This is a genomic window from Halovulum marinum (genome assembly GCF_009697225.1).
Lineage (GTDB): Bacteria > Pseudomonadota > Alphaproteobacteria > Rhodobacterales > Rhodobacteraceae > Halovulum > Halovulum marinum.
In genome coordinates, this window is record NZ_WIND01000014.1 from 1 (window position 1) to 55,761 (window position 55,761).

Genomic DNA, 55,761 nt, shown 5'->3' on the forward strand with positions numbered 1-55,761 from the left:
CGATCAGGATCTCTACAAGATCCTCCTCAGATCGTGCAGAATGAACCCACTCAGACGCTGAGCTGGAATAGACCCTTGCGGAAAGTGGAAGGCTCAGGGCGCGATCGTCAGATCGAGCCGCGCGAGGCCGTGGAAATGATAGCGGTCGGCGTAGCGCGGCGGCGCGGCGAAAGCGAGGCCGGGGCAACGGGCGAAGAGGATCGGCAGCGCGATGGCCAGCTCGGCACGCGCCAGCGGCGCGCCGACGCAGAAATGGATGCCGGCGCCGAAGGCGGCGTGCGCCGGCCGCGCCGGGCGGTGCGGATCGAAGCGGTCGGGGTCGGGGAACGCCTCGGGGTCGCGGCCGGCGGCGGCCAGCAGCAGGCCGACCTCGTCGTCCTTGCGGAAAAGGTGGCCGGCGATCTCGACGTCCTGCCGGGCATGGCGGGTGAACATGTGCAGCGGCGGGTCGTGGCGCAGGATTTCCTCGGCGACGGCCTCGGCATTGTCCGGCGCGGGAACGATCCCGGCGGCGAGCAGCGCGGCGGTGCCGTTGCCGATGGCATGGACGGTGGCCTCGTGGCCGGCGTTGAGCAGCAGGACGACGGTGGAGATCATCTCGGCCTCGGTCAGATGTCCGCTACCATCTTCAGCCCGGTCGTCACTGGTCCGGTCGGCGCGGGCGGCGATCAGCTCGGACAGCAGGTCGTCGCCGGGGGTGCGGCGGCGGGCCGCGATCTGCTCGCGCAGGCAGGCGGCGAATTCGGCGGATGCCTGGCCGGCGGCGCGCTCGACCGTCTCGTCGCGGCGGGCCTGGTACATGGCGACCATCTTGTGCGACCAGTCCAGCAGCTGCGGCGCCAGCGCGTCCGGCAGGCCCATCAGGCGGGCGATGATGATCACCGGCAGCGGCTCGGCGAATTGCGAGATCAGCTCGACCTCATCGCCTCGAAGCGGTCGATCAACTGGTGCGCCAGCGCCGCGATCTCGGGGCCGAGCCCGGCGATCCGGCGCGAGGTGAAGGCGCGCAGCACCAGCCCGCGCAGGCGGGTGTGGGCCGGCGGCTCCAGTTCCAGCAGCGAGTGCTCCTCGATAGCCTGGAACGGCGCCAGGTGCGCGGGAACCGGGCGGCGGCGGCCTTCCGGCACCTCGCGGCCGAAGCGGCGGTCGCGCAGCAGCGCCGAGACCAGCGCGTGCCCGGCGGCGCAGGGCATGGCGTAGTCGGTCCAGTGAAACAGCGACCCGGCGGCGCGGGCGCGGGCGTAGAACGGGTAGGGGTCCTGCACGAACGCCGGCTCGCGCGGCGACTGGGTGAGCCGGGGCAGGCTCATCCGGCGCGCTCCAGCGCCTGTTCCAGGTCGGCGATCAGGTCGGCGGCATCCTCGATCCCGACCGACAGGCGCAGCAGCTGCGGCGGCACGACCGAGTGCGGACCCTCGACCGCCTTGCGGTGCTCGATCAGGCTTTCGACGCCGCCGAGCGAGGTCGCGGGCAGGAACACGTTGGCGAGCCGGGCGACGTCGTGCGCGATGGCGCCGTCGCCGGTGACCATCAGCGACAGCATGCCGCCGAACCCGCCCTGCATCTGCGCGGCGGCGACGGCGTGGCCGGGATGCCCGGGCAGGCCGGGATAGAGCACCTGCGCGATCTTCGGGTGCCCGCGGAAATGCCGGGCGATGGCCAGCGCGTTCTGCGACGAGCGCTCCCAGCGGATGAACAGCGTGCGCAGCCCGCGGATCAGCAGCCAGGCGTCCCACGCCGACAGCACGTTGCCCATCAGCGCGCGCAGGCCGCGCAGCTCGGCCGCGAATTCGGCGTCGCGCAGCGACAGCACGCCCGCGGTCAGGTCCGAATGGCCGTTCAGGTACTTGGTGGCGGAGTGGAACGCGACGTCCGCGCCGAGATCGAGCGCCCGCAGCGCGCAGGGCGGCGCGGCGGTGCAGTCGGCCAGCAGCCGCGCGCCGGCGGCGTGCGCGGCCTGCGCCGCGGCGGCGATGTCGACCACGTCCCAGCTGGGATTGGCGGGGGTCTCGACCCACAGCCAGCCGGTGTCGCCGCGCACCGCGCGCGCCGCGCCCAGCGGGTCGGCCTGGTCGTAGAGGTCGAGGTGGATGCCGCGCCGCTCGGCCAGCCGGTACAGCCAGCTCTGGCCGCCGTGGTACATGATCCGCGGCGCGGCGACGCGGTCGCCCGCGGCCAGCGTCTCGGTCAGTGTCACCAGCGCCGCCATGCCGGAGGCGAACAGCAGGCTGTCCGCGGCGCCGTCGAGACTGGCCAGCACCGCCTCGGCGTGTTCCACCGTCGGGCCGCCGTCGCGGGCGTAGATGTAGCGCTGGCGCGGGGCGTAGGCCTCGTCGCGGGCGAAGGTCGAGGCGGGCTCGACCCCCGGCACCACCGCGCCGGTGCGTGCGTCGATCATCCGCAGCGCCTGGGCGGCGCGGGTGGCGGGGGCGAGGCGGTCGTTGGCGGTCATCTTGCGTCCCTCGGGCTGCTTCGGCGCGCACCGTGCCGCGCCCGGCGCCGCTTGACAAGCATGCGGCGGGGCGGCCCCTTGTGGGGCAGGGAGGAGAGAGCCATGCGGGCCTATGCGCCGATCGCGGCGGGAATGATCGCGGTGATGCTGCTGCTGGGCGCGGCGGGGGCCTGGCTGGGCCACCGCGACACCGTCGCGCGGCTGCACGAGCGCGGCGAGGCGCTGCTGACCCTGGCCGCCGACCGTCTGACCCGGCAGATCGACCGCTACCGCTATCTGCCGGCGGTGCTGTCGCACCACCCGCAGGTGGTGGCGGCGCTGGAGCGCGGCGGACCGGGGCCGGTCAACCGGCTGCTGCAGAGCGTGGCCGATACCTCGGGCGCGCTCGACATCTATCTGATGGACGCCGACGGCACGACCATCGCCGCCTCGAACTGGCAGCTGGAGCGCCCTGGACCGCACGCAGCCGCGCCTCGGCGGCGACGCGGTCGGCGATCTCGCCGCGCAGCCGCGCGTTGGCCTGGCTCAGCGCCGTGGTCCGGGCGGCAACCTGCGCCTCGAGCCGCTGGTTGGCGGCCTCCTCGGCGGCCAGCTGCCGCTGCCACGCGCGCCGCCGCAGCAGCACGATCGCCCACGCCAGGCACAGGATGCCGCCGACCGCCGCCCCCAGCGCGCCCCACAGCACCGCCTGCGCCGACGCCTCGGCGGTGCCGATCAGCGCGTTCGCGGTCAGCCCAACGGTCGGCACCGGCCGCGACAGCCACAAGGCGCGGCCGGGCACGTCCGCGACATCGCGCAGCCACAGCGGCCGGCCGTGCAGCTGCCGCGTCTGCTGCGGCGGCAGCGGCGCGGGCTGCAATCCCGAATACTGCCGCGCGTCGCCGAAACGCTCGGGCGGGGTCGGTCCCAGCGGGCCCAGCGCGCGCATCACCAGCGCGTCGCGGTTCGCCAGGAAGATCACCCCGCGCCGGTCGTGGAAGAACACCGTCGCCGGGTCCGCCGTCCACTCGGCCTCGAAGCCCGGCAGGTCCAGCTTCACCGCCAGCACGCCGAGGATCCGGTCGTTTGCATCGCCGAGCGCGCCGCGCGCATCATCCGCAACCTGCGCGCCTTCGCCCGCAACGAGGCCGAGCCGGCGGCGGACGTCAGCCTGGCGACGGTGATCGCCGACGCGCTCGAGATCCTGGCGCCGCGCATCGCCGCCGCCGGGGCGGCCGTCGAGGCGCCGGACGGGCCGGTGCCGGCGGTGCACGGCGGCCGGGTGCGGCTGCAACAGGTGCTGATCAACCTGGTGTCGAACTCGATCGACGCGATGGAGGGCCAGGACGGCCCGCGCCACGTCCGCATCGGCGCCGCGGTGCGGGACGGGCGCGTGCGCCTGACGGTGCGCGACAGCGGCCCCGGGCTGACCGACCCGGACCGGATCTTCGATCCGTTCTTCACCACCAAGCCGGTGGGCGCGGGGCTGGGCCTGGGGCTGTCGATCTCGTACGGGATCGTGCAGAGCTTCGGCGGCGACATCCGCGCCGAGAACTGCGACGGCGGCGGCGCGATGTTCACCATCGACCTGCCCGCCGCGCGCGGCGACGCGGCGGCGGCATGAGCGCCGATCCGCCGCGACCGGTCCGGGTGCTGCTGGTCGACGACGATGCCGACGTGCGCGAGGCGCTGGGCCAGGCGCTGGATCTGGCGGGCTTCCGGGTCACCGCCTGCAAGTCGTTCATCGAGGCCACCGACCACCTCGGTCCCGGCTTCGCCGGCGTTGTCGTCACCGACGTGTGCATGCCCGGCAAGGACGGTCTGGACCTGCTGGCGCGGGCACAGACGATCGATCCGGAGATCCCGGTGATCGTGATGACCGGGCACGGCGACATTCCGATGGCGGTGCGGGCGATGTCCGGCGGCGCCTACGATTTCCTCGAGAAGCCCTGTGCGCCGCGGGCGCTGATCGAGCGGGTGGCGCGCGCGGGCGCGCTGCGCGCGCTGGTGCTGCAGAACCGCCGCCTGCTGGCCGAACGGACGCTGGCGGCGGCGGTCGAGCGCGACGCCGGCGGCGCCGGGCTGGCGCGCAAGATGGAGGCGGTCGAGAAACACCTGATCGAGGCGGCGCTGCGCACGCACCGCGGCCGGGTGCAGGCGGTGGCCGAGGCGCTGCAGCTGCCGCGCAAGACGCTCTACGACAAGTTCAAGCGGCACGGCATCGATCCGGCGGCGTATCGGACCGGCGACTGATCCGGGCTTGATTCGGACCGGTGTTGTGCGGAATTCCGCACAGATCGGCAGCGGGCCGGGCCCTGCACAGGGCAGGCGCGATTCGGCAAGCCATTGCGATATATGCTGAATCTGTCTGCGGGGCGCGCCGCGGGCCCGGCGGCCTCGCAGTCGGACCCGCGCCCGCTAGACTGGGGTCGCGCCCCGGCCGAACCGGGGGCTGTTTCTAGGGAGAGAGCGACATGAAACATGTTCTGAGTGCCGCTGCGCTGGCGGCGGTGATGCTGTCCGCGGCGCCGGCGATGGCCGCCTGCGAGGAAGGCGAGATCGTCATCAAGTTCAGCCACGTCACCAATACCGACCGGCACCCGAAGGGGATCGCCGCGTCGTTGTTCCAGAAGCGGGTGAACGAGGAGATGGACGGCAAGGCCTGCGTCGAGGTGTTCCCGAACTCGACGCTCTACAACGACGACCAGGTGCTCGAGGCGATGCTGCAGGGCGACGTGCAGATGGCCGCGCCGTCGCTGTCGAAGTTCGAGAAGTTCACCAAGCAGTTCCGCCTGTTCGACCTGCCGTTCATGTTCAAGGACGTCAACGCCGTCGACGCCTTCCAGACCTCGGAGACCGGCAAGGCGATGAAGGAGTCGATGACCCGCCGCGGCCTGCTGGGGCTGGAGTTCTGGCACAATGGCATGAAGCAGATGTCGGCCAACAAGCCGCTGCTGCTGCCCAGCGACGCCGAGGGGCTGAAGTTCCGGGTGCAGCCCTCGGAAGTGCTGCAGGCGCAGATGGAGGCGATCGGCGCCAGCCCGCAGCCGATGGCGTTCAGCGAGGTCTACGGCGCGCTTCAGACCGGCGTCGTCGACGGCCAGGAGAACACCTGGTCCAACATCTACGGCCAGAAGTTCTTCGAGGTGCAGGACGGCATCACCGAGACCAACCACGGCATCATCGACTATCTGGTCGTGGTCTCGACCGAGTGGTGGAACGGGCTGGACGAGGACGTCCGCACGCAGCTGGCCACGATCCTGAAAGAGGTCTCGGACGAGCGCAACGCCGAGTCGGCGCAGGTGAACCAGGAGGCGCGGCAGGCGATCCTGGACGCCGGCGCCACGATCCGCGAACTGGACGAGGCGCAGCGCCAGGCCTGGGTCGACGCGATGAAGCCGGTCTGGGCGCAGTTCGAGGCCGATGTCGGCGCCGACAACATCGCCGCCGCGCAGGAAGCCAACGCGATCAACTGATCCGCGCTGCAAGAAAGACCGGTGGCCCCGTCCCTGCGGCGGGGCCATCCAACAACACGCAGCGGGAGGATCCCGATGTCGGCCCACGGTCGCTACCAGCCGCACACGCCCCTGGGGCGCGCCGTCAACACCATCGAGGAGACGGCGATCGCCGTGATCCTGGGCGCGATGACGCTGATCACCTTCGTCAACGTGGTGATCCGCTACGGGTTCAACTCCGACCTCGGCCGCTGGTTCGAGGATGCCGCGGGCGTCGATCTGCCCGGCTCGCTGATCTGGGGGCTGGAGGCGACCAGCTTCCTGTTCGCCTGGCTGGTGCTGTTCGGGGTCAGCTACTGCGTGAAGGTGACCGCGCACCTGGGCGTGGACGCGCTGATCAACGTGCTGCCGCGCACCGCCAAGCAGGCGATGGCGGTGCTGGCCGGGCTGTGCTGCCTGGTCTACGCGGCGCTGCTGATGAAGGGCGCCTGGGACTACTGGGCGAACTTCGTCAACCTGCCGCAGACCACCGGCCGCTGGTTCCCCACCGGCTTTCAGGACCCGGGTTTTCTGGTGAAATCCTGGTACGAGACCAACGACGTCCCGATGCCCGGCTTCCTGCGCTTCTTCGAGGGCTGGCTGAACGAGGGCGAGCAATACGAGAAGATGCCGCGGTTCATCCCCTACACCATCCTGCCGCTGGGCGCGGCGCTGCTGCTGCTGCGCGTCGCCCAGGCGTTCGTGCAGGTGCTGCGCGGCCAGCGCGACAGCCTGATCGTCAGCCACGAGGCCGAGGAGGCGATCGAGCATCTCGCCGCGGCCCGCGCGGAAAAGGAATAGCACCGCATGGAAGTCCTTGTCCTGTTCCTGATGGTGATCGGGTTCCTGATGATCGGTGTGCCGATCGCGATCGCGCTGGGGCTCAGCTCGATCCTGTTCCTGCTGGTGCTCAGCGACACCTCGCTGGCGTCGATCGCGCAGACGCTGTTCCAGGCGATGGCCGGGCACTACACGCTGCTGGCGATCCCGTTCTTCATCCTGGCCTCGTCGTTCATGTCCACCGGCGGCGTCGCGCGGCGGATCATCGACTTCTCGATCGCCTGCGTCGGCCATTTCCCCGGCGGGCTGGCGATCGCCGGCGTGTTCGCCTGCATGCTGTTCGCGGCGCTGTCGGGGTCCAGCCCGGCGACGGTGGTGGCGATCGGCTCGATCGTGATCGCCGGGATGCAGAAGGTCGGTTATTCCAAGGAGTTCGCCGCGGGCGTGATCTGCAACGCGGGCACGCTGGGGATCCTGATCCCGCCGTCGATCGTGATGGTGGTCTACGCCGCCGCCACCGACGTCTCGGTCGGGCGGATGTTCCTGGCCGGGGTCATCCCGGGCATCCTTGCCGGCACCATGCTGATGGTGGCGATCTATGTCTATGCGCGCTGGCGCGACATGCCGCGGGGCGAGTGGAAGGGGTTCGACGAGATCCTCGAGACCGGGGTGCGCGCCGGCTGGGGCCTGTTCCTGATCGTCATCATCCTGGGCGGGATCTATGGCGGCATCTTCACCCCGACCGAGGCGGCGGCGGTGGCGGCGGTCTACGCCTTCCTGATCGCCAGTTTCGTCTATCGCGACATGGGGCCGCTGAAGCCCGACGAGGACGATCCGACGGCGACGCCGATCCCGCTCTATCAGCGGCCCTATGCGCTGCTGACGGCCTGGGTGCACCCGGACACCCGCGACACGCTGTTCGAGGCCGGAAAGCTGACCATCACGCTGCTGTTCATCATCGCCAATGCGCTGATCCTGAAGCACGTGCTGACCGACGAGCAGATCCCGCAGCAGATCGCCGGCGCGATGCTGTCGGCCGGGTTCGGGTCGGTGATGTTCCTGGTGATCGTCAACGTGATCCTGCTGATCGGCGGGCAGTTCATGGAGCCCTCGGGGCTGATCGTGATCGTCGCGCCGCTGGTCTTTCCCATCGCCATCGAACTGGGCATCGATCCGATCCACCTGGGCATCATCATGGTCGTGAACATGGAGATCGGCATGATCACGCCGCCGGTCGGGCTGAACCTGTTCGTGACCTCGGGCGTGGCCGGAATGCCGCTGATGGCGGTGGTCCGCGCCGCCGCGCCCTGGCTGATGATCCTGGTCGTGTTCCTGGTGATGGTGACATACATTCCCTGGCTGTCGACCTTCCTGCCGACGACCTTCATGGGACCGGAGGTGATCATCCGCTGATCCGGCGGCGCGCCCGCGTGCCGCGGGCGCAAGTCCATTCCGGCCTGCGCGGCGGCGTGGCAAGCCGGGCCCGCCGCACAGCCCGGTGGCGGGGCAGGGGATCGGTGCAGCCGCGCCCGGAGCGGCGCTGCGCCCCGGAACCGCCGTCACGGACGCCGGGGCGCCGCTTAGTTGGACAGGTGGCCGACCATGCCCTCGACGTTGAGGCCGATGAACTGCTCGTAGCTGCCCCAGTCGGCGTATTCCGGCATGGTCACGGCGGCCTTGATCTGCTCGAGGTCGTCGCCGGCGTCCAGCCGCTCCTGCACGCGCTGGCGCAGCAGTTCCAGGTATTCGATCGTCGCCGTGGCGTCGGCGCGGGTGCCGGTTTTGGAGTGGCCGGGCAGCAGGGTCTCGAAGTCGAGCGCCTCGACCGCGCGGATCTGGCCGATGTAGCCGTCGATCGAAGCGGCGGGGATGGTCTGGTACGGCAGCCGCTCGGGGTTGACCACGTCGACCACGACGGCGACGTCGTCAGGGCGGATCACCGTGGCGATCAGATCGTCGCCGTGGCCGCCCTCGCCCAGGTAGTTCAGCTCGAACGTCTTGCCGCCGAGGCTGAATTCGTGGGTGTCGGCAAAGGTGACGTCGGGCATCGCGGTGTCGACCTCGCCGGCCTCGACATGGGCGGTGGCGTTCTCGTGGGCGACCACCTCGGCGGTGTCCTCGAACACCTGGCCGCCGCTGGCGTGGTCGCCGTGGCTGTGGCTGAGGATCATGTAGCGCACCGGCTGGTCGGTGCGCTCGGCGATCTGCGCCTTGAGCCACTCGGCGGCGGCCTGGTTGATCGGATCGCCGACCACGACGCCCTCGTCGGTGATCGCGAACCAGCTGACGTGGAAATTGTTGTCGAACCGGTAGACGTCGTCGGTCACCTGCGTGATCGACCGTGTCGCGTCGTCCTGGGCCGCGGCGGCGCCGCACAGCAGGACGAGCGCGGCGCAGCCGGGCATAATGCGTTTCATGATTTTCCCCCAATGCGAATTGCGCCGCCAGTGTGCCATCGACCGGCGGCCAGGGAGTTCACGAACCGGTGAGGGGGAACGGGATCAGTCGTTGCCGCGGTACGGCTCGACGTATTGCAGCGCCATGTCCCAGGGAAAGAAGATCCAGGTGTCCTGGCTGACCTCGGTGATGAAGGTGTCGACCATCGGCCGGCCCTTGGGCTTGGCGTAGATGGTGGCGAAATGCGCTTTGGGATAAAGCTGGCGCACCAGTTCCAGCGTCCGGCCGCTGTCGACCAGGTCGTCGACGATCAGCACGCCCTCGCCGTCGCCCATCAGCGCGGCGTCGGGGCTTTTCAGCACCCGCGCCTCGGACTGGGTCTGGTGGTCGTAGGACTTCACGCTGATCGTGTCGACGGTGCGGATGTCCAGCTCGCGCGCGACGATCATCGCCGGCGCCATGCCGCCGCGGGTGATCGCCACCACCGCGCGCCATTCGCCGCCGGGGCCGGGGCCTTCCTTTTCCAGCCGCCAGGCCAGCGCGCGCGCGTCCCGGTGGATCTGGTCCCAGGAGATGTGGAACCCCTTCTCGTGCGGCAGCCGGTCGGTCATTCGGCGGTCTTCCGGCCGGTGGCGACGTCGATGTCGGGCGCGTCCTCGGCCTTCATGCCGATGATGTTGTAGCCGGCATCGACGTGGTGCACCTCGCCGGTGACTCCCGAGGACAGGTCCGACAGCAGGTACAGCGCGGACTTGCCGACGTCGTGCTGGGTGACGTTGCGGCGCAGGGGCGCGTTCAGCTGGTTCCACTTCAGGATGTAGCGGAAGTCGCCGATCCCCGAGGCGGCCAGGGTGCGGATCGGCCCGGCCGACAGCGCGTTGACGCGGATGTTCCGCGGCCCGAGGTCCATCGCCATGTAGCGCACCGACACCTCGAGCGCGCCCTTGGCGACGCCCATGACGTTGTAATGCGGCAGCACCTTCTCGGCGCCATAGTAGGTCAGCGTCAGCATCGAGCCGCCGTCGTCCATCATCTTCTCGGCGCGCTGCGCGACCGCGGTGAAGGAGTAGACCGACACGTTCATGGTCAACTGGAAGTTGGCGAAGCTGGTATCGACATACCGGCCGCGCAACTCGTTCTTGTCCGAGAACGCGATGGCGTGGACCAGGAAGTCGATCTTGCCCCATTTCCGCGCCACGGCGTCGAAGGCGGCGTCGATCGACCCCTCGTCGGTGACGTCGCAGGGGATCAGCATGTCGCTGCTGACCTGCTCGGCCAGCGGCTTGACCCGCTTGCCCATCATCTCGCCCTGGTAGGTGAATGCAAGCTCGGCGCCCTGTGCGTGGCAGACCTGCGCGATCCCCCAGGCAATCGACTTGTCGTTCGCCAGCCCCATGATCAGCCCGCGCTTTCCCTGCAACAGACCCTGTGTCATGTGACCCCCTTAAGCCCGCAATACGTTTGCGAAGGGTCTATGGGAATATTATCAAGGCCGCAAGGCGCGTTGCGCGCGGAGGGGGGCGAGATGGCTGACGACAGGCAGGGGATTTTCGCCGCCGAGGATCCGTTCGCGCTGCTCCGGAACTGGCTGGAAGAAGCCGGGCGCAGCGAGCCGAACGATCCCGTCGCGATGGCGCTGGCGACGGTCGACGCGACCGGCCTGCCGAACGTGCGCACCGTGCTGCTGAAGGGCATCGCCGACGGCGGTCTGACGTTCTACACCAATTACCAGAGCCGCAAGGCCGGGGAACTGGACAATTCCGGCAAGGCGGCGGTGCTGTTCCACTGGAAGAGCCTGCGCCGGCAGGTGCGCGCGCGCGGCACCGTCAGCCGCCAGGACCCGGCGGCATCGGACGCCTATTTCGCCAGCCGCGATCTGGGCAGCCGGCTGGGCGCCTGGGCGTCGCAGCAGTCCCGGCCGCTGCAGGATCGGGCCACCCTGGAGGCCCGCGTTGCGGAAATGGCGGCTCGTTTCGGCGAAAACCCGCCACGTCCGCCGCATTGGGGCGGCTACGTCCTTCGGCCCGATTGCCTGGAATTCTGGGCTGACGGCGCCAACAGGCTGCATGACCGCTTCGAATGGGTGCGCGACGGCGACAGCTGGCGCGTTACGCGGCTGAATCCCTGATTTGGCCGGCGAATCGTCGCCGACGATTCGGGCGCTGCGTTTTTGCAGCGGCCGGAATGCCGGTGCCCCGTGCGCGCAGCGACAGCGCCGGTCCGCCAGCGGAAGGGCGTCGCGTCATCTGTTACAATTTTGCAGCAAACTGTGTCCTGAAGCTGCGACACATTAACGCCATTCAACCTGAAGTGGAAAAATGTGGCTTCTCAGGCGCGATTTGCTTTGTCGGCACGTCGCCCCCTTCCAATCCATGGTATGAAATGAATGTGTTAACGTAGAGCGGGTTACGGAAAGGTGTTCGCTCTTGTTTGGGGGTGTTGGCCGCTTGTTGGCCGCATTTGTCTGGTGGTGCTTCGGGGGGTCGGTTCGCGCATGGGTTTTCGGGCTCGTAACGGGAACAGGCACTGCCTAGTGATCAATACCGTGAACGGGATCAGGGCTGGTAAATGATAAAGGGTCACGTGAAGTGGTTCGACTCCACCAAGGGCTACGGATTCGTCGTCGTCGACGACAATCTCGGTGACGTGCTTCTGCACGCCAACGTCCTGCGCAACTTCGGCCGGAGTTCCGTCGCCGAGGGCGTCGAGATCACCATGGACGTGCAGGGGACCGACAAGGGCCGGCAGGCCACCGAGATCCACTGCATCGAAGCCGCGCCCGACGTCGAGGAAATCGGCGTTGTCGCGCAGGACGAGGCGCCGACCGACGCGCCGTTCCTGGCCGCACGGGTGAAGTGGTTCGACAAGGCCAAGGGCTTCGGCTTCGTCAACGCGTTCGGCGATCCCGACGACATCTTCGTGCACATGGAGATCCTGCGGCTCTACGGGCTGTCCGATCTTCAGCCGGGCGAGGCGGTGTGCGTGCGGCACAAGCAGGGTCCGCGCGGCAAGACCGCGGTCGAGGTCCGCTCGTGGGATCACGCGACGCTGGTCATGCGCGCCTCGCGGCAGCGATGAGAACCGCCGCTGGCATCGCGCTGATCGCCGCAACGCTGGCCTGGAGTCCGCTGCAGGCGCAGGAGGCGTGCGCACCGGATCGTCTGGACGTGCGTGCGAACGGCGCCAGCGCCCGGTTCGCCGTGGAAGTCGCCGACGACGCCGAGGAACGTGCGCAGGGGCTGATGAACCGGCCCGAGATGCCGCGCTTCGCCGGCATGCTGTTCGTCTACGAGGCGCCCGGACCGGTGGCGTTCTGGATGAAGAACACGATGATCCCGCTGGACATGCTGTTCGCCGACGAGACCGGCACCGTGCGCCGCATCCATCGCAACGCCGAACCCTATTCCACCGACAGCATCCCCGGCGGCGACGACATCCGCTTCGTGCTGGAGATCAACGGCGGCATGAGCGATCTGCTGGGGCTGACCGAAGGCGCGCAGCTGCGCCACCCGGCAATCCCCGACGAGACCGCCGCCTGGCCCTGCGGCGACGGGGCAAGTTAAACCTTTTCACCCGTGGCGGACTCGGCTATTGCGGCAGCGGTCGGGGCGTGGCGCAGTCTGGTAGCGCACCTGTTTTGGGTACAGGGGGTCGTGAGTTCGAATCTCGCCGCCCCGACCAGATCCCCGGGCGGCCATTCTCTCCGCACCACCCTTGTCCTTCCGCGCCACCCTTGCCGGACTACCCCCGACGGATCATCCCGGCGGATCATCCCCGACGGGCCATATCTGCCGGACCGTATCTGCCGGACCCTCGCGCGGAAGGGCCCGCGCCGGCGGCAGGGTCCGCCGGCACGCGGGGGCTTCACCCGCCCGCCGTCAAGCGCCTATGATCGCCCGACACGGGGAGGATGGCAGATGACTCGCGACGATACCGCCGGGACCGGGGCATGAGCGACACGCCGAACGCGGACACGCGCGCGCTGGTGATCGGCGGCACGCAGGGGCTGGGGCTGGCCATTGCCGAGCGGCTCAGGGCCGAGGGCTGTTCCCATCTGGTGCTGGCCGGGCGCGACCCGGACCGGGGCGCGGCGGCGGCGCGGGCGCTGGGGGCAGAGTTCATGGCCGCCGATCTGGTCGACACCGCCGGCATCGTCGCGCTGGTCGACCGCGCGGCGCACAGCATGGGCCGCATCGACGCGCTGGTGAACGCCGCGGCATCGACCGACCGCGGCTCGATCCTCGACACCACGCCCGAGGCCTGGGACCGGATGATGACGGTCAACGCCCGCTCGCCGTTCTTCGCGATCCAGCGCGTGGCGCAGCTTGCGCGCGAGGGCGGCCACGGCGCGTCGATCGTCAACATCCTGTCGATGTCGGCGCATTGCGGGCAGCCGTTCCTGGCGCCGTATTCGGCGTCGAAGGCGGCGCTGTCGAACATCACCCGCAATGCCGCGAACGCGCTGCGCGGCGACCGCATCCGGGTCAACGGCATCAACTGCGGCTGGATGGACACCCCCGGCGAGGACGCGATCCAGCGCAAGTACCACGGCGGCGGCGACGACTGGCTGGCGAAGGCCGAGGCGAAGCAGCCGTTCGGCATGCTGGTCAAGCCGGCGCAGGTGGCGCGGCTGGCGGCGTTCATGCTGTCGCCGGTGTCGGGGGTGATGACCGGCGCGCTGGTCGATTTCGACCAGAACGTTGCCGGCGCCTATCAGCAGTAGTTCCAGCCAATTCGGGCCGCCGCGCGCCCGCACCGGAGGCCCCGCATGAAGTTCTTCGACCTGCAGCATCCCTGGTTCCGGCCGGTGTGGCGGCGCCTGCTGGTGACCGCGGTGGCGGTGGTCTGGACCGGGGTGGAACTGGCCGGCGGGGCGTTTTTCTGGGCGACGCTGTTCGGGGCGCTGTCGGTTTACTGCATCCACCAGTTCTTCATCGCCTTCGACCCGCCCGAAGACGAGGCGGCGGGCGAGTGACCGGTGGCGCTCAGCCCATGCCGACGTAGACCGACTTGAGCTGGCTGTAGTGCTCGATCGCGGCGCGGCCGTTCTCGCGCCCGAAGCCGGACTGCTTCATGCCGCCGAACGGCATCTCGACCGGGGTCAGGTTGTAGGCGTTGATCCAGCAGGTGCCGGCCTGCAGCCGGGCGACGACGCGGTGCGCGCGGGCCAGATCGCGCGTGAACACGCCCGCCGCCAGCCCGAATTCGGTGGCGTTGGCGCGGGCGACGGCCTCGTCCTCGGTGGCGAAGTCGAGCACCGCCATCACCGGGCCGAAGACCTCTTCGCGCGCCAGGGTCATGGTATCGGTAACGCCCGCGAACACCACCGGCGAGATCCAGGCGTCGCCGTCGGGCAGGGCCAGCGGCGGGGTCACGCGGGTCGCGCCCTCGTCGCCCGCGAGTCGGACGTGGCGCGCGACCTTCTCGCGGTGCGCGGCGCTGACCAGCGGGCCGATCTCGGTCGCTTCGTCCAGCGGATCGCCGATGCGCAGGCGGGCGGTGCGCTGCGCCAGCCGGTCGAGGAACGCTTGCCGGATGCCGCGCTGCACGAACACCCGGGTGCCGTTCGAGCAGATCTGGCCGGTGGAGTAGAAGTTGCCCCACAGCGCCGCCTCGACCGCCGACTCGAGATCGGCATCGTCGAACACCAGGATCGGCGACTTGCCGCCCAGTTCCATCGTCACATGCCGCAGCCCCCCGGCGGCGGCGCCGGCCACCTTGCGCCCGGTCGGCACCGAGCCGGTCAGCGAGACCTTGGCGATGTCCGGGTGCGCGGCCAGCGCGGCGCCGGTCTCGCCCATGCCCTGCACCACGTTGAACAGGCCCGGCGGCGCGCCCGCCTCGATCAGGATCCCGGCCAGCGACAGCGCGCTGAGCGGCGTCACCTCGGACGGCTTGAAGATCATCGCGTTGCCGCAGGCCAGCGCCGGGGCGGCCTTCCAGCTGGCGATCTGGATCGGGTAGTTCCACGCGCCGATGCCCAGGCAGACGCCCAGCGGCTCGCGCCGGGTATAGGCCCAGTCCCGGCCCAGCGGGATATGCTCGCCGGTCAGCGTGGCGGCCAGGCCGCCGAAATATTCCAGGCAGTCGGCGCCGCTGGCGGCGTCGGCGACCAGCGTTTCCGAGATCGGCTTGCCGGTGTCCAGCGTCTCCAGCTCGGACAGGGCGCGGTTGCGCGTGCGCATGATGTCGGCCGCCCGGCGCAGCACCCGGCCGCGCTGCGCCGGAGGCAGTCCGGCCCACTCCGCCTGCGCCGAACGTGCCGAGCCCAGCGCCGAGTCGATCACCGCCGCGGTCGCGGCGTGCAGCCGGGCGATCACCTCGCCGGTCGCGGGGTAGCGCGACTCGAACGCGGTGCCGGCGGTGTCCTCCAGCGGACGGCCGTCGACGAAATGCGAGGCGGCGGGCTGGCAGCGGGGATCGGTCATCTTCGGCTCCTTGCGCGGCTGCGGCATGCCCTTCATGGGCCGCGGCGGCGGTCCGGGCAAGCGCGATCGGCGGCCGCTCAGCTGCCCTTGAGCAGATCGCCCACCACCGGCTGGCGGCGCGGCTTGCGGGCGAGGCCGCGCAGCAGCTCGGCCAGTTCCGGCTCGTCGACGCGCTTGGCGGCGCTGGCGGGGCTGAACCAGCGGCGCGTGCGCTGGCGCCGCTCCTTCCAGTCGCGCCGCAGCTTCTCGATCATCATTGGGTAGACGTGGACCCGGCACGGCAGCCGCTCGCCGTTGTCGAGGATCTTGTCGTAGTGGTAGACGCCGATGCTTTCGGTCGCGATGTAGCCGATGGCGCCGGCTTCCTCCAGCGCCTCGATCTCGGCCGCGGCCCAGGGCTCGGTGCCCTCCATCATCCAGCCCTTCGGCACCACCCAGCGCCCGGTATCGCGCGAGGTGACCATCAGCACCCGAAGCCGTCCCTTCTTGTCCCGCCCGATCGGCAGGGCGGCGATCTGCTTGCCCAGTTTCGTCATTTTCTCTGCTTTTGCGATGGTTCGCTCAATCCTGTCTTGTCTGTTCAGCTATGTCGCGTCGGCGCCGCGACCAGTCGGCTAGACAACAGCGCGCCGGCCTCCTTGGCAATGGGGTACGCGACAAGAGAAAACGCGGTGTTGATCTGTTTCAACGCCCGCACCGTCTCCTGGTGGATGTTCGTGGTCTCGATGCTCTCCGGCGTGCCCTTGCGCAGGCGCTCCAGGTGCCGCACCTGCAGCTGTTGCTCGGTCTGCCGGGTGCGGTCCTTTTCCTCGACCAGCTGCCGCGCCGACTCGCTGTCGCCGGTCATCAGCACGTTCAGCGCCAGCTGCGAGTTCGACAGTACCCGGTCGTGGAAATCGGACAGGTCGCGCCATCCGGTCTCGGAAAAGCTCAGCCCTTCGGCGCGCATCCGGCGCGCCATGACCAGCAGGTTTCCCGCCACCTGGTCGCCGGCGTCCTCCAGGTTGTTGGCGATCGTCGCCAGGTCGACCGCCCGGCGGGACTGTTCCGGCGTCAGCCGGCCTTCCTGCAGGCGGGCGACGTAGAGCTTGATCTCGAAGTGCATGCTGTCGACGTCGCGCTCGGTGGCGGCGATCCGCTCGGCGGTGGCGTCGTCCCAGGTGCGGAGCAGGCCCAGCGCCGGGGCCAGCATCTGCTGCACCGCCTCGCCCATGCGCAGCACTTCGCGGGCGGTGCAGGCCAGCGCCCGTTCGGGGGCTGTCAGCGCGCGGTCGTCGAGCGCGCTGATCCGCGGCCTGTGCGCGGCACCGGCGTCCGGCAGCACCGCGCCGACGGCCCGCAGCACCGGGCCGACCAGCGGCAGCCCGGCCAGCGCCACCGCCAGGTTGAACGCCAGGTGCAGGTTGAGCACCTGGCGCGCGGCCGATGCGCCCAGCGCGGCGGCGGCGTCGGGCCAGATCGCGAGCGCGCCGAGCGCCAGCATCGCGCCGCCGCCGCGCAGCATCAGGTTGCCGACGGCGACACGGCGCGCCGGGGCCGGCGCCGACAGCGTCAGCAGCACCGGGATGGCGGCGCCGCCCAGGTTGGCGCCCAGCACCAGCGCCGCCGCCGCCGGCACCGGCAGCAGCCCCTCGGCCACGAAGGTCACGAACGCCAGCACCGCCGCGACGCTGGAATGCAGCGCCAGCGCCAGCACCGCGCCGATGGCGAAGGCGCTGAGCGGATCGGTCGCCAGGTAGTCCATCACCAGCGCCACGATCTGGCTGTCGCGCAGCGGCGCGGTCGCGGCGCGGATCATGTCCAGCGACAGCAGCACCAGCCCGAGGCCGGTCAGGATCCGGCCGACCTGGCGCAGCACCCGGCGCCGGGCCCGCAGGAACAGCGTCACCCCGGCCAGCAGCAGCACCGGGATCGCGGCGCCGAGCGGCAGCAGCAGGATCTGCGTGACCAGCGCCGAGCCGAGGTCGGCGCCCAGCAGCATCACCAGCGCCGCGGCCGCGGACAGCGATCCGGCGGCGACGAACGAGGCCGTCAGCATCGCCACCGCGGTCGAGCTTTGCAGCAGCATCGCCGCCGCGGTGCCGGCCAGCAACGCGGTCGCCGGCCGTCCGGAGGCGCGGCGCAGCCCGGCGCGCAGCCGGTTCAGGAACGCGCGTTCGGCGCCGGTCCGGATCAGCCGGACCGCCCAGAGCAGCAGTGCCACCGCGCCGGCAAGGTTCAGCGCGAACAGGATCATGGTCGCGGTGTCCGGCCGTGCGCCGGCGTCCGGCGCGCCGCGCCGCGGGCAGGGAGACTCGCGATGTCATGGCTTCGCACGGTCACGATCCACGGCCTTTCGCTCAAATTTCGCTGGACGCACAACTGCCCGGAACGGACGAACATGAACCGGCCGCGCCGATCCGGTCGGTATTCCAGCACAACACCATCGCCATGTCCAATATGCAACATTAGTGCTTGCAAATTATTGGGAAAGTCCACATTCCTGAGGCATGCGCGGAATTCCGATCAACGGGCGAGGGAGGGCGGACTGCTGCTGAGGTCGGCCGAACCCGGGCAGCGCCTGCGCAAGGCGGAGCGGCGCGAGCAGATCCTGCTCGAGCTTCGGCTGCGGCCGCATGTGCGGCTGTCCGAGCTGGCGCCGCGCTTCGGCGTCTCGGGCGAGACGGTGCGCCGCGACGTCGAGGAACTGCGCCGCGACGGGCTGCTCAGTCGCGCGCATGGCGGCGCCTCGGCGCCGGAGCTGGCGCACTACCCGACGCTGGACGAGCGCAACCGCGCCCGCATCGAGGAACGCGAGCGGATCGGCCGCCACGCCGCCGGGCTTGTGCGGCCGGGCGAGAGCGTGATGATCGACTCGGGCTCGACCACGCTGCAGGCGGCCCGGTTCCTGGCGCTGGCGGGCACCGCCTGCAAGGTGGTGACGAACAGCCTGCCGGTGGCCATGGCGCTGGGCCACAGCGCGGCGGCCGAGGTGATCCTGTGTCCGGGCGACTACCTGCCGCCGGAATCCGCCGTGGTCGGCACCGACACCGTCGAGTTCATCGACCGGCTGCACGTCGACCTCTGCCTGATCGGCGCGTTCGGCGTCACCGTCGAGGGGCCGTGCGAAAGCGTCCGCGGCTACGCCGCCGTCAAGCGCGCCATGCTGCGCCGGGGCGGACGCGCGCATCTGCTGATCGACGCGCAGAAGTTCGGCCGCCACGGTCTGGCGCATGTCACCGGGTTCGATGCCTTCGACTCGGTGATCGTCGACAGCGAACCGGACCCGGAGCTGCGCGCCGCGCTGGACGCCGCGGGGGTGGAGGTGGCAATCGCGGCCTGATGGATCAATTGAAACCGGAGAACGAAGTCCGGCCGCAGGCGATGCCGCGGCTGTGCGACCCGGCATCGCTTCGCGCCGCGGATGCGGGACGGGCCGGTTGTCTGCTAGGTTTGGCAAAGCGCGGATTTCACGCGCAAGTAGGGAGGATGACATGAAAACCAGGATCACCGCGCTGGGGTGCGCGTTGCTGGCGTCGGGGGCGGTCCCCGCCGCGGCGCAGACCGAGATCGAGTTCTGGCACGCCTTCACCGGGCGTCTGGGCGAGCTGGTGGCCGAGCAGGTGCAGACGTTCAACGAAAGCCAGGACAGCTATGTCGTGAACGCCACCCACAAGGGCAACTATTCCGAGACGCTGAACGCCGGCATCGCCGCCTTTCGCGCCGGCGAGCAGCCGCACATCCTGATGGTGTTCGAGGTCGGCACCGCGACGATGATGTCGGCGCAGGGCGCGGTGCGGCCGGTGCACGAGTTGCTGAGCGGCGCCGGGCTGGACTGGGACCCGGACGCCTACATCGGCTCGGTCAAGGGCTACTACACCAATACCGACGGCGAGATGCTGTCGATGCCGTTCAATTCCTCGACCCCGGTGCTGTGGGTGAACCGCGACGCGCTGGAAGGCGCCGGGATCGATCCCGACACCGACCTGTCCACCTGGCAGTAGGTCGATGCGGTGCTGGACCAGCTGAAGGAGGCCGGGCACGGCTGCCCGATGACCACCGCCTGGCAAAGCTGGATCCATCTCGAGAACCTGTCGGCCTATCACGACGTGCCGTTCGCGACGCAGGAGAACGGTTTCGCCGGGCTGGACACCGAGCTGGCGTTCAACGGCCCGGTGCAGGTGCAGCACATCGCGCAGATGGGTGAATGGGCACAGGAGGGCAAGTTCGTCTATGCCGGCCGCCGCAACGAGGGCGGGGCCAACTTCCGCGCCGGCGAATGCGCGCTGTTCACCGAAAGCTCGGCCGGCTACGCCGGTATCAAGGCCGAGGCCGAGTTCGATTTCGAGGTGCGCCCGCTGCCCTACTGGGAGGGCGTCGACGGCGCGCCGCAGAACACCATCATCGGCGGCGCCTCGCTGTGGGTGATGGAAGGACACGAGGACGACGAGTACCAGGGCGTGGCCGAGTTCCTGAACTTCCTGTCCTCGCCCGAGATCCAGGCCAAGTGGCACCAGGACACCGGCTATCTGCCGATCACCTCGGCGGCGGCCGAAGCCACCCGCGAGGCCGGCTTCTACGACGAGAACCCGGGCACCGACGTCGCGGTGCAGCAGATGACCGCGAACGAGCCGACGGCGAATTCGAAGGGGCTGCGGCTGGGCTCGTTCGACCAGATCCGCGGCATCATCGACGAGGAACTGGAGGCCGTCTGGTCCGGCGACAAGTCCGCCGAGGAGGCGCTGAACAGCGCCGTCGAGCGCGGCAACCAGCTGCTGCGCCGGTTCGAATCCGCCAGCCGCTGACACCCCGCACCGCGCCGGCCCCGGCATCGCGCCGGGCCGGCGCCCCAGCTACAGGCAACCGGGACCGAACGCATGGAGAAGCGAGTCACCTTCCAGGGCGTGCTGCTGCCGCTGCTGCTGGTCCTGCCACAGATCGTGGTCACCGCGGTGTTCTTCTTCTACCCGGCGGGGCAGGCGATCTGGCAGTCGCTGTTCATTCCCGATCCGTTCGGCCTGTCGATGCGGTTCGTCGGGCTGGGCAATTTCGAGTTCCTGCTGTCCGACCCGTACTACCGCGCCTCGTTCGTCACCACGGCGATCTTCTCGAGCCTGGTCACCGTCGTCTCGATGGGCGTCGCGCTCTACCTGGCGGTGCTGGCCGACCGGCTGATCAAGGGCTCGGGCACCTACCGGACGCTGCTGATCTGGCCCTACGCGGTCGCCCCGGCGGTGGCCGGCGTGCTGTGGCTGTTCATGTTCAACACCCGCGTCGGCGTCGTCACCTGGTACCTCGGCCTGCTGGGCTACGACTGGAACCACGTGCTGAACGAGGGCGAGGCGATGGGCCTGGTCGTGGTGGCGTCCGCCTGGGGGCGGATCAGCTACAACTTCCTGTTCTTCCTCGCCGGGCTGCAGGCGATCCCGAAAAGCGTGATCGAGGCCGCCGCCATCGACGGCGCGCGTTTCTGGACCCGGTTCCGCACCATCGTCTTTCCGCTGCTGTCGCCGACGACCTTCTTCCTGCTGGTGGTGAACGTGGTCTACGCCTTCTTCGAGACCTTCGGCGTCATTCACACGATCACCTCGGGCGGGCCGCAGCAGGCGACGACGATCCTGGTCTACAAGGTGTTCGCCGACGGCTTCGTCGGCCAGGACCTGGGCTCGTCGGCGGCGCAGTCGGTGATCCTGCTGGTGGTGGTCAGCGTGCTGACGGTGATCCAGTTCAAGTACATCGAACGGAGGGTGCACTATTGACCACGCCCGCCGATCCGCTCGCGGCCGAAGTGCCGCCGAAAAAGCCGAAGGCCCAGCCCGACGGCATGGTCGAGAAGCGCGGCGCCGGCCTGTGGCTGACCCATCTGGGGCTGATCCTGGGCGTGCTGTTCATCTTCTTCCCGATCTGGCTGGCCTTCGTCGCCTCGACCGTCACCCAGCCCGAGATCGTGCGCCCGCCGATGCCGCTGTGGCCCGGCGACCGGTTCTTCGAGAACTATGGCAAGGCGCTGACCTCGGGGATCAACGCTCCTGTCGCGCTGATGCTGTTCAACTCGGCGGTGATGGCGCTGGGCATCGCGCTCGGCAAGATCGTGATCTCGCTGCTGTCGGCGTTCGCCATCGTCTATTTCCGCTTTCCGGGCCGGCGCGTGTTCTTCTGGCTGATCTTCCTGACGCTGATGCTGCCGGTCGAGGTGCGGATCGTGCCCACCTACGAGGTCGCGGCCAGCTTCGGCATGCTCAACAGCTATTCCGGGCTGATCTTTCCGCTGATCGCCAGCGCCACGGCCACGTTCCTGTTCCGGCAGTTCTTCCTGACCGTGCCGGACGAGCTGGCCGAGGCGGCGCGCATCGACGGTGCCCGGCCGATGCGGTTCTTCTGGGACATCCTGCTGCCGATGAGCCGGACCAACATCGCGGCGCTGTTCGTGATCCTGTTCATCTACGGCTGGAACCAGTACCTGTGGCCGCTGCTGATCACCACCGACCCGTCGATGAACACCATCGTCATGGGCATCAAGCAGATGTTCCCCTCGGGCGACGACGTCGCAGACTGGCCGGTGATCATGGCGACGTCGATCCTGGCGATGGTGCCGCCGATCATCGTCGTGATCTCGATGCAGCGCCTGTTCATCCGTGGTCTGGTGGAAAGCGAGAAGTAGAATTAATGGCAACCGTCACGCTTGAAAACCTGCGCAAGTCCTACGGTCCGACCGAGGTCATCCACGGCGTCGACATCGACATCGCCGACGGCGAGTTCATCGTCATCGTCGGCCCCTCGGGCTGCGGCAAGTCCACGCTGCTGCGCATGGTCGCCGGGCTGGAGCGGGTCAGCGCGGGCGAGGTGCGCATCGACGGCACGCGCGTCAACGATGTCGAGCCGATGGACCGCAACATCGCCATGGTGTTCCAGAACTACGCGCTCTACCCGCACATGTCGGTGTTCGAGAACATGGCCTACGGGCTGAAGATCGCCGGCACGCCCAAGCCCGAGATCGCCGAGCGGGTGAGCGACGCGGCGCGGCTGCTGCAGCTCGAGGATTATCTCGGGCGCCGCCCGCGCGAGCTGTCCGGCGGCCAGCGCCAGCGCGTCGCCATGGGCCGGGCGATCGTGCGCAAGCCCGCGGTGTTCCTGTTCGACGAGCCGCTGTCGAACCTCGACGCCAAGCTGCGGGTGCAGATGCGGCTGGAGATCAAGCAGCTGCAGCGGCGGCTGGGGGTCACCGCGCTTTACGTCACCCACGACCAGGTCGAGGCGATGACCCTGGCCGACCGGATGGTGGTGATGAACGCCGGCGTCGCCGACCAGATCGGCGCCCCGCTCGAGGTCTATGCCCGGCCGCAGACCGCCTTCGTCGCCGGCTTCATCGGCTCGCCGCCGACCAATTTCGTCGCCGCGCAGCTGCTGCGCCCCGGTGCGCCGGACGGCGCGCGGCTGGGTGTGCGGCCCGAACATGTCCGCGTGGTGTCTCCGGGCGAGGGGGCGCTGCAGGCCCGGGTGATGTACGCCGAGCCGCTGGGCGCCGAGACGCTGGTGCACCTGAAGCTGGCGGACGACGCGCTGTTCACCCTGCGCCAGGACGGCACCGCGCCGGTGCCCGAGGAAGGCGCCGAGATCGGTCTGGCCTGGGACGACGACGCCCAGATGCTGTTCGGCCCGGACGACCGTCGCCTGCAGGGGTGATTCCCCAATTATGGCCGGATTTCGACAGGCCGCCGCCGCGCGCCGACCGAATCAATGCTTTCGTATCGATATATATGGGCAAAGGAACCTGTTTCGTTATTGCCCCAAATTTGAACGAATTAGCCCCTAACCTTCATTTCCGGTGAGTAACGCGTGCAGGGGCTGGTGGGGCCCGGAGTTCCGTAACCATTCGGTTAGGAGGTAGCGCGATGTCGTATCGCAAGGGGTGGAGCGGCCCGCTGTTGGCGGCCGCGATGACGATTGCCGCGGCCGGCGCATCGGCAGCCGGCGAGGTGGTCCTTAAGGACCGCGGGGGGCCGGTCGAGATCGCCGGCGAACTGATCGATTTCTCCAGCGGCTTCTATCGGCTGCGCACCGACCTGGGCGAGCTGCGCCTGTCGGCCGAGCGCATGGAATGCCTGGGCGCGGCCTGTCCCGAGACCGAGATGCTGGAGGCCGACCTGGTCTTCGCCGGTTCCGGCATGGTCGGCGACGACCTGCTGCCGATGCTGCTGTCCGGCTGGGCCAGCGCCCGGCAGGGCGACGCCACGGTGACCGACCTGGGGGCGGCCGGCGCACAGATGGCGCGGCTGGTCGCGGACGCCGGGTTCGGCAGGACGATGGGGTCCTACCTGATCCGCGGCACCGACACCGAAGACGGGCTGATGCAGCTGGCCGAGGGCGAGGCGCATGTCGCGATGACCGACCGCCGGATCCTGCCGCACGAGGTGCAGGCGCTGCGCGCGGCCGGGGCGGGCAACGTCGTCGGCGACGCGCAGGAGCGGGTGATCGCCGCCGATCCGGTAAAGGTGATCGTGCACCCGTCGAACCCGATCGCGGCGCTGTCGCTGTCCGACCTGGCCGGGATCTACGCCGGGCGGGTGACGAACTGGCGTCAGCTCGGCGGCGACGACCGGCCGCTGGTGGTCTATGCGGCGGCGGCAGGCAGTTCCGCCCGGCTCTACTTCGAGGACCGGGTGCTGGGCGCGCAGCCGGCGGCCGCGGACCTGACCGCGATGCCCGGCGACGCCGAGATGACCGCCGCCGTGTCCGCCGATCCCGGCGCGATCGGCTACGTCGGTCATGCCTTCGAGCGTGCCGCGCGCGCGGTGCCGCTGCTGTCGACCTGCGGCATCGCCACCGCGCCGAGCGGGTTCGCGGCGAAGACCGGCGAGTACCCGCTGGACCGCCGGTTCTATCTCTATGCCCGCGAGGACACGCTGTCCTCGCGGCTGCGCGATTTCTTCGGCTTCGCCAGCAGCCCGCTGGCCGACGGCGCGATCGTCAAGGCGGGGTTCGTCGGCATGGGCGTGGAGCGCGCGCCGCTCGACGCCGCTGCCGAGCGGGTCCGCACGGCGCTGTCGGGGAGCCCGGACAGCTACGAGGCGGCGCGGATGCTCGAATACCTCGATACCGTCCCGGGCTGGGAACGGCTGTCGGTGACGCTGCGCTTCGATGCGACCTCGACCCGGCTCGACGCCCAGGGACGCCGCGATCTGGAACGGCTGTCCGACTGGCTTGCGCGCCAGCCGAAGGACGTGCGGATCGCGCTGGTCGGCTTTACCGACGACCGCGGCCCGTTCGACGGCAACCGCGAGTTGTCCACGCTGCGGGCGCAGCAGGCGGCGGCGGAGATGTCGGCGCAGATGGCGGGTCGGCTGGACGATCAGCGGGTCTCGGTCTTCGGCTTCGGAGAGCTCGCCCCCGTCGGCTGCAATGCGACGCCAGAAGGCCGGCGCGCGAACCAGCGCGTCGAGGTCTGGATCAGCAATGACGACACGCAGGTCGTCGCCGCTATGTAGCGGCCGGGATCAGAGCCAGAACCTCGAAGCTAGCCGGGGTTCTCACGTGCGGCCGCCCTTCCCCCCGGGGCGGCCGCACCCCGTTTCAGGGGGCGCATCCGCCAGACGGCGCAGTGCCGGACCGCCGTATCATCGGCTCGGCCTTTGCAGGATCAGCGCGAACCGGTGCCGCCGCGCGGGGTCGCGTTTTTCGGCGCGCATCGCCGCGCCGGCTGCGGTATAGGGCGGGGGCGCGGGCGCCTGCCGCTGGCCCCGCGCGACAGGCCATCAGGACGGCGCAGCCGCGCCCGAACCGGGAGATTGCAGCAGACATGACCACCATCCGCAGCATCGGCGCATACGAAGGCGCCTCGGTCGAGGAGGCGGTGCTGGACAGCGGCGCCGCGCGCATCGCGATCCTGAACTACGGCTGCGTCATCCGCGACTGGCGCGTGCCGGCGCCCGGCCGCGAGGTGCCCTGCGTGCTGGGGTTCGATCGGTTCGAGCCGTACCCCGAGCATTCCCGCAGCTTCGGCATCGTCGCCGGCCGGGTGGCGAACCGCACTGCGAACGGGCGCTTCACGCTGGACGGTAAGAGCTACGTGCTGCCCGTCAACAACGGGCCGAACCATCTTCACGGCGGCCCGAAGGGGCTGGGCAAGCGGCTGTGGGAAATGGCCGCCGACGGCAACAACGCGGTGATCCTGCGCTATTCCAGCCCGGACGGCGAGATGGGCTATCCCGGCAACGTCGAGTTCGAACTGCGATTCGCGCTCGACGACACCCGGCTGCTGATCGAGATGGCGGGCGATCCGGACCGCCCGACGCCGATCAACCTGGCGCAGCACAACTACTACAACCTGAACGGCGGCGGCGACATCCTGGGCCACCGGCTGCGGATCGCCGCGGCGCGGTATACCCCGGTGGACGACGTGCAGATTCCCACCGGCGAGATCGCTGCCGTCGACGGCACCCAGCTGGACTACCGCGCCGCGGCGCGGGTGGGCGCGGTCGACGCCGGGCGCATCGGCGCCGATCACAACCTGCTGCTGGACGAGGACCGCGACGCGGCCGCGCCGGCGGCAGAGCTGGCCTCGGACGAGACCGGCCTGCGGCTGCGGCTGTGGACCGACCAGCCGGCGATCCAGCTCTATACCGCGAAGCCGTTGCAGGTGCCGGTGCCGGGCCATGGCGGCGCGGTCTACGGCCCCTTCGCCGGCCTCTGCCTGGAGCCGCAGCATAGCCCGGACAGCCTGAACCGCCCGGAATGGCCCTCGATCGTCGCGACGCCGGACCGGCCCTATCGCCAGCGGTTGGAACTGGAGATCGCGCCCTCCGGCTGACCGCGCGGCGCCGGGCGGGCGGGGTTCGCCCGCCCGCCCGTCCGGTTTTCAGCTACCGCCGTGGTGCTCGCAGCTGACGCTTGCGTTGAACGGCATCAGTTCGCCGGCCGGGTTGTCGCGAAACGCCCAGAAGTGCTGGTCATAGTGCGGCTCGAAGCCGTGCGCCTCGTCGGCCTCGGTGGCGGGATCGTCCATCATCGTGTCCCAAACGCGCCCGTTGGTCATCGGCGCGTCGGCATTGCCCGCGGCCTCCCATGCGGCGATCCACACCAGGTTCTCGACCGCGACCAGTTCCATCGAACCGTCCGCCTGCGGCTCGTAGAGCAGGATCGACGGCTCCATGAATTCGGTGTTCGTGCTGTCGCCGTCCACCCGCTCGGTGCCCTGCTTGATCTTCAGCCGCGCCGGGTGGATGTAATGCACGCCCATCGCGCCCCATTCGGCGGGCAGTCCCTCGGCCTCGGCGCTGACGCAGCTGTCGGACGGGTCGCGGATGAAGCCGTCCGCCAACGCCATCTCGACGTCCCGGTACTTTTCCGTCGCCGCCCGCATCGCATCGAGGTCCACCTCGCTGTTGGCGACCGCTGCGCTGCCGGCAAGGCCGAACGCCAGCGCAAGCGCGATGGCGCGATGTGCTGTTGTACTCATATCGACACACTCCCATGGGGGGCATTTCGTGGGGCCGGGCACGCCCCCCGCGGCCACGGCCGGCGCCATACTACGACGCATGCTGACGCGCACCAAAGGAATCATCGCGCCATCGCGGTGCCGGGGCGGGCGCTTTCGCGTGCGGCGGCCGCGGCGAACTTCGGACCGGGGCGCAGATCTCGCCCGGCGTGGCAGGAACGTGTCCGCCGGAGCACAACATCTGGAATGGGCGGGTTAACGCCGCGGTGGGCGCAGATGCCTTTTTTTCTTGGACCCGTGGGTCCGGCGTTAACCTTCGCGAATCTTAAGACCGCTACATGTGGGGCCGGAAATCGCGTCAACCACAAAGATTAGCGGAGAATCGCAAAAATTCCGTTGACCGAGTCGGACCTGCGCGGCAGGTTGTACAGGCCCGGTAGCGAACCACCAAATCTGGTATCCACCGCAAGATCTCGGGCGCATCCACACAATGGCTCGGCGCAAGGCCGCGGCCCGGTTGCGGACAACGATCCGCAGCCGACACCTGGACTACGTCGACCAAGGGGCAGACGCATGAAGATCGAACGCACTTTCACCCGTGAGGACACCGGCGCCTACGGTGGTATCGAGTTCCGCAAGACTTCGTCCGAGATCCGCAATCCGGACGGGTCCGTCGTGTTTGCCCTGAACGACATCGAGGTGCCGGCCACCTTCAGCCAGGTTGCCTCGGACGTGCTGGCGCAGAAGTACTTCCGCAAGGCCGGCGTTCCCGCAGTCACCAGGAAGGTCGCCGAGAAGGGCGTTCCGGTCTTCATCCAGCGCAGCGTGCCCGACGAGGCGGCGCTTGCGAAACTGCCCGAGGACGAGCGCTACGGCAGCGAGTCCAGCGCCCGGCAGGTGTTCGACCGGCTGGCCGGCGCCTGGACCTACTGGGGCTGGAAGGGCGGCTATTTCTCGACCGAGGCCGACGCCCGCGCCTACTACGACGAGATGCGCCACATGCTGGCGGCGCAGATGGGCGCGCCGAACAGCCCGCAGTGGTTCAACACCGGCCTGCACTGGGCCTATGGCATCGACGGGCCGGGGCAGGGGCATTTCTACGTCGACCACAAGACCGGCAAGCTGACCCGTTCGACCAGCGCCTACGAGCATCCGCAGCCGCACGCCTGCTTCATCCAGTCGGTGCGCGACGATCTGGTGAACGACGGCGGCATCATGGACCTGTGGACCCGCGAGGCGCGGCTGTTCAAGTACGGCTCGGGCACCGGCACCAACTTCAGTTCCCTGCGCGGCGCGAACGAGCCGCTGGGCGGCGGCGGCCGCTCCTCCGGGCTGATGAGCTTTCTGAAAATCGGCGATCGCGCCGCTGGCGCGATCAAATCAGGCGGGACAACCCGTCGGGCAGCGAAGATGGTGATCTGCGACATGGATCACCCGGACATCGAGGAGTTCATCAACTGGAAGGTGATCGAAGAGCAAAAGGTCGCTTCTCTGGTTGCCGGCTCCAAGGTGCACGAAGCGCGGCTGAACGAAATATTCGCAGCCGTGCGCAGCTGGGACGGGGCCGAAGCCGATGCCCTGGACCCTAAAAAGAACACCGGCCTGAAGGCCGCGATCAAGACGGCCCGCAAGGCCATGATCCCCGACACCTATGTGAAGCGTATTCTTCAGTACGCCGAACAGGGGTACACCTCGATCGAGTTCCCGACCTACGACACGGACTGGGATTCGGACGCGTACCTCACGGTGTCGGGGCAGAATTCCAACAACTCGGTGCGCGTCACCGACGCCTTCCTGAGGGCGGTGCGCGAGGACGCCGACTGGGAGCTGGTGCGCCGCACCGACGGCAAGATCGCCAAGACGGTGAAGGCGCGCGACCTGTGGCAGCAGATCGGCCACGCCGCCTGGGCCTGCGCCGATCCCGGCATCCAGTTCCACGACACCATCAACGCCTGGCACACCTGCCCGGCGGATGGCCCGATCCGCGGCTCGAATCCGTGCTCGGAATACATGTTCCTGGACGACACCGCCTGCAACCTGGCGTCGATGAACCTGCTGACCTTCCTCAAGGACGGCCAGTTCGACGTCGACGGCTATGTGCATGCCACCCGGATCTGGATGCTGACGCTGGAAATCAGCGTGATGATGGCGCAGTTCCCCAGCCCGGCGATCGCCGAGCTGTCCTACAAGTTCCGCACCACCGGCCTTGGCTATGCCAACATCGGCGGGCTGCTGATGAACATGGGCCACGGCTACGACTCGGACGAGGGCCGGGCGCTGTGCGGCGCGCTGACCGCGATCATGACCGGCGTCTGTTACGCCACCTCGGCCGAGATCGCCAAGGAACTGGGGCCGTTCCCCGGCTATGCCAAGAACGCCGAGGCGATGCTGCGGGTGATGCGCAACCACCGCCGCGCCGCCTATGGCGAGGCGTCGGGCTACGAGGGGCTGGCGGTGCTGCCGGTGGCGCTGGACCACGACAACTGTCCCGACGGGCGGCTGCTGAACCTGGCGCACGCGGTCTGGGACGAGGCGCTGAGCCTGGGCGAGGCGCACGGCTACCGCAACGCACAGGCGACGGTGATCGCGCCGACCGGGACCATCGGGCTGGTGATGGACTGCGACACCACCGGGATCGAGCCGGACTTCGCGCTGGTGAAGTTCAAGAAGCTGGCCGGCGGCGGCTATTTCAAGATCATCAACCAGTCGGTGCCGGGCGCGCTGTCCAATCTGGGCTACACCCCGGCGCAGATCGAGGAGATCGTCGCCTATGCCGTGGGTCACGGCACGCTGGGCAACGCGCCGGACATCAACCCGACCTCGCTGATCGGCCACGGCTTCGGCAAGGACGAACTGGACAAGATCGAGGCCGCGCTGCCGACCGCGTTCGACATCCGCTTCGTGTTCAACCAGTGGACCCTGGGTGCCGATTTCTGCACGAAGGTGCTGGGCATCCCGGCCGAGAAGCTGAACGATCCGGGCTTCGACCTGCTGCGGCACCTGGGCTACTCGAAAGCGCAGATCGAGGCGGCGAACAACCACGTCTGCGGGACGATGACGCTGGAAGGCGCGCCGCACCTGAAGGACGCGCACCTGGGCGTGTTCGACTGCGCCAACCCCTGCGGCAAGATCGGCAAGCGCTACCTCAGCGTCGAAAGCCACATCCACATGATGGCCGCGGCGCAGAGCTTCATCTCGGGCGCGATCTCGAAGACGATCAACATGCCCAACGACGCCACCGTCGAGGACTGCATGGCCGCCTACGAGCTCAGCTGGTCGCTGGGCACCAAGGCCAACGCGCTGTACCGCGACGGCTCCAAGCTCAGCCAGCCGCTGTCGGCGGCGCTGATCGACGACGACGAGGACGAGGACGAGGCCGAGGAACTGCTGGCGCAGGGCCCCGCGGGCACCCGCGCCCAGGAAGTGGCCGAGCGGGTGATCGAGAAGGTGATCGTGAAGGAGCTGATCCGCTCCAACCGCGAGAAGCTGCCCGAGCGCCGCAAGGGCTATACCCAGAAGGCGATCATCGGCGGGCACAAGGTCTACCTGCGCACCGGCGAATACGAGGACGGCTCCCTCGGCGAGATCTTCATCGACATGCACAAGGAAGGCGCCGCCTTCCGGGCGATGATGAACAACTTCGCCATCGCGGTGTCGGTCGGCCTGCAGTACGGCGTGCCGCTTGAGGAGTTCGTCGAGGCCTTCACCTTCACCCGGTTCGAGCCGGCGGGAATGGTGCAGGGCAACGACTCGGTCAAGAACGCGACGTCGATCCTGGACTACATCTTCCGCGAACTGGCGATCAGCTATCTGGACCGCACCGACCTGGCGCATGTCGCGCCGCAGGGCACCGGCTGGGACGAGCTGGGCCGCGGCGAGGAAGAGGGCAGGTCCAACGTCTCGAAGGTCGAGCCGGATGTGGCGCAGGCCTCGATCGAGATGATCCGCCAGGTCAGCTCGACCGGCTACCTGCGCAAGCGGCTGCCGCAGGAGCTGATGGTGTTGCAGGGCGGCGCCTCGGCCAGCGCGCTGGCCCGCGGCATCGCCGGCGGCGGCGGCGCGGCGGCGGCGTCGCTGACCACGGTCGAGGCGGTCTCGGCCACGGTGCTGGACGAGCGCGCCAAGGCCAAGATGCAGGGCTACGAGGGCGATCCGTGCGGCGAGTGCGGGAACTTCACCCTGGTGCGCAACGGCACCTGCATGAAGTGCAACACCTGCGGCGGCACTTCAGGTTGTAGCTAAAAAAAGGAATCGTCCGGGCGCGGGGGCGCCGGTTCCCGGACAAGACGTTCAGGCCGCAGGCAATAAATATCGAGCAGCAAACCGAACGAGCCTGAAATGCGAGACTGAGGGGGTGGGGCACCACCCCCTCTTTTTGCGTCATTGGATGATCGACCCGTCCGTCGCACCGCGCCGAGATCATCGCCTCGGTGCGGTCGACGACGACGCTGCCATCGTACAATCGCTGCGCGGTCATGTTCCGGATCCGAAGGCGCCGGGCGGTTCACTTGAGCGTCAGGCGAGCGTGAGCCGCAGCGATTGTCCGCTGCGGCCATAGTCTGCGCCAATGGGGTTTCGAGGCGGAATTTATTGGCGGCGCCCACACGGATTTGCGACCTTGCGCCCACAGCGACAGGAGACGCCATGACCGTGTTCGACCCGACCTCCGAATATGCCCCGATCCGCGAGGGCGTCGCCCGGGTGTGCGCGCGGTTTCCGGGCGAGTACTGGCGCCGGCTTGACGCCGAGCGCGCCTATCCGGCCGAATTCGTGGCCGCGCTCAGCGAGGCGGGGTTCCTGTCGGCGATGATCCCCGAGGACTACGGCGGCTCGGGGCTGAACCTGACCGCCGCCGCGGTGATCCTCGAGGAGATCCACCGCCAGGGCTGCAACGCCGCCGCCTGCCACGCGCAGATGTACACCATGGGCACCGTGCTGCGGCATGGCAGCGAGGCGCAGAAGAAGGCGTATCTGCCCGGCATCGCCGACGGCTCGCTGCGGCTGCAGGCGTTCGGGGTGACCGAGCCGACCAGCGGCACCGACACGCTGGCGCTGAAGACCACCGCGCGGCGCGACGGCGACGACTACGTGGTCAACGGCCAGAAGATCTGGATCTCGCGCGCCGAGCATTCCGACCTGATGGTGCTGCTGGCCCGTACCACGCCGCGCGACCAGGCCGCCTCGCGTACCGACGGGCTGTCGGTGTTCCTGGTCGATCTGCGCGAACTGCGCGGCAACGGCGTCGAGATCCGCCCGATCCGCACCATGATCAACCACGCCACCACCGAGATCTTCTTCGACAACGCCCGCATCCCCGCCAGCGCGCTGATCGGCGAGGAGGGGCAGGGCTTCCGCTATATCCTGTCGGGGATGAACTCGGAACGGATCCTGATCGCGGCCGAGTGTATCGGCGATGCGAAATGGTTCATCGACACCGCCTCGGCCTATGCCAGGGAGCGGGTCGTTTTCGGCACGCCCATCGGTCAGAATCAGGGCATCCAGTTCCCGCTGGCCCGCGCCTATGCCCACATGCTGGCCGCCGAGGCGATCGTCTATCGCGCGGCCGGCCTGTACGATGCGGGGCACAATCCGGGGGTCGAGGCGAACAGCGCCAAGATGCTGGCCGCCGACGCCAGCTGGGAGGCCGCCGAGGCCTGCCTGCAGACCCACGGCGGCTTCGGTTTCGCCGAGGAATACGACGTCGAGCGCAAGTTCCGCGAGGCGCGGCTGTACCAGGTGGCGCCGATCTCGACCAACCTGATCCTGTGCTTCCTGGCCGAGCGTGTGCTGGGCCTGCCGAAATCCTACGGGCCGAGGGGCTGAGCCATGACCCTGACCGACGAGGTGCTCGACCTGGCCGCGCTGCCGGACGACGCGATTCCGGACGAGGTTCTGGCGCTGGGCCGGGCATCGCTGCTGGACTGGCTGTGCTGCGGCCGCGCCGGGGTCGCGGAACCCCTGGCGGACAAGCTGCGCGCCTTCGCGGCATCCGAGGGCGGCACGCCCGTTGCCTCGGTGTTCGGCGCCGGGCGCGCGCCTGCGCGGATGGCGGCGCTGGTCAACGGCGCCACCAGCCACGCGCTGGACTATGACGACACCCATTTCGACCACGTCGGCCACCTGTCGGTGGGCATCTACCCCGCGGCACTGGCGGTCGGCGAGGCCGAGGGCCGTTCCGCCACCGAGGTGGTGAGCGCGTTCGTGCTCGGGGCCGAGGCGGCGATCCGCGTCGGCCGCGTGCTGGGCGCGGCGCACTACAACCGCGGCTTCCACCAGACCGCCACCGCCGGGGCATTCGGCGCCACCGTCGCCGCGGGCCGGCTGATGCGGCTGGAGCGCGCGGCGATGCGCGCGGCGCTGGGCCTGTGCGCGACCCGCGCCTCGGGGCTGAAGTCGCAGTTCGGCACCATGGGCAAGCCCTACAACGCCGGGATCGCGGCGGCGAACGGCGTCGAGTGCGCGGCGCTGGCGCGGCTGGGGCTGACCTCGGCCGACGACGGGCTGAGCGGGCCGCAGGGCTTCGTGCCGACGCACAGCGACGCGCCGGACGAGGCGTCCGCGCCGCCGCCGTTCCGGTTCGCGGCGAACAAGTACAAGTTCCACGCCTGCTGCCACGGCACCCACGCGATGATCGAGGCGCTGCTGGCGGCTGGGGCGGGGCAGGCGGTGCCCGCCGGCGACGTGGCCGCGATCGAGCTGCGCACCAACCCGCGCTGGCTGCGGGTCTGCGACATCAAGGCCCCGCGCACCGGGCTGGAGGTGAAGTTCAGCTATGCCTGGCTGGCCGGGATGGTGCTGTCGGGCCTGCGCACCGGCGACGACCGGGTGTTCGTGGACGCGCTGGCCGGGGATCCGGATCTGGCCGCCTTCGCGCGGAAGGTGACGGTGGCCGGCGACGACAGCCTCACCGACATGCAGGCCGCGGGCGTCCTGACGCTGACCGACGGCCGGACGATCCCGCTGGCGCACGATCTCGACGCGCCGCTGCCCGTCGCCGAGCTGACCGCCAGGCTGCAGGCCAAGGCCCGCGCGGTGCTGGATGACGGCGCCGCGCCGCTGCTGGCGGCGCTGGCGGGCGCCGACGCGCTGACGGCGGCGGACCTTGGCGCGCTGGTGCGCGCCGGGCGGCTGGAGGGGGATGCGCATGAACGGGCATGAGGACTGGATCGGCCGCAGCGCCAGCCGCGACGATCTGGTCAGCGCGCGGCTGGTGGCGCAGTACCGCACCACGCTTGGCGCGCTGTGCGGCCCGGGCGAGGTTCCGGCGGGCTTCCACTGGTGCCTGGCGCCGGACATCTTCCCGGCCGGCGAGCTGGGCCGCGACGGCCATCCGCGCCCGGGGCTGGTGGTGCCGGAACTGCCGCTGCCGCGCCGGATGTGGGCCGGGGGCGAGATTTCGTTCCACGCGCCCTTCGCGGTGGGCGAGACCGTCACCCGCACCTCGACGGTCCGCGACATCACCTTCAAGACCGGCCGCAGCGGGCGGCTGGGCTTCGTCGCCGTCGACCACGACTACGCGGCCGGCGGCGCGGCGCGGCTGACCGAGCGGCACGACATCGTCTATCGCGAGGACCCGACGCCGGGACAGGCGACCGCGACGCCCGAGCCGGGCGCGGACTGGACCCCGCTCCGGGCGTGGACCGTGACGCCCGATCCGACGTTGCTGTTCCGGTACTCGGCGGTCACCTTCAACGGTCACCGGATCCACTACGACCAGCCCTATGCCACCGCGGTCGAGGGCTATGACGGGCTGGTGGTGCACGGGCCGCTGCAATCGAGCTGGATGCAGAACCTGGCGGCCGAGATCCTCGGCGCGCTGCCGGCGCGTTTCCGCTATCGCGGGCTGTCGCCGCTGGTGGCGGGACAGGCCGTCACCGTCGAGGCGCGCGAAACCGGCGACGGGCTGGAGCTGCGCGTGTGCCGCGATGCCGACGGCGTGGTGACGATGCAGGCCAGCGCCGCTCCGGCGGGGATCTAGACCAGCGTGCCCTCCCAGTGGCCCTTCTCGACCAGCTCGCGCGCGACATCCAGCGTCAGCTGCTCGACCGCGCGGCAGGCGCGGCTCATTACCCGCGCCGGGTTGTTGACCAGATAGACCGGGCGGGTCATCCGCGGCTCGATGATCGGCGCGCGCAGCAACTCGCCCCGCCTGACGAAATCGGCGGCGGCGACCGGGGCGAAGATCGCGTAGCCCGAGCCGCGGGCGACCAGCTCCTTGATCTGCGTCATCGCGTCCATCTCGATCACCACGTTCAGCTTCACGCCGTTCGCCGCCGCATAGCGCTCGATGCAGTGCCGCAGCCCGGCCGAGGGCAGGATCATGTCCACCTTCGCCAGCTCGCGCAGCGGCACCGGCGTGCCCGGCGGCGTGTCCAGCGGCCAGGCGTCGGGGGCCGAAAAGAACACCAGTTCCTCGTCCATCACGTGCTGCACCCGGAAGTGGCCGGCGTCCTCCAGGTCATAGATGAAGCCGATATCGACGGTGCCGTCCTGCACCCAGTGCTTCAGATAGCCGCTCATCGCCTCGACCGCGCGCAGCCGCACCTCGGGCAGCTCCAGCCGCACGGTCTCGGCCAGCGCCACCGACATCACCATCGACACCGACGGCGGCATGCCGAAGGTGACGCGGCCGCGCACCGTGCCGCCCAGCTCGCGCATGTCCTCGACGCAGCGGTCCAGGCTCTCGCAGATCCGGCGCGCGTGCTCGACCAGCACCCAGCCCTCTTCGGTCAGCAGCGTGCCGCGCGGGCTGCGCTCGACCAACTTGACGCCCAGCTCCTCCTCCATCCGCTGCACGTGCTGCGACAGCGACGGCTGCGCCACGCCGATCGCCTGCGCCGCCGCGGAGATCGACGGCGCCTCGGAGATCGCCAGGAAGTACCGCAGGTGCCGGATGTCCATCGCGCCGCCTTCAGTCGAACTCGATCACCTGGCGGATCGCGGTGCCGTCGTCCAGCTGGTCCATCGCCAGGTTGATCTGCTCCAGCCGCAGCCGGTGCGTCAGCATCTTCTCGACCGGCAGCCTGCCCTGCGCGTGCAGCGCGAACATCCGCGGCAGGTCGCGCTGCGGCACGCACGAGCCGATGTAGCTGCCCTTCAGCGTGCGCTCCTCGGCGACCAGCTTCAGCGCGTTCAGCGGCATCCGCGCGTCGGGGTGGGGCAGGCCGGCGGTCACCGTGGTGCCGCCCCGGCAGGTGCAGTCGTAGGCGGTCTCCAGCGCCCGGACCGAGCCGGCCAGTTCCAGCGCCACGTCGACCCCGCCGCCGGTCAGCTCGCGGATCGCCTCGGCGGTGTGCTCGTCGGCCCTGACGGTGTGCGTCGCGCCCATTGCAAGGGCGGTTTCCATCTTCGTCTCGAACGGATCGACGGCGATGATCTGGCCGGCGCCGGCGGCGGCGGCCCCCAGGATCGCCGACAGCCCGACCCCGCCCAGCCCGAACACCGCGACCTTGGAGCCGGGGCGAACCCGCGCGGTGTTGAACGCCGCGCCCGCGCCGGTCAGCATCGCGCACGAGAACAGCGCCGAGACATGCGGCGGCAGGTCGGCCTCGACCTTGACCAGGCTCTGCCGCGCCAGCACCGCGTGGGTGGCGAAGGCCGAGACGCCGACATGGTGGTTCACCGGCTGCCCGTCGATCGACAGCCGCCGGTGGCCGGTCATCAGCTCGCCCGCGCCGTGGTGTCTGGCGGCGCGGGTGCACAGCGCCGGGCGCCCCTCGGCGCACGGTGTGCAGCTGCCGCAGCCGGGGGCGAAGATGCACACGACGTGATCGCCCGGCGCCAGGTCCTCGACCCCCGGACCGACCGCCTCGACGAAGCCCGACGCCTCGTGGCCCAGCACCATCGGCACCGGCCGCGGCCGCGTGCCGTTGATCACCGACAGGTCTGAATGGCACACGCCCGCTGCGGCGACGCGGATCAGCACCTCGCCGCGGCCGGGATCGTCCAGGGTCACCTCGCGCACGGTCAGCGCCCCGGCCTTGTCGAAATCGCGCGCGATCCCGCCGCGCTCCAGCACCGCCGCCGTGATTTTCATGCCGTCCTCCGCTTGGGGTTGTGCGATCGGTCGCAGTCTATGGCGTTTTCCGGTTCGCCGCAGGGCTGCGGATCGGGTAATAGGATTAAGCTATGGCGGAAATTGCGCCAAGATATTGGCCGGGGCAACCCGTCTTCCATACGCTTCGCTGCAACAAGACTTTTTGGGGAGGATAACATGACCACATTCACGACACTCCGGGTCTCGCTGCTCTGCGCCGCAATTGCGGCCGGGGCCGCCGCCGCGCAGGACGCCGCGCCGGACTGGGCCGAAAGCCGGTGGGGCGCCGACGACGAGATCGGCGCCGCGAACCTGATGACGCCCGAGCGCGTCAAGCAGGCCGCCGGTCTGGTGACCGACGGCAAGGTCTACAGCCTCGGCATGGTGGTCGGCTCGGACACGCCGGCGTTTCCGCCGCGCAGCCTGTCGGTGACCGTGTTCCAGCCCAACCAGGCCGAGAACGACGGACTGGGCAGCAACAAGTTCACCTACAACGACGACATCTTCATGGGCTGGCTGGGGATCGGCCCGCAGATCGACGGCCTGGGCCACGCCGGGGTCGATCACATGTACTATGGCGGCCGCACCTACGACCAGTTCGCCCAGGCTTCGGGGCTGACCGAGCTGGGGCTCGACAAGCTGCCGGGCCTGGTCGGGCGCGGGGTGATGCTGGACATGGCCAGCCACTACGGCGTCGACATGGTCGAGGAGGGCGCCGCCTATACCGCCGAGGACATCCAGGCCGCCGCCGAGGCGCAGGGCGTCGAGCTGCGCGAGGGCGACATCGTGCTGTTCAACTCGAACTGGATGAACCTGCTGGACGGCGACAGCCCCGACCCCGGGCGCTTCGGCGCGGCCGAGCCGGGCCTGGGCGTCAGCGGCGCGGAATACCTGGCCGAGGTCGGCGTGATGGCCGTGGGCGCCGACACCTGGGGCATGGAGGTCGTCCCCGCCGAGGTCGAGGGCGAGGCGTTCCGCGCGCACCAGATCCTGCAGCCCGAGAACGGCATCTACATTCTCGAGAACATGGACACGCGCGAGCTGGCGGCCGATGGTGTGCACGAGTTCCTGTTCGTGCTGGGCCAGGCGCGGCTGAAGGGCGCCGTGCAGATGATCATCAACCCGATCGCGATCCGCTGATCGTGGCGCAAGACATCCTGTGGGAGGAAAATCAATGAAGAAGCTGCTCGTCACCAGCGCGCTGTGCGCGGCGCTGCCGATGGCCGCGTCCGCGGCCGAAAAGCCCGAGGCGCTGAAGATCGGCATGACCACGTTCCTGACCGGCCCGGCGTCGGTGTTCGGCGTGCCGGCCCGCGACGCCGCCGAGATCCTGGTCGAGGACATCAACGCCAACGGCGGCATCAACGGCGTTCCGGTGGAGATCACCTTCATCGACGAGGGCGCCGGCGCCGAGGCGCTGACCTCGGAGTATCGCCGCCTGGTCGAGTCGGGCGCGGCCGAGGTGATGTTCGCCTCGATCTCGTCGGGCAACTGCCAGACCATCGCGCCGCTGGCCGAGGACCTGCAGGTGCCGAACTTCATGTGGGACTGCGGTACGCAGAAGATCTTCGAGGAGAACGACTACTCCTACGTGTTCCGCACCCAGGCCAACGCCGCGCCCGAGATGCTGGCCGCGGTCGCCTACCTGCTGAAGACCAAGCCCGACTTCACCACCATCGCCGTGGTCAACCAGGACTACGCCTGGGGCCGCGACAGCTGGGACATCTTCAGCACCGCGCTGAAGGCGATGAAGCCGGACGTCGAGGTGGTGGGCGAGTTCTTCCCGAAGTTCGGCGCGCCCGATTTCTCGACCGAGATCTCGCGGCTGCAGGCGCTGCGGCCCGACGTGATCCTCAGCACCTCGTGGGGCGGTGATCTGGATACCTTCGTGCAGCAGGCGGCGCAGCGCGGGCTGACCAACACCTCGACCTTCGTGCTGCCGCTGGCGGAATCCTCGCTCGAGCGGCTGGGCAGCAGCCTGCCGGCCGGGCACATCGTCGGCGCGCGCGGCGATCACTACTTCCTGCACCCCGAGCGCCGCGACGACGACGACTTCAAGGCGTTCATGGAGAAGTACGAGGCCGAGACCGGCGACGTCAGCGTCTATCCGGTGTTCCACGCGGCGCAGGCCTTCGCGGCGCTTCAGGCCGCCTACGAGAAGGCGATCGCCGACAACGGCGTCGACTGGCCCAGCAAGGAGCAGCTGGTCGCGGCGATGGACGGGCTGGAGTTCCAGGGCCTCGGCCGGCCGGTGAAGATCCGCGAGGACAACCAGGGCGTCGAGGACCAGCTGATGGGCACCAGCGTGCAGGCCGGCGACTATCCGTTCGCCACGCTGGAGAACATCATGATCTTCGACGGCGACGAACTCACCACCCCGGTGGGCGAGGTGTCGATCGACTGGGTCGGCGGGCTCGATGCCAGCTTCCTCGACGGGCTGAAGGTCGATACCTTCGAGAACTGATCGCGAAGGGGAAAGGCGCGGCGCGCGCGCCTTTCCCCGGCGGATTCCCACCCGGCGGAACCCTACATGAACCTGACAATCTTCGTTCTGGCCCTGTTCGACGGCATCGCCTACGCGGCGCTGGTGTTCATCGTGGCGCTGGGGCTGACGCTGATCTTCGGGGTGATGCGCATCCTGAACGTCGCGCACGGCTCGCTCTACGCCATCGGCGCCTACGCCACTGTGTCGCTGACCGGCGCCTTCCTGGCGATGGGCTTCGCGCCGGTGTTCGCCTTTCCGCTGATGCTGGTCTCGGCGATCCTGGTCGGGGTGCTGCTGGGCGGCCCGATCGAATGGCTGCTGCTGCGGCGGATCTACGACAAGCCCGAGGTGCTGCAACTGCTGGTCACCTTCGCCGTGTTCATGATCCTCGAGGACGTGCAGCGGCTGGCCTGGGGCTCGCAGCCCTATTTCCAGGCCGCGGCGCTGCAGGCGCTGGGCAACGTGACGCTGTTCGGGGTGACCTACACCGTCTACCAGCTGATCCTGCTGCCGGCGGTGGCGCTGACGCTGCTGCTGGGGCTGCGGTTCTTCCTGCGCCGCACGGTGATCGGCAAGCTGATCCTGGCCACCACCGAGGACCGCGAGGCGGCGCAGTCGATCGGCATCGACGCCGACAAGGTGTTCCTGCTGACCTTCATCGTCGGTGCAGCGCTTGCCGGGCTGGGCGGCGCGCTGGCCTCGCCCACCACCTCGATCCTGCCGGGCATGGGCGCGGACATGATCGTGCTGTCCTTCGCCGTGGTGGCGACCGCGGGCCTGGGCCAGATCGAGGGCGCGGCGCTCACCGCGCTGCTGATCGGGCTGGGCCGCTCCTTCGCGGTCTACGTCTGGCCCGAGACGGCGGTGCTGGTGCCGTACCTGATCATGGTGCTGGTGCTGCTGGTGCGTCCCGAGGGGCTGTTCGGCAGCCCCGCGGCGCGGAAGATCTGAGCGGATGGGGGACAGGATGGATACCGTATCAAGCGCCGCCAGGCCGCAGGCCCCCGCCACCGGCGCGCCGGGGCTGCGCCTGCTGGCGACGCTGCTGGCGGTCGCTGCGCTGGGCGCGGTGCCGTTCGTCGCGCCGACCATGCAGCTGCTGGTGAACCTGGCGCTGGCCAAGGGGCTGGCGGTGATGGGGGTGACGGTGCTGCTGCGCGCCGGGCAGGTATCGTTCGGCCACGCGCTCTACTTCGCCGTCGCGGCCTATGGCGGCGCCTTCCTGATGGCGGCGATGCCCGGCGCCGACCTGCTGCTGCTGCTGGTCGCGGGCGTGGCCGGGGCGACGCTGGCGGGGCTGCTGGTCGGCCTGTTCGTGGTGCGCTACCGCGGCATCTTCTTCGGCATGCTGAACCTGGCGTTCTCGATGATCTTCTGGTCGATCCTCGAGAAGTTCTACCACATCACCGGCGGCGCCGACGGCATCCGCCTGCCGCGCCCCACGGTGCTGGGCATGGAGCTGGGCCGCGGCGATTTCGAGCTGGTGCTGTTCTACCTTTCGATCGCGCTGATGCTGGGCCTGGGCTGGTTCACCATCCGCTGGTTCGCCTCGCCGATGGGGCAGCTGTTCCAGACCATCAAGACCAACGAGACGCGGCTGGAATACCTCGGCGTCTCGCCCCGCCGCGCGCTGCTGTCGGGTTATCTGCTGTCGGCGCTGCTGTGCGGCGCCGGCGGGGTGATCATGGGCGTGGCGCAGGGCGTGGTGACGCCGGAGTACGCCTGGTGGATCCGCTCGGGCGAGATGGTGTTCATCGCCGTGCTCGGCGGCTCGGGCTCGGTGCAGGGCGCGTTCATCGGCGCGCTGATCTACGAGTTCGTGCGCACCTATGCCTCGGCCTTCGCCGGCGACGTGTGGCAGATGCTGCTGGGCGGCTTCCTGCTGGTCATCATCCTGTTCGCGCCGCGCGGCGTGATCGGCATCGTCGAGGCGATCGGCCGTCGCACCGCCCGTTCGGAGGACACGCGATGAGCGCACCGCTGCTCGAGACCCGCAACCTCGAGATCCGCTTCGGCGGGGTGATCGCCGCCAACGACGTCTCGCTGACCATCGAGTCGGGGCGCAACCTGGCGATCATCGGGCCGAACGGCGCCGGCAAGACCACGTTCCTGAACATCTGCACCGGCTGGCTGAAGCCGACGCGGGGACAGGTTCTGTTCGAGGGCAAGGACATCACCCCGCTGCCGCCGCGCAAGATCGTGCGCCGCGGCGTGGCGCGCGCCTTCCAGATCCCGCAGCTGTTCACCGAGCACACGGCGCTGGAGAACCTGCTGATCGCCGTCGCCGCGCGCGAGGGGCTGCGCAACCCGGTGCGCGACCTGCACACGATCCCCGAACGGGCCGAGATGATGCACCTGCTCGAGATGGTGAACTGCGCCGACGTGGCGGACCGCACCGTGGTCGAGCTGTCCGAGGGGCAGCGCAAGCTGGTCGACATCGCCGTGGCGCTGGCGCTCAGGCCGCGGCTGCTGCTGATGGACGAGCCGACCTCGGGGGTGGCCTCGTCGCAGAAGCACCGGATCATGGAGATCCTGGTCGAGGCGCTGGCGCAGGCGCAGGTCACCTCGGTGTTCGTCGAGCACGACATGGGCATCGTCGAGAAATACGCCGACGAGGTCGCGGTCTGGAACGCCGGCAACGTGCAGCTGCGCGGCACCCCCGCCGAGGTGCTGGAGCATCCCGACGTGATCCGCGACGTGATCGGAGAGGTGGCCTGATGCTGGAGCTTCGCAATGTCGACGCCGCGATCGGCATCATCCCGATCCTGCGCAACCTGACCTTCCGCGTCGACGCCGCCGAGACGGTGGCGCTGATCGGGCGCAACGGCGCCGGCAAGACCACGCTGCTGCGCTCGCTGATGGGGTTCACCAACGTCACCGGCGAGATCCTGTTCGAGGACCGGCCGATCCACGACATGCACCCGTCGAAGCGCCCGGGACTGGGCATCGGCTACGCCCCCGAGGACCGGCGGCTGTTCTCGGCCTTCACCGTCGAGGAGAACATCCTGCTGCCGGCGCAGAGCGCGCGGCTGGACGCGGCCGAGACCGCGCGCCGGCTGGACCGGGCCTACGCGATCCTGCCCGAGCTGCGCGAAATGGCCGGCCGTCCCGCCGGCAACGTCTCGGGCGGGCAGGGCAAGATGGTGGCGCTGGCGCGGGCGCTGATGCTGGGCACCAAGCTGCTGATGCTGGACGAGCCGTTCCAGGGCCTCGCCCCGGCGCTGGCCCGGCGCTATGCCGACGCGCTGCGGGCGCTGCGCGACGCCGACCGCTCGGTCACGCTGATCATCACCGAATCCAACCCCTCGCTGCTGCGCGGCTTTGCCGGGCGCACGCTCGTGATCGAGCGCGGCGAGATTTCGGAAGGCTCGCTGGAGCCGGAAAGGGCGAACGCATGAAGGACAATCCGACACTGGCCGAGCTGGTGCTGCCGAAGCCGCTGAACCTGATCGGCAACGAATGGGTGCCCGGCGCTTCGGGGCGCACGATGGACGTGATCTCGCCGATCGACGGGCAGGTGTTCACGCAGATCGTCGACAGCGGCCCCGAGGACGTGGACGCCGCCGTCGCCGCCGCCCGCGCCGCCTTCGACGGCGGCGCGTGGTCGAAACTGACCGCGGCCGAGCGCGGCCGGCTGATGATCCGCCTGTCGCAGCGCATCCTCGACGAGGCCGAGCCGCTGGCGCAGCTGGAAAGCCGCGACAACGGCAAGCCGATCGCACAGGCCCGCGCCGACATGACCGTCACCGCGCGCTACTTCGAATACTACGGCGGCGCCGCCGACAAGGTGCACGGCCAGGTGATCCCGTTCCTGCACGGCTACAATGTCGAGGTGCACCGCGAGCCGCACGGCGTCACCGGCCACATCATCCCGTGGAACTACCCCGCGCAGATGTTCGGCCGGTCGGTCGCGCCGGCGCTGGCGATGGGCAACGCCACGATCCTGAAGCCGGCCGAGGACGCCTGCCTGAGCGCGCTGCGCATCGCCGAGCTTGCGGTCGAGGTCGGCTTTCCGCCGGGTGCGCTGAACATCGTCACCGGCCGCGGCGAGGTCGCCGGCCGGGCGCTGTCCGAGCATCGCGGCATCGACTTCATCTCGTTCACCGGCTCGCCCGAGGTCGGGGTGATGATCCAGATGGCCGCCGCGCGCAACTTCATCGGCTGCACGCTGGAGCTGGGCGGCAAGTCGCCGCAGATCGTGTTCGACGACGCGGACCTGGACAAGGCGATGCCGTTCCTGGTCAACGCGCTGATCCAGAACGGCGGCCAGACCTGTTCTGCCGGCACCCGCGCGCTGGTCCAGCGCGGCATCTACGACCAGGTCGTGGCCGAGCTGAAGACCCGGTTCGAGGCGATCGAGGCCTCGGATTCGGGCGAGGATTCGGTGCTTGGCCCGCTGATCTCGGCCCGGCAGAAACAGCGGGTCGAGGGCTACATCGCCGATGCCGACGCGCCCCTGATCGCCCGCGGCGGGATCCGCGCCGGCACCCCCGAGGGCGGCTTCTACGTCGCGCCGGCGGTGTTCGGCCCCTGCGATCCGGCCTCGAAGATCGCCCAGGAGGAGGTGTTTGGCCCGGTGCTGTGCATGATCCCGTTCGAGGACGAAGCCGAGGCCGTCGCCATCGCCAACGGCACCGACTACGGTCTGGTCGCCGCCGTCTGGACGCGCGACGGCGGCCGGCAGCAGCGCGTCGCCAAGGCGCTGCGCTGCGGCCAGGTGTTCATCAACGGCTACGGCGCCGGCGGCGGGGTGGAACTGCCGTTCGGCGGCATCCGCAAGTCCGGCCACGGCCGCGAGAAGGGCTTCGAGGCGCTGCTGGAATTCTCGCACGTCAAGACGATCGTCAACAATCACGGCTGACAGGGCCGCAGGCCCGAAACGGAGGACACATGAGACTCGACGGCAAGGCGACACTGGTGACGGGGGCGGCCTCCGGCTTCGGCAAGGGCATCGCCGAGACCTTCGTGCGCGAGGGCGCCAAGGTCGCCGTGGTCGATCTGAACATCGACGGCGCGCGGCAGGTGGCCGAGCAGCTGGGCGAGAACGCCATCGCCGTCAAATGCGACGTCTCGAAGGGCGACGAGGTCGCGGCGGCGGTCGAGCAGACGCGCAAGGCGTTCGGCGCGCTCGACGTGGTGGTGAACAACGCCGGCTGGACCAATCCCAACCGCCCGCTGATGGAAACCGACGAGGCGACGTTCCGCAAGATCTACGACATCAACGTGGTCTCGATCTTCCACATGACCAAGGCCTGCGTGCCTGTGTGGGAGGCGCAGGGCGGCGGGGTGATGATCAACGTCGGCTCCACCGCCGGCATCCGGCCGCGGCCCGGGCTGACCTGGTACAACTCGTCGAAGGGGGCGGTGAACCTGATGACACGGTCGCTGGCGGTGGAGCTGGCGCCGCACAAGATCCGCGTCAACGGCATCGCCCCGGTGATGGGCGTGACCGGCCTGCTGGAGCAGTTCATGGGCGTGCCCGACACCCCCCAGAACCGCGAGCGGTTCATCGCCACGATCCCGCTGGGCCGGCTGTCCGAGCCGCGCGACATCGCCAACGCCGCGCTGTATCTGGCCTCGGACGAGGCCGACTTCATCACCGGCGTGATCCTGGAAGTGGACGGCGGCCGCACGATCTGAGGATTCCCCCCAACCTCGGATCCGGCGGCGGCGGGCGCGCACCCTTGCGGTCGCGCCCGCCGCCGAGAAATCGCGGACCGGCGGCTCAGGCGGTGCGCCGCCACTGCCGCGGGCCGCTCTCGTGCACCGACGCGCCGCGCGTGTCGACGGCCACCACCACCGGCATGTCGCGCACCTCGATCTCGTAGATCGCTTCCATCCCCAGGTCCTGGTAGGCGACCGGCCGGGCGGACTTGATCGCCTTCGACACCAGGTAGGCCGCGCCGCCGACGGCGATCAGGTAGGCCGCGCCGTGCTCGCGGATCGCGGCGATCGCCTCGGGGCCGCGCTCGGCCTTGCCGATCATCAGCTTCAGCCCGCTGGCGGCCAGCAGCGGCCGGGTGAACTTGTCCATCCGCGTCGAGGTCGTCGGCCCGGCCGGGCCGATCACCTCGTCGCCCACCGGATCGACCGGCCCGACGTAGTAGATCGCGCGCCCGCGCAGATCGACCGGCAGCGCCTCGCCGCGCTCGAGCGCCGCGACCATGCGTCTGTGGGCCGCATCGCGCCCGGTGAACATCCGCCCGGACAGCAGCAGCGTCTCGCCCGGCTGCAGCGTGCGCAGCGTGGCGTCGTCCAGCGTGTCCAGGTCGAGCCGCCGGCCCTGCGGCGCGTCGGTGCCCAGGTCGGGCCACAGCGACAGCTCGGGCGGGTCCAGCGCCACCGGGCCGGAGCCGTCCAGCACGAAATGCGCGTGCCGGGTGGCGGCGCAGTTCGGGATCAGCGCCACCGGCAGCGAGGCGGCATGGGTCGGAAAGCTGGCCACCTTCACGTCCAGCACCGTGGTCAGCCCGCCCAGGCCCTGCGCACCGATGCCCAGCGCGTTGACGCGCTCGTAGACCTCCAGCCGCAGCGCCTCCTCGGCGGTTTGCGGGCCGCGGCGCAGCAGATCGGGCATGTCTACCGGATCGTTCAGCACCTTCTTGGCCAGCGCCATCGCCTTGTCGACGCTGCCGCCGACGCCGATGCCCAGCATCCCCGGCGGGCACCAGCCCGCGCCCAGGGTCTCGACCGTGCGCACCACCCAGTCGGCGACCGAATCCGACGGGTTCAGCACCGTGAACTTCGTCTTGTTCTCGGACCCGCCGCCCTTGGCCGAGACGGTGACCGACACCCGGTCGCCCGCGACCAGCTCGGTCTGCAGCATCGCCGGGGTGTTGTCGCGGGTGTTGCGCCGCTGGCCCAGCGGGTCGGCGACGATCGAGGCGCGCAGCGGGTTCGCCTCCAGCGCATAGGCGCGGCGGGCGGCCGCGTCGACCATCTGCTGCAGCGACCGGGTCCAGTCGGTGCGGGCCTGCACGCCGACCTCGACGAAGACGTTGACGCTGCCGGTGTCCTGGCAGATCGGGCGCCTTCCGGTCGCGCACATCCGCGAATTCACCAGGATCTGCCGGATCGCGTTGCGCGCGCCCTCGCTCTGCTCGGTCTCGTAGGCGCGGGCCATGGCGGCGATGAAGTCCGGCGGATGGTAGTACGAGACGTACTGCAGCGCGTCGGCGACGCTGTCGATCAGCTCCTGCTCGGTGATCCGTCCGTCTGCCATCTGTCCCGTCCTTCCTGCCCGGCGCCCGCTTCGCGCGCGCGGGCGATGATCTGCTCGGCCCGCTTCAGGACCGGCGCGTCGATCATCATACCGTCCAGGTTGACCACCGCGCCAGCGCCGCGTCCGGCGTCCAGCACGCGGCGGGCCCAGTCCACCTCGGCCGGGGCGGGGGCGAAGCCCTGCCGCGCCGGGGCGATCTGCGCGGGGTGGATCAGCAGCTTGCCGCCGAAGCCCAGCGCCACCGCGTGCCGGGCGTCCGCGGCGACCAGATCGGTGTCGCGTACCGCCGTGGTGACGCCGTCCAGCGGCGCCGGCTGCCCGCACAGCCGCGCCGCCAGCACCAGCGCCGCGCGCGCGTGCAGCAGCGCGTCGCGTTCGTGCGCCATGCCCAGGTCGGCGGCATAGTCGATCGAGCCGAACGCCAGCCGGGCGCAGCTTGCCGCCACCGCCTCGGCGTCGCGCAGCCCGCGCGCGGTCTCGATCAGCGCGACCACCGGCTTGCCAGTGCGCTCGGCCACCGCGGCGCAGCTTGTGGCGGTTTCGGCCTTGGGCAGCACCACCGCGGCGGCGGGCAGCGCGGCCAGCGCCTCGAGATCGCGGTCGAACCAGGCGCTGCCGGCGGCGTTGATCCGCACCAGCACCGGCAGCGGCGCGCCCGCCATCGCGGTCAGCCCGGCGCGCGCCGCATCCTTGGTCTCGGGCGCGACCGCGTCCTCGAGATCCAGGATCACCGCATCGGCGCCGGCGGCGCAGGCCTTGGCGAACCGGTCCATGCGGTCGGCGGGCAGGAACAGCGGCAGCGAGAGCGTGTCGAGGGTCATCGGTGTCGTCCGTGGCGGTCCGGGTGCGGCTGAGCCTGCCCGCGGCCGCCGCCGCGGGCAAATAGGAAATGCCTCGGATCGCCATAGCGCCCCGCTATCGCCGCGCGCCCGGAGGCCCGGAGGCATTGGGGCGGTCAATACCCCGGACAGTGTTATGCTATTTCCGCCGCCGCGGCGGATCGTCCATCCTGGGGCAGGCACGCAGAACACGGGGAAGGATACATGTCTGGCGACCTTTCGGGTCTTTTCGTCGTCACGCTGGAGCAGGCGGTGGCCGCGCCGTACCTGTCCGGTCGCCTGGCCGAGGCCGGGGCGCGGGTGATCAAGGTGGAGCGCCCCGAGGGCGATTTCGCCCGGCAGTACGACCAGCTGGTGCACGGCGAGAGCGCCTATTTCGTCTGGCTGAACCGGGGGAAGGAATCGGTCTGCCTGGACCTGCGGTCCGAGGCCGACCGCCGGGTGATGGAGGCGATGCTGCGCACCGCCGACGTCTTCATCCAGAACCTGGCCCCCGGCGCGGTCGAGCGGCTGGGCTTCGCCCCCGACCGGCTGCGGGCGCAGAACCCGAAGCTGATCACGGTGTCGATCTCGGGCTACGGCGACGAGGGGCCGTACGCCAGGCGCAAGGCCTACGATCTGCTGGTGCAGGCGGAAAGCGGGCTGTCGGCGATCACCGGCAACGAGCACGGCTCGGCCCGGGTCGGGGTGTCGGTCTGCGACATCGCCTGCGGGATGACCGCGCACCAGGCGGTGCTGCAGGCGCTGATCGCCCGCCACGCGACGGGGCAGGGGCGGCACATAGCGGTCAGCCTGTTCCACGCCCTGACCGACTGGATGAACGTGCCCTATCTGCAGTACGCCTACGGCGGCAAGACCCCGGACCGCAACGGGCTGAACCACCCGACCATCGCCCCCTACGGCGCCTATGCCTGCAGCGACGGCAAGGAGATCCTGTTCTCGATCCAGAACGAGCGCGAATGGGTCCGGTTCTGCGCCGAGGTGCTGGGCGACGCCGCGCTGGCCACCGATCCGCGGTTCGACGGCAACTCGCACCGGGTGGCGCACCGCGACGCGCTGGACGCGATCATCCTCGAGGTGTTCGCCCGCGACGACCGCGCCGCGGTCAGCGCCCGGCTCGAGGCCGCGGGCATCGCCAACGGCGCGGTCAGCAGCATGGAGGATCTGGCGCGGCACCCGCAGAACCGCTTCGTCGAGGTCGGGACCCCCAGCGGCCCGGTCCGCCTGCTGGCGCCCGGCGCGACCGCCGACGGCAAGGTGCCCGAGTTCGGCGCGGTGCCGGCGCTGGACGCGCACGGCGCGCAGATCCGCCGGGAATTCGCCTCGGCCGATGTCTCCTGAACCGGACCCGACGCTGCGGCGGCTGCTCGCGGAACTGCGCGCGACGGGCGGCAACCGGGTGCTGGACATCGGCTGCGGCGCTGGCGCACTGGTCCGTCGCCTGCTGGCCGAAGGTTACGATGCGGCCGGCATCGACCCGCAGGCAGAGCCGCGCGACCGGGCGCGCCCGGGCCGTGTACCCGGCACCCTGATTCGCGGCGTCGCCGAGGCGCTGCCGTTCGCGGAGGGCGCCTTCGACGCCGCCGTGCTGCTCAACGCGCTGCACCATGTGCCGCAGCCCGCGATGCTGCCGGCGCTGCGCGAGGCGCGGCGGGTGCTGCGTCCGGGCGGCGCGCTGCTGGTGGTCGAGCCGCTGGCCGAGGGGCCGTTCTTCGCGGCGATGCGGCCGGTCGAGGACGAGACCGGGATCCGCGCCCAGGCGCTGCAGGCGCTGGCCGCCTTCGCGGCGCAGCTCGGCGCGGACCTGACCCGGCACGAGCGCTATGACCGCGCCTCGCGCTTCGCCGGCGTAGCGGAGTTCGCCGCCGCCCTGCTGGCCGTCGATCCGGCGCGGGCGGCGGCGATCGACGCGCACGGGCCCGCGCTGGAGCGCCTGTTCCTGGCGCAGGCCGAGCGAACCGCCGGGGGCTACCGGCTGGTGCAGCCGCTGGTGCTGTGGGCGTTCCGCAAGCCCTAGGGCCGGGCGCGGCACCGCCGCAATAGGCCGGCTCAGACCCCGCGCGCGATGGCGGCGACGCCGGTGCGGCTGACCTCGACCAGACCCAGCGGCACCATCAGCGCGACGAATGCGTCGATCTTCTCGGGGCCGCCGGTCAGTTCGAAGACGAAGCTCTCCAGCGTCGAATCGACGACGTTGGCGCGGAACACCTCGCCGGTGCGCATCGCCTCGACGCGCTTCTCGCCGGTGCAGTTGACCTTGACCAGCGCCAGCTCCCGCTCGACCGAGGGGCCCTCGACGGTCAGATCGTTCACCGAATAGACCGGCACCATCCGCTCCAGCTGGTGCTTGATCTGCTCGATCACCGCGGGCGTGCCGGTGGTGACGATGGTGATCCGCGAGCGGTGGCCCTGGTGGTCCACCTCGGCGACGGTCAGGCTGTCGATGTTGTAGCCGCGGCCCGAGAACAGGCCGATGACCCGCGCCAGCACCCCGGCCTCGTTGTCGACCAGCACGGTCAGGGTGTGCGTTTCCTGGTGTTCGTCCAGCGGGTTGCGCAGATCGTAGGCGCTCTTGCGGCTGGAGCCCTTCTTGATGGCGAGTGCGTTCATTGTCTTCCTCGGGTTATCGGGCGCCGGCGGGAAGCGGCGCGGTCAGCGGCGTGCCCGGCGGCGGCGGCGGCGCGCCTTCGGGCAGGACCAGGTCGTAGAACGGGGCATAGCGGGCGCGGATGCGGGCGCTGTCGGCCGCGCTCATCTCGGCGCGGTGCCGGTCGCGGCGGCCGGCGTTGAGCTGGATGAAGCGGCGCGACAGCACCTCGTCCGCGATCGCCTGCGGATCGCCGTCCAGGCCAAGGTGCTCGAGGATCGCGGCGGTCGCGGCCACGGTGTCGAACGCCAGCCGGTCGTAGCGCAGGATCCGTACGCCGGGCAGCGCCAGCCACTGCGCCAGCGTCTCCATCTGCCCGTCGATGCCGCGCAGCGCGTCGTCGAGGTGGTGGATCTCGGCGAACGCCGGCTTTCGGGCTGCGCGCGCGCGCACCCCGTGATCGACCATCGACAGGGCGATGTCGCGCGGATCGCGCACCACCGCGTGCGCCAGCGCCCCGGCCCGCACCATGTCCCGCACCGCCGGGTCGGGGCGGGTATGGGTCTTGAACGCCACCGGGTGCCCGTGCGCCGCGACCGCCGCCCGCATCCGCGCGGCGGCGTCGGCGTCAAGATGCTCGATGGCGTTGATCCTGCGGCTGACGGTGACGCCGGGCAGGCGCAGCGCGGGCTGCGGATGGCCGGCACGCTCCAGCGCCACCAGCACCAGCTGATAGGCCAGCGTGGACCCGCTTTTCGTCAGGCCGTAGCTGAAGACGATTTGCGGGTCCATCTGCATGCCTCAGACGAGGACCGCGCCGCCGACATCGATGGCGCCTTTGGTCGAGGCCGAGCCCAGCAGCATCTCGTTGTGCGCCTTGCCCGACGGGATCATCGGGAAGCAGTTCTCGTGCTTCTCGACCACGCAGTCGAAGATCACCGGGCCGTCGTAGTCCAGCATCTCCTGGATCGCGTCGTCCAGATCGGCGGGGTTGTCGCACAGGATGCCCTTGGCGCCGAACGCCTCGGCCAGCTTGACGAAATCGGGCAGCGATTCGGACCAGCTGTGGGAATAGCGCTCGCCGTGCAGCAGCTCCTGCCACTGGCGGACCATGCCCAGGCGCTCGTTGTTCACGATGAACTGCTTGACCGGCAGCCGGTACTGCACCGCGGTTCCCATCTCCTGCATGTTCATCAGCCACGACGCCTCGCCGGCGACGTTGATCACCAGCGCGTCGGGATGCGCGACCTGCACGCCGATGCTGGCCGGCATGCCGTAGCCCATGGTCCCCAGCCCGCCGGAGGTCATCCAGCGGTTCGGATCCTCGAAGCCCAGGAACTGCGCTGCCCACATCTGGTGCTGGCCGACCTCGGTGGTGATGTAGCGGTCGCGGCCCTTGGTCAGCGCCTCCAGCCGCTGCAGCGCGTACTGCGGCTTGATGGTGCTGTCCGAGTTCACATAGGACAGCGACTTGACCGCGCGCCATTCCTCGATCTTCGCCCACCACTTGGCGACGGCTTCGGATCTGGTCTTGCGGCCGCGCGCCTTCCAGACGCGCAGCAGATCCTCAAGCACGTGGCCGATGTCGCCGACGATCGGGATGTCGACATGGATGTTCTTGTTGATCGACGACGGGTCGATGTCGATGTGGACCTTGACCGACTGCGGGCTGAACGCGTCCACCCGGCCGGTGATGCGGTCGTCGAACCGGGCGCCGATGCACAGCATGTAGTCACAGTCGTGCATCGCCCAGTTCGCCTCGTAGGTGCCGTGCATGCCCAGCATGCCCAGCCAGTTCGCGCCCGAGGCCGGGTAGCAGCCCAGCCCCATCAGCGTCGAGGTGACGGGGAAGTTGGTGGCCGAAACCAGCTCGCGCAGCAGCTGGCTGGCGGCGGGGCCGGAGTTGACCACGCCGCCGCCCGAATAGATCACCGGACGCTCGGCGTTCTCCAGCGCCTCGACCGCGGCGGTGATGGCGTCGATGTCGCCCTTGACCTGCGGGTTGTAGTGCCCGGTGCTGGCCTTCGCCGGCGCGACGTACCTGCCGGTGGCGAACTGCACGTCCTTGGGAATGTCGACCAGCACCGGGCCCGGCCGGCCGTGGGTGGCGACATGGAATGCCTGGTGGATGGTCTCGGCCAGCCGGTCGGTGTCCTTCACCAGCCAGTTGTGCTTGGTGCAGGGGCGGGTGATGCCCACCGTGTCGGCCTCCTGGAAGGCGTCGTTGCCGATCATGAACGTCGGCACCTGGCCCGTCAGCACGATGATCGGGATCGAATCCATCAGCGCGTCGGTCATGCCGGTGACCGCGTTGGTGGCGCCGGGGCCGGAGGTCACCAGCACGACGCCGGGCTTGCCGGTCGAGCGCGCATAGCCCTCGGCGGCGTGCGTCGCGCCCTGCTCGTGCCGGACCAGGATGTGCCGGATCTCGTTCTGCTGGAAGATCTCGTCGTAGATCGGAAGCACGGCGCCGCCCGGATAGCCGAATACCGTGTCCACCCCCTGATCCTTCAGGGCCTGAACCACCATCTGCGCGCCGGTCATCTTCCCAGCCATTTGCCTTCTCCTGTCTGCGCGGGCCCGGTTCCCCCGCGTCGCCCCTTGCGGGCACAAAAAAGGCCCCATGAGGGGCCTGTGCGCGAGCGTTCCGGTCCGGGGTCTATCCCCGCCGGTGCCCGCGCGTTCCGATAAGTACGACGTTCCGTGTCATGGGGACTGGTTTTAGGGGGGGCGTTTTGCGGGGTCAACACCGAAGGTGCGCTTTTTGAAAATTTCGCGCGAAGGCTCTGCCGCGCACGGATCGGCAAGATCGGCGTGCGCCGACGCACGATCCCGGCGCCGCGGGCAGCTTGCGACGTGCGGATCGGCTGCCGCGGCGCCGGCGGCCCGCCGCCCGGACCCTGCCGCCGCCCAGGCGGTCCGCGCCGCCGCCGCAGCCGCCCCGTTCCCGGTTCCGATCCGGCGGCGCCGTTCCGGGAGGTTGAAGTCCGCTTGCCAAATCCATGCCGTGGAATGGTTTTTTCGCGCCACGCTTCCGCGATTCTTCAGCCGTGGTTGCAAAACGCTATTCCGTAGACGGTCCCGCGGCGCTAGAACGGTCGCCATTGGGGTTGACCGAACGTCATGGAGGTGGGGGCATGCATCGCCGGAAATTCCTGCAGGCCGGCACGCTGGGGGGCGCGGCCAGTGCGCTCGGTGCCCCCGCGCTGGCGCAGAACCGGCGCACGCTGACCATGGTCACGACCTGGGAACGGGGGGCCGACGGGGTTCATGACGCGGCCCAGCACGCCGCGGATTCGATCAGCCAGATGAGCGACGGCGCCGTTACCGTGGATCTGAAGGCCGCGGGCGAGCTGGTGCACGCCTACGACGTGTTCGACACCGTGACCTCGGGCCAGGTCGACATGTACCACGGCCCCGACTACTGGTTCACCGCCCAGCATCCGGCCTATGCCTTCTTTACCACCGTGCCGTTCGGGATGACCGCGGCCGAGATGGCGACCTGGTACTATCAGGACGGCGGGCGCGAGCTGCACGACCGCCTGGGCGACATCTTCAACCTGAAATCCTTTCTCGCCGGCAACACCGGCGCGCAGGCCGGCGGCTGGTACCGCCGGCTGATCACCGGTCCCGAGGATTTCCAGGGCCTGCGGATCCGGATGCCCGGGCTCGGCGGCAAGGTGATGATGGAGCTGGGGGCAGAGGTGATCACCCTGCCGGGGGCCGAGGTCTACGAGGCGCTCCGCACCGGCGCGATCGACGCCACCGAATGGGTCGGCCCCTGGGCCGACGAGCGCGCCGGGCTGGGCGATCTGGTCAGCTACTACTACCCGGCCGGTTTCCACGAACCCGCCGGCGGGCTGACGCTGGCGGTGAACCGGGATGTCTACGACGGCCTGATCCCGGCGCACCAGCGCATCATCGAGATCGCCTCGGCCGAGACGCACCAGTGGTCGCTGGCGCAGTACCTGTCGCAGAACGGCCGCGCGATGCAGCGGATGGCCCGGTCGCGGCTGACCCTGGCCGAGTTTCCGGCCGATGTCTGGGACGCCTTCGGCACCGCCGCGGCGCAGATCCACCAGGAGCACCTTGTCGAGCCGCTCTACTCCGAGGTGTATGACAGCTACCGGCGCTCGATGCGCGCGACCAGCCGCTGGCTGTCCGCATCGGAAATGCCGTACCGCACCCAGCGCGACCGGCTGATGGGCTGAGGCGGTCTTCAGGAGTTGTTAACCTTTTCGCCGCTAGACCTCGGGAAACCGAGGCAGGCGGAGCAGATGATGACCGACGACACGGCGCGGCCGCGGCTGCTGGTGCATGTGGGGTTCCACAAGACCGGGTCGTCGGCCGTGCAGATGGCGCTTTCGGCGCAGGCGGAGCAGGCGGACGCCGGCTTTCACTACCCGCACGCCGGGCGGCTGGAGCACTGGCCGCACGCGCATCACCAGCTGGTCGAGGATCTGCGCCACGGGCGCACCGACAGCCTGCAGGCGCTGGTTGCCGAGGTCGCGTGCGCAGACGGCGGGCCGCCGCCGCTGACGGTGCTGTCGTGCGAGGATCTGGCGACGATCCAGAACGCCCGGCTTCTGGGCCACATCCGCGCGGCGTTTCCAGACCACGACGTGTGCGCCGTGGCGGTGGTGCGGCCGCATGTGGACTGGTTGCGCTCGATGTACCTGGAACGGGTCAAGCGCCACGTCACCACGCTCGCGCCGATGGACTACTACCGCGAACACCGCGAAAAGCTGCGCTATGTGCCAATCCTCGACACCATGGTACAGACCGGCTGCGCGGTCGAGGTGCTGGACTACCGCGCGCTCGACCTGCCCGGCGATCTGGTCACGCGCCTGTCCGGCGAAGTGCTGACCGCACAGGTGCAGAAGCGTTACAACGTCTCCCTCAGCGCGCGGATGACGATGGTGCTGCTGGATTTCTACCGTGGTGGCGGCGCGCGCGGCGTCGATGTGCACAGGCTGATCCACAATGCGTACGACCTGGACCGCCGGTGCGGCACGCGCGCGCCGGACGCCGACGTCTTCGACGCCGAGCAGATCGGCCAGATCCATGCCTTCTTCGCCGAGGACCGGCGCCTGCTGGCGGCGCAGTTCGGCCTGCCGGATGCCGACGCTGCCGCGCCGGCGCCGAAGGGCGAACTGGTCCGCCCCGGCCCGCACAACCTGCCGGAGCTGATGCGCTGCCTACTGACCGCGCCGTAGGCGCACCAGCGTGGCCGGCCTAGCCGGTCTCGTCTTCGGGCAGGTAGATCGCGGCGACCTGTTCGGCGATCGGGTCGTTCTCCAGCGGGTGGGTGTTCATCCGCGCCTCGGTGGCCTCGTCCAGCTCGCGCCAGCGGCCGCCGCGATAGATCTCCAGCGGCTTGAACCGGGCCTTGTAGTCCATCTTGCGCGAGCCCGGCACCCAGTAGCCCAGGTAGACATAGGGCAGGTTCGCGGCGCGGGCGATCTGGATGTGATCGAGGATCACGTAGGAGCCCAGCGAGCGGTCCGCCAGGTCGGGGTCGAAGAAGGAATAGACCATCGACAGCCCGTCAGACAGCAGGTCGGTCAGGCACACGGCGATCAGACGGCGGCCATACTCGTCCTCGTCGTAGTACTCGACGATGCGCGAGCGGACCGGCGTCTCCTCGAC

General features: G+C 69.8%; 49 protein-coding genes, 1 tRNA gene and 2 pseudogenes (1 of these 52 only partly in view). 34 read left to right on the forward strand and 18 right to left on the reverse strand.

Features of this window, described 5'->3' with window-relative positions:
* Positions 1–93: 93 nt before the first annotated feature.
* From GE300_RS15245 to GE300_RS23125, 3 genes and pseudogenes are all read right to left on the reverse strand, one after another.
* Positions 94–1,304: pseudogene (locus tag GE300_RS15245) on the reverse strand (cytochrome P450).
* Positions 1,305–1,306: 2 nt separating this feature from the next.
* The gene (locus tag GE300_RS15250; protein ID WP_154447590.1) at positions 1,307–2,452 is read right to left on the reverse strand and encodes a trans-sulfuration enzyme family protein; all 1,146 of its coding nucleotides are present in this window, start codon (positions 2,450–2,452) and stop codon (positions 1,307–1,309) included.
* A gap of 343 nt (positions 2,453–2,795) precedes the next feature.
* Positions 2,796–3,500 carry a hypothetical protein gene (locus tag GE300_RS23125; RefSeq protein ID WP_233417076.1) on the reverse strand — a complete coding sequence of 235 codons (705 nt, stop codon included), beginning with the start codon at positions 3,498–3,500 and terminating at the stop codon, positions 2,796–2,798.
* On the opposite strand from GE300_RS23125, the gene GE300_RS23730 reads away from it, so the two are divergent.
* The 5 genes from GE300_RS23730 (at position 3,426) to GE300_RS15275 (ending at position 8,118) form a co-directional block, all read left to right on the forward strand.
* Positions 3,426–4,055 carry a sensor histidine kinase gene (locus GE300_RS23730; RefSeq protein WP_325063263.1) on the forward strand — a complete coding sequence of 210 codons (630 nt, stop codon included), beginning with the start codon at positions 3,426–3,428 and terminating at the stop codon, positions 4,053–4,055. The two genes, GE300_RS23125 and GE300_RS23730, sit on opposite strands and share 75 nt — an antisense overlap.
* Positions 4,052–4,684 carry a sigma-54-dependent Fis family transcriptional regulator gene (locus tag GE300_RS15260; RefSeq protein ID WP_154447594.1) on the forward strand — a complete coding sequence of 211 codons (633 nt, stop codon included), beginning with the start codon at positions 4,052–4,054 and terminating at the stop codon, positions 4,682–4,684. The genes GE300_RS23730 and GE300_RS15260 overlap by 4 nt, the downstream gene beginning before the upstream one ends.
* Positions 4,685–4,905: 221 nt before the next feature.
* Positions 4,906–5,907, forward strand: coding sequence for a TRAP transporter substrate-binding protein (locus tag GE300_RS15265; protein WP_154447596.1), 1,002 nt, complete (start codon positions 4,906–4,908; stop codon positions 5,905–5,907).
* A 75-nt stretch (positions 5,908–5,982) separates the two neighbouring features.
* On the forward strand, positions 5,983–6,726 hold the full coding sequence (locus tag GE300_RS15270; protein ID WP_154447598.1) for a TRAP transporter small permease: 744 nt from the start codon (positions 5,983–5,985) through the stop codon (positions 6,724–6,726).
* A 6-nt stretch (positions 6,727–6,732) separates the two neighbouring features.
* Complete coding sequence (locus tag GE300_RS15275) at positions 6,733–8,118, forward strand: TRAP transporter large permease (RefSeq protein WP_154447600.1); 1,386 nt, start codon at positions 6,733–6,735, stop codon at positions 8,116–8,118.
* A gap of 167 nt (positions 8,119–8,285) precedes the next feature.
* On the opposite strand, the gene GE300_RS15280 is transcribed toward GE300_RS15275, so the two are convergent.
* From GE300_RS15280 to fabI, 3 genes are all read right to left on the reverse strand, one after another.
* On the reverse strand, positions 8,286–9,122 hold the full coding sequence (locus GE300_RS15280) for an MBL fold metallo-hydrolase (RefSeq protein WP_233417077.1): 837 nt from the start codon (positions 9,120–9,122) through the stop codon (positions 8,286–8,288).
* Between the two features lie 84 nt (positions 9,123–9,206).
* The gene (gene gpt / locus GE300_RS15285) at positions 9,207–9,713 is read right to left on the reverse strand and encodes a xanthine phosphoribosyltransferase (protein WP_154447605.1); all 507 of its coding nucleotides are present in this window, start codon (positions 9,711–9,713) and stop codon (positions 9,207–9,209) included.
* The gene (gene fabI / locus GE300_RS15290; protein WP_154447607.1) at positions 9,710–10,537 is read right to left on the reverse strand and encodes an enoyl-ACP reductase FabI; all 828 of its coding nucleotides are present in this window, start codon (positions 10,535–10,537) and stop codon (positions 9,710–9,712) included. The genes gpt and fabI overlap by 4 nt, the downstream gene beginning before the upstream one ends.
* A 90-nt stretch (positions 10,538–10,627) precedes the next feature.
* Between fabI and pdxH the strand changes: the two genes are divergently transcribed.
* The 6 genes from pdxH to GE300_RS15320 all read left to right on the forward strand — a co-directional run bounded on the left by pdxH (position 10,628) and on the right by GE300_RS15320 (position 14,077).
* A complete protein-coding gene (pdxH, locus tag GE300_RS15295) occupies positions 10,628–11,230 on the forward strand; it encodes a pyridoxamine 5'-phosphate oxidase (RefSeq protein ID WP_154447609.1) in 603 nt (200 codons plus the stop codon).
* Positions 11,231–11,685: 455 nt separating this feature from the next.
* The gene (locus tag GE300_RS15300; protein ID WP_325063264.1) at positions 11,686–12,180 is read left to right on the forward strand and encodes a cold-shock protein; all 495 of its coding nucleotides are present in this window, start codon (positions 11,686–11,688) and stop codon (positions 12,178–12,180) included.
* Positions 12,177–12,665 carry a DUF192 domain-containing protein gene (locus tag GE300_RS15305; RefSeq protein ID WP_154447613.1) on the forward strand — a complete coding sequence of 163 codons (489 nt, stop codon included), beginning with the start codon at positions 12,177–12,179 and terminating at the stop codon, positions 12,663–12,665. Before GE300_RS15300 ends, GE300_RS15305 begins: the two co-directional genes overlap by 4 nt.
* Before the next feature lie 41 nt (positions 12,666–12,706).
* Positions 12,707–12,783: transfer RNA gene (locus tag GE300_RS15310), tRNA-Pro, on the forward strand.
* A gap of 268 nt (positions 12,784–13,051) precedes the next feature.
* Positions 13,052–13,825: an SDR family oxidoreductase gene (locus GE300_RS15315; protein WP_154447615.1), complete on the forward strand. Its 774-nt coding sequence runs from the start codon at positions 13,052–13,054 to the stop codon at positions 13,823–13,825.
* A gap of 45 nt (positions 13,826–13,870) precedes the next feature.
* Entirely contained in the window at positions 13,871–14,077 is a 207-nt protein-coding gene (locus tag GE300_RS15320; protein WP_154447617.1) for a hypothetical protein, read from the forward strand.
* 10 nt (positions 14,078–14,087) lie between these two features.
* Here GE300_RS15320 and betB read toward each other — a convergent pair whose 3' ends face one another.
* From betB to GE300_RS15335, 3 genes are all read right to left on the reverse strand, one after another.
* A complete protein-coding gene (gene betB, locus GE300_RS15325) occupies positions 14,088–15,530 on the reverse strand; it encodes a betaine-aldehyde dehydrogenase (RefSeq protein ID WP_154447619.1) in 1,443 nt (480 codons plus the stop codon).
* Between the two features lie 77 nt (positions 15,531–15,607).
* Positions 15,608–16,066, reverse strand: a complete 459-nt coding sequence (locus tag GE300_RS15330; protein WP_154447621.1) for an NUDIX hydrolase — start codon at positions 16,064–16,066, stop codon at positions 15,608–15,610.
* A 44-nt stretch (positions 16,067–16,110) separates the two neighbouring features.
* Positions 16,111–17,766, reverse strand: coding sequence for a Na/Pi cotransporter family protein (locus GE300_RS15335; RefSeq protein WP_154447624.1), 1,656 nt, complete (start codon positions 17,764–17,766; stop codon positions 16,111–16,113).
* Positions 17,767–17,994: 228 nt separating this feature from the next.
* On the opposite strand from GE300_RS15335, the gene GE300_RS15340 reads away from it, so the two are divergent.
* The 7 genes and pseudogenes from GE300_RS15340 to GE300_RS15370 all read left to right on the forward strand — a co-directional run bounded on the left by GE300_RS15340 (position 17,995) and on the right by GE300_RS15370 (position 26,316).
* The gene (locus tag GE300_RS15340; protein ID WP_233417078.1) at positions 17,995–18,852 is read left to right on the forward strand and encodes a DeoR/GlpR family DNA-binding transcription regulator; all 858 of its coding nucleotides are present in this window, start codon (positions 17,995–17,997) and stop codon (positions 18,850–18,852) included.
* Between the two features lie 151 nt (positions 18,853–19,003).
* Positions 19,004–20,314: pseudogene (gene ugpB / locus GE300_RS15345) on the forward strand (sn-glycerol-3-phosphate ABC transporter substrate-binding protein UgpB).
* A gap of 72 nt (positions 20,315–20,386) precedes the next feature.
* Positions 20,387–21,268 (forward strand): sn-glycerol-3-phosphate ABC transporter permease UgpA, encoded by an 882-nt coding sequence (ugpA, locus tag GE300_RS15350; RefSeq protein WP_154447629.1) that lies wholly within the window; start codon positions 20,387–20,389, stop codon positions 21,266–21,268.
* A 65-nt stretch (positions 21,269–21,333) separates the two neighbouring features.
* Positions 21,334–22,170 carry a sn-glycerol-3-phosphate ABC transporter permease UgpE gene (ugpE, locus tag GE300_RS15355; RefSeq protein ID WP_154447784.1) on the forward strand — a complete coding sequence of 279 codons (837 nt, stop codon included), beginning with the start codon at positions 21,334–21,336 and terminating at the stop codon, positions 22,168–22,170.
* A 5-nt stretch (positions 22,171–22,175) separates the two neighbouring features.
* Positions 22,176–23,192: an ABC transporter ATP-binding protein gene (locus tag GE300_RS15360; RefSeq protein WP_154447631.1), complete on the forward strand. Its 1,017-nt coding sequence runs from the start codon at positions 22,176–22,178 to the stop codon at positions 23,190–23,192.
* Positions 23,193–23,401: 209 nt separating this feature from the next.
* Positions 23,402–24,994 (forward strand): phosphate ABC transporter substrate-binding/OmpA family protein, encoded by a 1,593-nt coding sequence (locus GE300_RS15365; protein WP_154447633.1) that lies wholly within the window; start codon positions 23,402–23,404, stop codon positions 24,992–24,994.
* 311 nt (positions 24,995–25,305) lie between these two features.
* Positions 25,306–26,316 (forward strand): aldose epimerase family protein, encoded by a 1,011-nt coding sequence (locus GE300_RS15370; RefSeq protein WP_154447636.1) that lies wholly within the window; start codon positions 25,306–25,308, stop codon positions 26,314–26,316.
* A gap of 48 nt (positions 26,317–26,364) precedes the next feature.
* On the opposite strand, the gene GE300_RS15375 is transcribed toward GE300_RS15370, so the two are convergent.
* Positions 26,365–26,964, reverse strand: a complete 600-nt coding sequence (locus tag GE300_RS15375) for a hypothetical protein (RefSeq protein ID WP_154447638.1) — start codon at positions 26,962–26,964, stop codon at positions 26,365–26,367.
* Between the two features lie 552 nt (positions 26,965–27,516).
* On the opposite strand from GE300_RS15375, the gene GE300_RS15380 reads away from it, so the two are divergent.
* From GE300_RS15380 to GE300_RS15395, 4 genes are all read left to right on the forward strand, one after another.
* A complete protein-coding gene (locus GE300_RS15380; protein WP_154447640.1) occupies positions 27,517–31,185 on the forward strand; it encodes a vitamin B12-dependent ribonucleotide reductase in 3,669 nt (1,222 codons plus the stop codon).
* 402 nt (positions 31,186–31,587) lie between these two features.
* Positions 31,588–32,766, forward strand: a complete 1,179-nt coding sequence (locus GE300_RS15385) for an acyl-CoA dehydrogenase family protein (RefSeq protein ID WP_154447642.1) — start codon at positions 31,588–31,590, stop codon at positions 32,764–32,766.
* Positions 32,767–32,769: 3 nt separating this feature from the next.
* Positions 32,770–34,101, forward strand: a complete 1,332-nt coding sequence (locus GE300_RS15390; protein WP_154447644.1) for an MmgE/PrpD family protein — start codon at positions 32,770–32,772, stop codon at positions 34,099–34,101.
* A complete protein-coding gene (locus GE300_RS15395; protein WP_154447646.1) occupies positions 34,088–34,921 on the forward strand; it encodes an FAS1-like dehydratase domain-containing protein in 834 nt (277 codons plus the stop codon). Before GE300_RS15390 ends, GE300_RS15395 begins: the two co-directional genes overlap by 14 nt.
* On the opposite strand, the gene GE300_RS15400 is transcribed toward GE300_RS15395, so the two are convergent.
* On the reverse strand, positions 34,918–35,844 hold the full coding sequence (locus tag GE300_RS15400) for a LysR family transcriptional regulator (RefSeq protein WP_154447648.1): 927 nt from the start codon (positions 35,842–35,844) through the stop codon (positions 34,918–34,920). The two genes, GE300_RS15395 and GE300_RS15400, sit on opposite strands and share 4 nt — an antisense overlap.
* Positions 35,845–35,854: 10 nt before the next feature.
* A complete protein-coding gene (locus GE300_RS15405; RefSeq protein ID WP_154447650.1) occupies positions 35,855–36,979 on the reverse strand; it encodes a zinc-dependent alcohol dehydrogenase family protein in 1,125 nt (374 codons plus the stop codon).
* A 177-nt stretch (positions 36,980–37,156) separates the two neighbouring features.
* On the opposite strand from GE300_RS15405, the gene GE300_RS15410 reads away from it, so the two are divergent.
* From GE300_RS15410 to GE300_RS15445, 8 genes are all read left to right on the forward strand, one after another.
* Complete coding sequence (locus tag GE300_RS15410; RefSeq protein WP_154447652.1) at positions 37,157–38,119, forward strand: cyclase family protein; 963 nt, start codon at positions 37,157–37,159, stop codon at positions 38,117–38,119.
* Positions 38,120–38,153: 34 nt separating this feature from the next.
* Positions 38,154–39,443, forward strand: a complete 1,290-nt coding sequence (locus tag GE300_RS15415; protein WP_154447654.1) for an ABC transporter substrate-binding protein — start codon at positions 38,154–38,156, stop codon at positions 39,441–39,443.
* A gap of 66 nt (positions 39,444–39,509) precedes the next feature.
* Positions 39,510–40,415 (forward strand): branched-chain amino acid ABC transporter permease, encoded by a 906-nt coding sequence (locus tag GE300_RS15420; RefSeq protein ID WP_154447656.1) that lies wholly within the window; start codon positions 39,510–39,512, stop codon positions 40,413–40,415.
* Between the two features lie 16 nt (positions 40,416–40,431).
* Positions 40,432–41,436 (forward strand): branched-chain amino acid ABC transporter permease, encoded by a 1,005-nt coding sequence (locus tag GE300_RS15425; protein WP_154447658.1) that lies wholly within the window; start codon positions 40,432–40,434, stop codon positions 41,434–41,436.
* Positions 41,433–42,182 carry an ABC transporter ATP-binding protein gene (locus tag GE300_RS15430; protein WP_154447660.1) on the forward strand — a complete coding sequence of 250 codons (750 nt, stop codon included), beginning with the start codon at positions 41,433–41,435 and terminating at the stop codon, positions 42,180–42,182. The genes GE300_RS15425 and GE300_RS15430 overlap by 4 nt, the downstream gene beginning before the upstream one ends.
* Positions 42,182–42,862 carry an ABC transporter ATP-binding protein gene (locus tag GE300_RS15435; protein ID WP_154447662.1) on the forward strand — a complete coding sequence of 227 codons (681 nt, stop codon included), beginning with the start codon at positions 42,182–42,184 and terminating at the stop codon, positions 42,860–42,862. The genes GE300_RS15430 and GE300_RS15435 overlap by 1 nt, the downstream gene beginning before the upstream one ends.
* On the forward strand, positions 42,859–44,325 hold the full coding sequence (locus GE300_RS15440) for an aldehyde dehydrogenase family protein (RefSeq protein ID WP_154447663.1): 1,467 nt from the start codon (positions 42,859–42,861) through the stop codon (positions 44,323–44,325). Before GE300_RS15435 ends, GE300_RS15440 begins: the two co-directional genes overlap by 4 nt.
* A 29-nt stretch (positions 44,326–44,354) precedes the next feature.
* Positions 44,355–45,104 (forward strand): SDR family oxidoreductase, encoded by a 750-nt coding sequence (locus tag GE300_RS15445; RefSeq protein WP_154447664.1) that lies wholly within the window; start codon positions 44,355–44,357, stop codon positions 45,102–45,104.
* A gap of 85 nt (positions 45,105–45,189) precedes the next feature.
* On the opposite strand, the gene GE300_RS15450 is transcribed toward GE300_RS15445, so the two are convergent.
* Both GE300_RS15450 and GE300_RS15455 read right to left on the reverse strand, forming a co-directional pair.
* Complete coding sequence (locus GE300_RS15450) at positions 45,190–46,686, reverse strand: fumarate hydratase (protein WP_154447666.1); 1,497 nt, start codon at positions 46,684–46,686, stop codon at positions 45,190–45,192.
* The gene (locus GE300_RS15455; RefSeq protein ID WP_154447668.1) at positions 46,653–47,507 is read right to left on the reverse strand and encodes an HpcH/HpaI aldolase/citrate lyase family protein; all 855 of its coding nucleotides are present in this window, start codon (positions 47,505–47,507) and stop codon (positions 46,653–46,655) included. Before GE300_RS15455 ends, GE300_RS15450 begins: the two co-directional genes overlap by 34 nt.
* A gap of 222 nt (positions 47,508–47,729) precedes the next feature.
* Here GE300_RS15455 and GE300_RS15460 point away from each other — a divergent pair, with 222 nt between their 5' ends.
* A complete protein-coding gene (locus tag GE300_RS15460; RefSeq protein WP_154447670.1) occupies positions 47,730–48,866 on the forward strand; it encodes a CaiB/BaiF CoA transferase family protein in 1,137 nt (378 codons plus the stop codon).
* Positions 48,856–49,542 carry a class I SAM-dependent methyltransferase gene (locus GE300_RS15465; RefSeq protein WP_154447672.1) on the forward strand — a complete coding sequence of 229 codons (687 nt, stop codon included), beginning with the start codon at positions 48,856–48,858 and terminating at the stop codon, positions 49,540–49,542. Before GE300_RS15460 ends, GE300_RS15465 begins: the two co-directional genes overlap by 11 nt.
* A gap of 32 nt (positions 49,543–49,574) precedes the next feature.
* Here GE300_RS15465 and ilvN read toward each other — a convergent pair whose 3' ends face one another.
* The 3 genes from ilvN to GE300_RS15480 are packed head-to-tail and all read right to left on the reverse strand — an operon-like array spanning position 49,575 to position 52,668.
* Positions 49,575–50,135 carry an acetolactate synthase small subunit gene (gene ilvN / locus GE300_RS15470; protein WP_154447674.1) on the reverse strand — a complete coding sequence of 187 codons (561 nt, stop codon included), beginning with the start codon at positions 50,133–50,135 and terminating at the stop codon, positions 49,575–49,577.
* A gap of 13 nt (positions 50,136–50,148) precedes the next feature.
* Positions 50,149–50,904, reverse strand: a complete 756-nt coding sequence (locus GE300_RS15475) for a sulfotransferase domain-containing protein (protein WP_233417079.1) — start codon at positions 50,902–50,904, stop codon at positions 50,149–50,151.
* Positions 50,905–50,913: 9 nt separating this feature from the next.
* Positions 50,914–52,668 (reverse strand): acetolactate synthase 3 large subunit, encoded by a 1,755-nt coding sequence (locus GE300_RS15480; protein ID WP_154447678.1) that lies wholly within the window; start codon positions 52,666–52,668, stop codon positions 50,914–50,916.
* Positions 52,669–53,249: 581 nt separating this feature from the next.
* Between GE300_RS15480 and GE300_RS15485 the strand changes: the two genes are divergently transcribed.
* The gene (locus GE300_RS15485) at positions 53,250–54,323 is read left to right on the forward strand and encodes a TRAP transporter substrate-binding protein (protein WP_154447680.1); all 1,074 of its coding nucleotides are present in this window, start codon (positions 53,250–53,252) and stop codon (positions 54,321–54,323) included.
* Between the two features lie 69 nt (positions 54,324–54,392).
* Positions 54,393–55,328 (forward strand): hypothetical protein, encoded by a 936-nt coding sequence (locus GE300_RS15490; RefSeq protein ID WP_154447682.1) that lies wholly within the window; start codon positions 54,393–54,395, stop codon positions 55,326–55,328.
* 19 nt (positions 55,329–55,347) lie between these two features.
* On the opposite strand, the gene GE300_RS15495 is transcribed toward GE300_RS15490, so the two are convergent.
* A protein-coding gene (locus GE300_RS15495) for an arginyltransferase (RefSeq protein WP_154447684.1) crosses the window boundary here: on the reverse strand, positions 55,348–55,761 show its 3' portion. Its footprint extends 408 nt past the window's final position; 414 of the gene's 822 nt are visible here — the last part of the coding sequence; its start codon lies off the right edge, out of view — the gene reads right to left on this strand; it ends in the stop codon at positions 55,348–55,350.

Bases quoted from the DNA above. Each gene is read 5' to 3' on its own strand.
- GE300_RS15250 (WP_154447590.1), bottom strand. From the start codon at position 2,452: ATGACCGCCAACGACCGCCTCGCCCCCGCCACCCGCGCCGCCCAGGCG.
- GE300_RS15260 (WP_154447594.1), top strand. From the start codon at position 4,052: ATGAGCGCCGATCCGCCGCGACCGGTCCGGGTGCTGCTGGTCGACGAC.
- GE300_RS15265 (WP_154447596.1), top strand. From the start codon at position 4,906: ATGAAACATGTTCTGAGTGCCGCTGCGCTGGCGGCGGTGATGCTGTCC.
- GE300_RS15270 (WP_154447598.1), top strand. From the start codon at position 5,983: ATGTCGGCCCACGGTCGCTACCAGCCGCACACGCCCCTGGGGCGCGCC.
- GE300_RS15275 (WP_154447600.1), top strand. From the start codon at position 6,733: ATGGAAGTCCTTGTCCTGTTCCTGATGGTGATCGGGTTCCTGATGATC.
- GE300_RS15280 (WP_233417077.1), bottom strand. From the start codon at position 9,122: ATGAAACGCATTATGCCCGGCTGCGCCGCGCTCGTCCTGCTGTGCGGC.
- gpt (WP_154447605.1), bottom strand. From the start codon at position 9,713: ATGACCGACCGGCTGCCGCACGAGAAGGGGTTCCACATCTCCTGGGAC.
- fabI (WP_154447607.1), bottom strand. From the start codon at position 10,537: ATGACACAGGGTCTGTTGCAGGGAAAGCGCGGGCTGATCATGGGGCTG.
- pdxH (WP_154447609.1), top strand. From the start codon at position 10,628: ATGGCTGACGACAGGCAGGGGATTTTCGCCGCCGAGGATCCGTTCGCG.
- GE300_RS15305 (WP_154447613.1), top strand. From the start codon at position 12,177: ATGAGAACCGCCGCTGGCATCGCGCTGATCGCCGCAACGCTGGCCTGG.
- GE300_RS15315 (WP_154447615.1), top strand. From the start codon at position 13,052: ATGAGCGACACGCCGAACGCGGACACGCGCGCGCTGGTGATCGGCGGC.
- GE300_RS15320 (WP_154447617.1), top strand. From the start codon at position 13,871: ATGAAGTTCTTCGACCTGCAGCATCCCTGGTTCCGGCCGGTGTGGCGG.
- betB (WP_154447619.1), bottom strand. From the start codon at position 15,530: ATGACCGATCCCCGCTGCCAGCCCGCCGCCTCGCATTTCGTCGACGGC.
- GE300_RS15330 (WP_154447621.1), bottom strand. From the start codon at position 16,066: ATGACGAAACTGGGCAAGCAGATCGCCGCCCTGCCGATCGGGCGGGAC.
- GE300_RS15335 (WP_154447624.1), bottom strand. From the start codon at position 17,766: ATGATCCTGTTCGCGCTGAACCTTGCCGGCGCGGTGGCACTGCTGCTC.
- ugpA (WP_154447629.1), top strand. From the start codon at position 20,387: ATGGAGAAGCGAGTCACCTTCCAGGGCGTGCTGCTGCCGCTGCTGCTG.
- ugpE (WP_154447784.1), top strand. From the start codon at position 21,334: ATGGTCGAGAAGCGCGGCGCCGGCCTGTGGCTGACCCATCTGGGGCTG.
- GE300_RS15360 (WP_154447631.1), top strand. From the start codon at position 22,176: ATGGCAACCGTCACGCTTGAAAACCTGCGCAAGTCCTACGGTCCGACC.
- GE300_RS15365 (WP_154447633.1), top strand. From the start codon at position 23,402: ATGTCGTATCGCAAGGGGTGGAGCGGCCCGCTGTTGGCGGCCGCGATG.
- GE300_RS15370 (WP_154447636.1), top strand. From the start codon at position 25,306: ATGACCACCATCCGCAGCATCGGCGCATACGAAGGCGCCTCGGTCGAG.
- GE300_RS15375 (WP_154447638.1), bottom strand. From the start codon at position 26,964: ATGAGTACAACAGCACATCGCGCCATCGCGCTTGCGCTGGCGTTCGGC.
- GE300_RS15380 (WP_154447640.1), top strand. From the start codon at position 27,517: ATGAAGATCGAACGCACTTTCACCCGTGAGGACACCGGCGCCTACGGT.
- GE300_RS15385 (WP_154447642.1), top strand. From the start codon at position 31,588: ATGACCGTGTTCGACCCGACCTCCGAATATGCCCCGATCCGCGAGGGC.
- GE300_RS15390 (WP_154447644.1), top strand. From the start codon at position 32,770: ATGACCCTGACCGACGAGGTGCTCGACCTGGCCGCGCTGCCGGACGAC.
- GE300_RS15395 (WP_154447646.1), top strand. From the start codon at position 34,088: ATGAACGGGCATGAGGACTGGATCGGCCGCAGCGCCAGCCGCGACGAT.
- GE300_RS15400 (WP_154447648.1), bottom strand. From the start codon at position 35,844: ATGGACATCCGGCACCTGCGGTACTTCCTGGCGATCTCCGAGGCGCCG.
- GE300_RS15405 (WP_154447650.1), bottom strand. From the start codon at position 36,979: ATGAAAATCACGGCGGCGGTGCTGGAGCGCGGCGGGATCGCGCGCGAT.
- GE300_RS15410 (WP_154447652.1), top strand. From the start codon at position 37,157: ATGACCACATTCACGACACTCCGGGTCTCGCTGCTCTGCGCCGCAATT.
- GE300_RS15415 (WP_154447654.1), top strand. From the start codon at position 38,154: ATGAAGAAGCTGCTCGTCACCAGCGCGCTGTGCGCGGCGCTGCCGATG.
- GE300_RS15420 (WP_154447656.1), top strand. From the start codon at position 39,510: ATGAACCTGACAATCTTCGTTCTGGCCCTGTTCGACGGCATCGCCTAC.
- GE300_RS15425 (WP_154447658.1), top strand. From the start codon at position 40,432: ATGGATACCGTATCAAGCGCCGCCAGGCCGCAGGCCCCCGCCACCGGC.
- GE300_RS15430 (WP_154447660.1), top strand. From the start codon at position 41,433: ATGAGCGCACCGCTGCTCGAGACCCGCAACCTCGAGATCCGCTTCGGC.
- GE300_RS15435 (WP_154447662.1), top strand. From the start codon at position 42,182: ATGCTGGAGCTTCGCAATGTCGACGCCGCGATCGGCATCATCCCGATC.
- GE300_RS15440 (WP_154447663.1), top strand. From the start codon at position 42,859: ATGAAGGACAATCCGACACTGGCCGAGCTGGTGCTGCCGAAGCCGCTG.
- GE300_RS15445 (WP_154447664.1), top strand. From the start codon at position 44,355: ATGAGACTCGACGGCAAGGCGACACTGGTGACGGGGGCGGCCTCCGGC.
- GE300_RS15450 (WP_154447666.1), bottom strand. From the start codon at position 46,686: ATGGCAGACGGACGGATCACCGAGCAGGAGCTGATCGACAGCGTCGCC.
- GE300_RS15455 (WP_154447668.1), bottom strand. From the start codon at position 47,507: ATGACCCTCGACACGCTCTCGCTGCCGCTGTTCCTGCCCGCCGACCGC.
- GE300_RS15460 (WP_154447670.1), top strand. From the start codon at position 47,730: ATGTCTGGCGACCTTTCGGGTCTTTTCGTCGTCACGCTGGAGCAGGCG.
- GE300_RS15465 (WP_154447672.1), top strand. From the start codon at position 48,856: ATGTCTCCTGAACCGGACCCGACGCTGCGGCGGCTGCTCGCGGAACTG.
- ilvN (WP_154447674.1), bottom strand. From the start codon at position 50,135: ATGAACGCACTCGCCATCAAGAAGGGCTCCAGCCGCAAGAGCGCCTAC.
- GE300_RS15475 (WP_233417079.1), bottom strand. From the start codon at position 50,904: ATGGACCCGCAAATCGTCTTCAGCTACGGCCTGACGAAAAGCGGGTCC.
- GE300_RS15480 (WP_154447678.1), bottom strand. From the start codon at position 52,668: ATGGCTGGGAAGATGACCGGCGCGCAGATGGTGGTTCAGGCCCTGAAG.
- GE300_RS15485 (WP_154447680.1), top strand. From the start codon at position 53,250: ATGCATCGCCGGAAATTCCTGCAGGCCGGCACGCTGGGGGGCGCGGCC.
- GE300_RS15490 (WP_154447682.1), top strand. From the start codon at position 54,393: ATGACCGACGACACGGCGCGGCCGCGGCTGCTGGTGCATGTGGGGTTC.